Origin of the sequence: Vibrio sp. 1CM24A, assembly GCF_023161725.1 — a bacterium.
Classification (GTDB): Bacteria; Pseudomonadota; Gammaproteobacteria; order Enterobacterales; family Vibrionaceae; genus Vibrio; species Vibrio coralliirubri.
Map to the genome: position 1 here is coordinate 115,343 of NZ_JALNTS010000010.1, position 57,671 is coordinate 173,013.

At 44.7% G+C, this 57,671-nt stretch carries 52 protein-coding genes and 1 riboswitch (2 of these 53 running past the window's edge); of the genes, 24 read left to right on the forward strand and 28 right to left on the reverse strand.

Features of this window, described 5'->3' with window-relative positions; translation table 11 throughout:
- Nucleotides 1-31, reverse strand: partial view of a 2,3,4,5-tetrahydropyridine-2,6-dicarboxylate N-succinyltransferase gene (dapD, locus tag MSG38_RS20605; RefSeq protein ID WP_081231162.1) — the start only. The gene continues 1,001 nt to the left of window position 1, outside the view; only the first 31 of its 1,032 coding nucleotides appear in the window; the start codon lies at nucleotides 29-31; its stop codon lies off the left edge, out of view.
- 504 nt (nucleotides 32-535) lie between these two features.
- On the opposite strand from dapD, the gene MSG38_RS20610 reads away from it, so the two are divergent.
- Nucleotides 536-2,527 carry a bifunctional metallophosphatase/5'-nucleotidase gene (locus MSG38_RS20610; protein ID WP_248402497.1) on the forward strand — a complete coding sequence of 664 codons (1,992 nt, stop codon included), beginning with the start codon at nucleotides 536-538 and terminating at the stop codon, nucleotides 2,525-2,527.
- A gap of 135 nt (nucleotides 2,528-2,662) precedes the next feature.
- On the opposite strand, the gene MSG38_RS20615 is transcribed toward MSG38_RS20610, so the two are convergent.
- The 5 genes from MSG38_RS20615 to MSG38_RS20635 form a co-directional block, all read right to left on the reverse strand.
- Complete coding sequence (locus MSG38_RS20615; protein WP_248402498.1) at nucleotides 2,663-3,304, reverse strand: MarC family protein; 642 nt, start codon at nucleotides 3,302-3,304, stop codon at nucleotides 2,663-2,665.
- Nucleotides 3,305-3,532: 228 nt separating this feature from the next.
- Nucleotides 3,533-4,522, reverse strand: a complete 990-nt coding sequence (locus tag MSG38_RS20620) for a GGGtGRT protein (protein ID WP_248402499.1) — start codon at nucleotides 4,520-4,522, stop codon at nucleotides 3,533-3,535.
- Nucleotides 4,523-4,545: 23 nt separating this feature from the next.
- Nucleotides 4,546-5,238, reverse strand: a complete 693-nt coding sequence (locus MSG38_RS20625; protein WP_050644397.1) for a nitrogen fixation protein NifU — start codon at nucleotides 5,236-5,238, stop codon at nucleotides 4,546-4,548.
- A 193-nt stretch (nucleotides 5,239-5,431) separates the two neighbouring features.
- Nucleotides 5,432-5,516, reverse strand: a riboswitch (Fluoride riboswitch).
- 155 nt (nucleotides 5,517-5,671) lie between these two features.
- On the reverse strand, nucleotides 5,672-5,965 hold the full coding sequence (locus MSG38_RS20630; protein ID WP_008223840.1) for a YebG family protein: 294 nt from the start codon (nucleotides 5,963-5,965) through the stop codon (nucleotides 5,672-5,674).
- Between the two features lie 88 nt (nucleotides 5,966-6,053).
- Nucleotides 6,054-6,950 (reverse strand): LysR family transcriptional regulator, encoded by an 897-nt coding sequence (locus MSG38_RS20635; protein ID WP_248402500.1) that lies wholly within the window; start codon nucleotides 6,948-6,950, stop codon nucleotides 6,054-6,056.
- A gap of 208 nt (nucleotides 6,951-7,158) precedes the next feature.
- On the opposite strand from MSG38_RS20635, the gene MSG38_RS20640 reads away from it, so the two are divergent.
- From MSG38_RS20640 to recD, 5 genes are all read left to right on the forward strand, one after another.
- Nucleotides 7,159-8,109: a TDT family transporter gene (locus MSG38_RS20640; RefSeq protein ID WP_248402519.1), complete on the forward strand. Its 951-nt coding sequence runs from the start codon at nucleotides 7,159-7,161 to the stop codon at nucleotides 8,107-8,109.
- 127 nt (nucleotides 8,110-8,236) lie between these two features.
- Nucleotides 8,237-11,713 (forward strand): exodeoxyribonuclease V subunit gamma, encoded by a 3,477-nt coding sequence (gene recC, locus MSG38_RS20645; RefSeq protein ID WP_248402501.1) that lies wholly within the window; start codon nucleotides 8,237-8,239, stop codon nucleotides 11,711-11,713.
- Between the two features lie 6 nt (nucleotides 11,714-11,719).
- Nucleotides 11,720-11,866, forward strand: a complete 147-nt coding sequence (locus tag MSG38_RS20650; RefSeq protein WP_248339440.1) for a hypothetical protein — start codon at nucleotides 11,720-11,722, stop codon at nucleotides 11,864-11,866.
- A 241-nt stretch (nucleotides 11,867-12,107) separates the two neighbouring features.
- On the forward strand, nucleotides 12,108-15,782 hold the full coding sequence (recB, locus tag MSG38_RS20655; protein ID WP_248402502.1) for an exodeoxyribonuclease V subunit beta: 3,675 nt from the start codon (nucleotides 12,108-12,110) through the stop codon (nucleotides 15,780-15,782).
- A complete protein-coding gene (gene recD, locus MSG38_RS20660; protein WP_248402503.1) occupies nucleotides 15,782-17,992 on the forward strand; it encodes an exodeoxyribonuclease V subunit alpha in 2,211 nt (736 codons plus the stop codon). The genes recB and recD overlap by 1 nt, the downstream gene beginning before the upstream one ends.
- Before the next feature lie 79 nt (nucleotides 17,993-18,071).
- Here recD and MSG38_RS20665 read toward each other — a convergent pair whose 3' ends face one another.
- Both MSG38_RS20665 and argA read right to left on the reverse strand, forming a co-directional pair.
- A complete protein-coding gene (locus tag MSG38_RS20665) occupies nucleotides 18,072-18,263 on the reverse strand; it encodes a hypothetical protein (RefSeq protein ID WP_004735192.1) in 192 nt (63 codons plus the stop codon).
- 282 nt (nucleotides 18,264-18,545) lie between these two features.
- Nucleotides 18,546-19,883: an amino-acid N-acetyltransferase gene (gene argA / locus MSG38_RS20670; protein WP_017065782.1), complete on the reverse strand. Its 1,338-nt coding sequence runs from the start codon at nucleotides 19,881-19,883 to the stop codon at nucleotides 18,546-18,548.
- Between the two features lie 161 nt (nucleotides 19,884-20,044).
- On the opposite strand from argA, the gene MSG38_RS20675 reads away from it, so the two are divergent.
- From MSG38_RS20675 to csdE, 4 genes are all read left to right on the forward strand, one after another.
- Nucleotides 20,045-20,518 (forward strand): DUF2850 domain-containing protein, encoded by a 474-nt coding sequence (locus MSG38_RS20675; RefSeq protein WP_248402520.1) that lies wholly within the window; start codon nucleotides 20,045-20,047, stop codon nucleotides 20,516-20,518.
- An 81-nt stretch (nucleotides 20,519-20,599) separates the two neighbouring features.
- Nucleotides 20,600-21,712: a murein transglycosylase A gene (mltA, locus tag MSG38_RS20680; protein WP_248402504.1), complete on the forward strand. Its 1,113-nt coding sequence runs from the start codon at nucleotides 20,600-20,602 to the stop codon at nucleotides 21,710-21,712.
- A 113-nt stretch (nucleotides 21,713-21,825) separates the two neighbouring features.
- Complete coding sequence (gene tcdA / locus MSG38_RS20685) at nucleotides 21,826-22,635, forward strand: tRNA cyclic N6-threonylcarbamoyladenosine(37) synthase TcdA (RefSeq protein WP_081231154.1); 810 nt, start codon at nucleotides 21,826-21,828, stop codon at nucleotides 22,633-22,635.
- Nucleotides 22,636-22,672: 37 nt separating this feature from the next.
- The gene (gene csdE, locus MSG38_RS20690) at nucleotides 22,673-23,101 is read left to right on the forward strand and encodes a cysteine desulfurase sulfur acceptor subunit CsdE (RefSeq protein ID WP_122081923.1); all 429 of its coding nucleotides are present in this window, start codon (nucleotides 22,673-22,675) and stop codon (nucleotides 23,099-23,101) included.
- Between the two features lie 57 nt (nucleotides 23,102-23,158).
- Here the strand turns inward: csdE and csdA are convergent, their stop codons facing one another.
- The 3 genes from csdA to MSG38_RS20705 form a co-directional block, all read right to left on the reverse strand.
- A complete protein-coding gene (csdA, locus tag MSG38_RS20695) occupies nucleotides 23,159-24,370 on the reverse strand; it encodes a cysteine desulfurase CsdA (protein ID WP_086971009.1) in 1,212 nt (403 codons plus the stop codon).
- Between the two features lie 87 nt (nucleotides 24,371-24,457).
- Nucleotides 24,458-25,351, reverse strand: coding sequence for a 2-dehydropantoate 2-reductase (panE, locus tag MSG38_RS20700; protein WP_248402505.1), 894 nt, complete (start codon nucleotides 25,349-25,351; stop codon nucleotides 24,458-24,460).
- A 110-nt stretch (nucleotides 25,352-25,461) separates the two neighbouring features.
- Nucleotides 25,462-26,268 (reverse strand): outer membrane protein OmpK, encoded by an 807-nt coding sequence (locus MSG38_RS20705; protein ID WP_248402506.1) that lies wholly within the window; start codon nucleotides 26,266-26,268, stop codon nucleotides 25,462-25,464.
- A 586-nt stretch (nucleotides 26,269-26,854) separates the two neighbouring features.
- Here MSG38_RS20705 and MSG38_RS20710 point away from each other — a divergent pair.
- Nucleotides 26,855-28,201 carry a DUF4397 domain-containing protein gene (locus MSG38_RS20710; RefSeq protein ID WP_248402507.1) on the forward strand — a complete coding sequence of 449 codons (1,347 nt, stop codon included), beginning with the start codon at nucleotides 26,855-26,857 and terminating at the stop codon, nucleotides 28,199-28,201.
- 65 nt (nucleotides 28,202-28,266) lie between these two features.
- Here MSG38_RS20710 and MSG38_RS20715 read toward each other — a convergent pair whose 3' ends face one another.
- The 4 genes from MSG38_RS20715 to MSG38_RS20730 all read right to left on the reverse strand — a co-directional run bounded on the left by MSG38_RS20715 (nucleotide 28,267) and on the right by MSG38_RS20730 (nucleotide 32,014).
- Nucleotides 28,267-29,625 (reverse strand): MFS transporter, encoded by a 1,359-nt coding sequence (locus MSG38_RS20715; RefSeq protein WP_059021291.1) that lies wholly within the window; start codon nucleotides 29,623-29,625, stop codon nucleotides 28,267-28,269.
- 53 nt (nucleotides 29,626-29,678) lie between these two features.
- Nucleotides 29,679-30,227, reverse strand: a complete 549-nt coding sequence (locus MSG38_RS20720) for a peptidylprolyl isomerase (protein WP_248402508.1) — start codon at nucleotides 30,225-30,227, stop codon at nucleotides 29,679-29,681.
- Nucleotides 30,227-30,796 carry a YajG family lipoprotein gene (locus MSG38_RS20725; protein ID WP_017059907.1) on the reverse strand — a complete coding sequence of 190 codons (570 nt, stop codon included), beginning with the start codon at nucleotides 30,794-30,796 and terminating at the stop codon, nucleotides 30,227-30,229. Before MSG38_RS20725 ends, MSG38_RS20720 begins: the two co-directional genes overlap by 1 nt.
- A 66-nt stretch (nucleotides 30,797-30,862) precedes the next feature.
- A complete protein-coding gene (locus tag MSG38_RS20730) occupies nucleotides 30,863-32,014 on the reverse strand; it encodes a methyltransferase (protein ID WP_248402509.1) in 1,152 nt (383 codons plus the stop codon).
- A 174-nt stretch (nucleotides 32,015-32,188) separates the two neighbouring features.
- Here MSG38_RS20730 and bolA point away from each other — a divergent pair, with 174 nt between their 5' ends.
- The 9 genes from bolA (at nucleotide 32,189) to nqrM (ending at nucleotide 40,308) form a co-directional block, all read left to right on the forward strand.
- The gene (gene bolA / locus MSG38_RS20735) at nucleotides 32,189-32,497 is read left to right on the forward strand and encodes a transcriptional regulator BolA (protein WP_017064186.1); all 309 of its coding nucleotides are present in this window, start codon (nucleotides 32,189-32,191) and stop codon (nucleotides 32,495-32,497) included.
- A 521-nt stretch (nucleotides 32,498-33,018) separates the two neighbouring features.
- Nucleotides 33,019-34,359 carry a Na(+)-translocating NADH-quinone reductase subunit A gene (locus MSG38_RS20740; protein WP_032549021.1) on the forward strand — a complete coding sequence of 447 codons (1,341 nt, stop codon included), beginning with the start codon at nucleotides 33,019-33,021 and terminating at the stop codon, nucleotides 34,357-34,359.
- A gap of 5 nt (nucleotides 34,360-34,364) precedes the next feature.
- Nucleotides 34,365-35,609, forward strand: coding sequence for an NADH:ubiquinone reductase (Na(+)-transporting) subunit B (locus MSG38_RS20745; protein WP_017067139.1), 1,245 nt, complete (start codon nucleotides 34,365-34,367; stop codon nucleotides 35,607-35,609).
- Nucleotides 35,599-36,366 carry a Na(+)-translocating NADH-quinone reductase subunit C gene (locus MSG38_RS20750; protein WP_017059911.1) on the forward strand — a complete coding sequence of 256 codons (768 nt, stop codon included), beginning with the start codon at nucleotides 35,599-35,601 and terminating at the stop codon, nucleotides 36,364-36,366. Before MSG38_RS20745 ends, MSG38_RS20750 begins: the two co-directional genes overlap by 11 nt.
- The gene (locus MSG38_RS20755; protein WP_008223083.1) at nucleotides 36,366-36,998 is read left to right on the forward strand and encodes an NADH:ubiquinone reductase (Na(+)-transporting) subunit D; all 633 of its coding nucleotides are present in this window, start codon (nucleotides 36,366-36,368) and stop codon (nucleotides 36,996-36,998) included. Before MSG38_RS20750 ends, MSG38_RS20755 begins: the two co-directional genes overlap by 1 nt.
- A 7-nt stretch (nucleotides 36,999-37,005) precedes the next feature.
- A complete protein-coding gene (nqrE, locus tag MSG38_RS20760) occupies nucleotides 37,006-37,602 on the forward strand; it encodes an NADH:ubiquinone reductase (Na(+)-transporting) subunit E (RefSeq protein WP_009848375.1) in 597 nt (198 codons plus the stop codon).
- 29 nt (nucleotides 37,603-37,631) lie between these two features.
- A complete protein-coding gene (nqrF, locus tag MSG38_RS20765) occupies nucleotides 37,632-38,858 on the forward strand; it encodes an NADH:ubiquinone reductase (Na(+)-transporting) subunit F (protein WP_017631923.1) in 1,227 nt (408 codons plus the stop codon).
- Between the two features lie 174 nt (nucleotides 38,859-39,032).
- Nucleotides 39,033-40,037, forward strand: coding sequence for an FAD:protein FMN transferase (locus MSG38_RS20770; RefSeq protein ID WP_048607978.1), 1,005 nt, complete (start codon nucleotides 39,033-39,035; stop codon nucleotides 40,035-40,037).
- A gap of 16 nt (nucleotides 40,038-40,053) precedes the next feature.
- Nucleotides 40,054-40,308 (forward strand): (Na+)-NQR maturation NqrM, encoded by a 255-nt coding sequence (gene nqrM, locus MSG38_RS20775; protein WP_009848378.1) that lies wholly within the window; start codon nucleotides 40,054-40,056, stop codon nucleotides 40,306-40,308.
- Nucleotides 40,309-40,443: 135 nt separating this feature from the next.
- Here the strand turns inward: nqrM and MSG38_RS20780 are convergent, their stop codons facing one another.
- The gene (locus MSG38_RS20780; RefSeq protein WP_050644382.1) at nucleotides 40,444-41,682 is read right to left on the reverse strand and encodes a response regulator; all 1,239 of its coding nucleotides are present in this window, start codon (nucleotides 41,680-41,682) and stop codon (nucleotides 40,444-40,446) included.
- Nucleotides 41,683-41,846: 164 nt separating this feature from the next.
- On the opposite strand from MSG38_RS20780, the gene dinB reads away from it, so the two are divergent.
- Nucleotides 41,847-42,923, forward strand: a complete 1,077-nt coding sequence (gene dinB, locus MSG38_RS20785; RefSeq protein ID WP_248402510.1) for a DNA polymerase IV — start codon at nucleotides 41,847-41,849, stop codon at nucleotides 42,921-42,923.
- A gap of 107 nt (nucleotides 42,924-43,030) precedes the next feature.
- Here dinB and MSG38_RS20790 read toward each other — a convergent pair whose 3' ends face one another.
- Complete coding sequence (locus MSG38_RS20790) at nucleotides 43,031-44,965, reverse strand: RecQ family ATP-dependent DNA helicase (protein WP_248402511.1); 1,935 nt, start codon at nucleotides 44,963-44,965, stop codon at nucleotides 43,031-43,033.
- A gap of 145 nt (nucleotides 44,966-45,110) precedes the next feature.
- Here MSG38_RS20790 and MSG38_RS20795 point away from each other — a divergent pair, with 145 nt between their 5' ends.
- The 3 genes from MSG38_RS20795 (at nucleotide 45,111) to MSG38_RS20805 (ending at nucleotide 48,082) form a co-directional block, all read left to right on the forward strand.
- Entirely contained in the window at nucleotides 45,111-45,584 is a 474-nt protein-coding gene (locus MSG38_RS20795; protein ID WP_248402512.1) for a GreA/GreB family elongation factor, read from the forward strand.
- A gap of 88 nt (nucleotides 45,585-45,672) precedes the next feature.
- The gene (locus tag MSG38_RS20800) at nucleotides 45,673-46,431 is read left to right on the forward strand and encodes a YggN family protein (protein ID WP_017059918.1); all 759 of its coding nucleotides are present in this window, start codon (nucleotides 45,673-45,675) and stop codon (nucleotides 46,429-46,431) included.
- 289 nt (nucleotides 46,432-46,720) lie between these two features.
- Entirely contained in the window at nucleotides 46,721-48,082 is a 1,362-nt protein-coding gene (locus tag MSG38_RS20805) for a sodium-dependent transporter (protein ID WP_248402513.1), read from the forward strand.
- Nucleotides 48,083-48,263: 181 nt separating this feature from the next.
- Here MSG38_RS20805 and lipA read toward each other — a convergent pair whose 3' ends face one another.
- From lipA to lptE, 11 genes are all read right to left on the reverse strand, one after another.
- The gene (gene lipA, locus MSG38_RS20810) at nucleotides 48,264-49,229 is read right to left on the reverse strand and encodes a lipoyl synthase (RefSeq protein ID WP_017059920.1); all 966 of its coding nucleotides are present in this window, start codon (nucleotides 49,227-49,229) and stop codon (nucleotides 48,264-48,266) included.
- Nucleotides 49,230-49,233: 4 nt separating this feature from the next.
- Nucleotides 49,234-49,893, reverse strand: coding sequence for a lipoyl(octanoyl) transferase LipB (lipB, locus tag MSG38_RS20815; RefSeq protein ID WP_004737632.1), 660 nt, complete (start codon nucleotides 49,891-49,893; stop codon nucleotides 49,234-49,236).
- A 195-nt stretch (nucleotides 49,894-50,088) separates the two neighbouring features.
- Complete coding sequence (gene ybeD, locus MSG38_RS20820; protein WP_026084358.1) at nucleotides 50,089-50,367, reverse strand: DUF493 family protein YbeD; 279 nt, start codon at nucleotides 50,365-50,367, stop codon at nucleotides 50,089-50,091.
- Nucleotides 50,368-50,599: 232 nt separating this feature from the next.
- Entirely contained in the window at nucleotides 50,600-51,781 is a 1,182-nt protein-coding gene (locus MSG38_RS20825) for a serine hydrolase (RefSeq protein WP_174214344.1), read from the reverse strand.
- A 93-nt stretch (nucleotides 51,782-51,874) separates the two neighbouring features.
- A complete protein-coding gene (locus MSG38_RS20830; RefSeq protein WP_019820805.1) occupies nucleotides 51,875-52,714 on the reverse strand; it encodes a septal ring lytic transglycosylase RlpA family protein in 840 nt (279 codons plus the stop codon).
- Between the two features lie 3 nt (nucleotides 52,715-52,717).
- Nucleotides 52,718-53,839, reverse strand: coding sequence for a rod shape-determining protein RodA (rodA, locus tag MSG38_RS20835; protein ID WP_048607962.1), 1,122 nt, complete (start codon nucleotides 53,837-53,839; stop codon nucleotides 52,718-52,720).
- Nucleotides 53,839-55,731, reverse strand: a complete 1,893-nt coding sequence (gene mrdA, locus MSG38_RS20840; protein WP_048607956.1) for a penicillin-binding protein 2 — start codon at nucleotides 55,729-55,731, stop codon at nucleotides 53,839-53,841. The genes rodA and mrdA overlap by 1 nt, the downstream gene beginning before the upstream one ends.
- A 6-nt stretch (nucleotides 55,732-55,737) precedes the next feature.
- A complete protein-coding gene (gene rlmH / locus MSG38_RS20845; protein WP_004735246.1) occupies nucleotides 55,738-56,208 on the reverse strand; it encodes a 23S rRNA (pseudouridine(1915)-N(3))-methyltransferase RlmH in 471 nt (156 codons plus the stop codon).
- 3 nt (nucleotides 56,209-56,211) lie between these two features.
- On the reverse strand, nucleotides 56,212-56,529 hold the full coding sequence (gene rsfS / locus MSG38_RS20850) for a ribosome silencing factor (RefSeq protein ID WP_004735247.1): 318 nt from the start codon (nucleotides 56,527-56,529) through the stop codon (nucleotides 56,212-56,214).
- Nucleotides 56,530-56,593: 64 nt separating this feature from the next.
- Nucleotides 56,594-57,619, reverse strand: coding sequence for a DNA polymerase III subunit delta (gene holA / locus MSG38_RS20855; protein WP_248402514.1), 1,026 nt, complete (start codon nucleotides 57,617-57,619; stop codon nucleotides 56,594-56,596).
- A 12-nt stretch (nucleotides 57,620-57,631) separates the two neighbouring features.
- A protein-coding gene (gene lptE, locus MSG38_RS20860; RefSeq protein ID WP_048615267.1) for an LPS assembly lipoprotein LptE crosses the window boundary here: on the reverse strand, nucleotides 57,632-57,671 show its final stretch. 614 nt of this gene lie beyond the right edge of the window; the window shows 40 of its 654 coding nt (coding positions 615-654); the start codon falls outside the window, past its right edge; it ends in the stop codon at nucleotides 57,632-57,634.

The window sequence follows — 57,671 nt, forward strand, 5'->3', positions numbered from 1 at the left end:
CCGTACCGAAGGCTAGTGAAAAGTAAGCCATGTTGAATCTCCATGTGTTGAGTCTTGATTTTGCTATTCCAAAACAACGGCTCGAATAACAAGCGCTGCCGTTAGCAAAGTTAATTTAATTGCGTTCATCATAAAGAGAGCGCCCTCGTTATGAAAGGGCGCATTGGGATAAAGTCTGTAAAATGATATTGCTTGTCTTTCTAGCGATAGTTTTCATTATCCGGATACTACACCGTGTTCTTAATCTTACGGCGTTTTATTTAACCAATCAGTATGCTTTCATTTCCATGCCTGACACTTATCTTTAGTCCATCCTCTTGTTAGCCGTATCAATAGAGTGAGTCACACTTTCTTTATAAATCCATGTTTATTATCAGAATTATTCGACTTCTGTTGATTAATCGCTTGTGCCTACAGTTAGGGTAAATACTCAACTTTCCAGACATGTAATTAAGAGAACGATCACTAAAACCCTGCAAGATGTCAGTATATTGCCTGCCATAACGACATTAAAACGATTAATAAAGGATCTTCTATGAATTTTACTAAGTCTTTACTGGTGTTATCTATCGGCGTAGCGATGGTTGGTTGTGGCTCGGACAGTGACGATATTATTGTTCCCGATATGACATTACGCATTGCACATGTGAATGACACTCACTCAAACTTTGATCCTGTAAAATCAAGTTTTACTATGGGTGCTGATGGCAAGAAGGTTTATAACGAATTTGGCGGTTATCCTCGCCTATTGAAAGCCGCTGATGATATCAAAGCGGGTGCTAAAGCTGACAAAGAACCTTTGTTATTCTTGCATGGTGGTGACGCATGGCAAGGTACCGCTTACTTTAAGCTAAATGAAGGTGCCGCAAACGCAGACTTGTTGTCACAGATGGGGTTAGATGCAATGGTACTTGGGAACCATGAATTCGATTTAGATACTGACAAGCTCGCATCGTTCATCAATACAGTTAGTTTTCCCGTGCTAGCAAATAATATGGATACATCAAAAGATCAGTCTTTAAGTAATGTAGATAATTTATACCCTTATCAATTGTTTGCATTTGAAGGCTCAGAAAAAAGAGCAATTACCTCTGTTTCTGATGCAAATGATGATGAGAAAGTTGTCGCTGTAATCGGTGTTGTTTTGGGGGATATGCCAACGATAGCTACCGGAACTGGTGATGTGACATTTAGTGACCAAATTACAGCAACTCAAGCCACTATAAATGATTTAAAAACCAAGGGTGTGAATAAAATCATTGTTCTATCACACATAGGGAATGCTGCCGATAAGGAGCTTGCTGCCAATACAACGGGTATCGATATTATTGTTGGCGGTCACTCTCATACTTTACTAGGTGACTTTACCGACCTTGATCAAGGTAATAATGGTATTTATGCCGAAATGATTCCACAAAAAGACAAGGTACAAAAGACTTGTGTGGTTCAAGCTGGTCAGTATGCGGAAGCTATCGGAGACGTTGATGTATCATTTGACATAAATGGTAATCTTCTCTCCTGCGTTGGGAACAATACTCTATTATCAAATGATGAGTTTTATCACGATTCTCATCGAGAGCATCAAATGATTAGTTCTGATAAAGATGATGTAACTTCGTTTATTGATAATAACGACAAAATTACGATAAAAGATGAAGATATAGATTTAAGAACCCGTATCGACGCAACTTATAAGCCAGCTCTTGAAGCTGCGTATGGTGATGTTGTTGCAGCTGCACCGACTGAAATCGGTCATGAGCGTCGTCCTGGTGACGCTGGAACTGATAAGCACGGTTCAGATGTTGCTCCGATGATTGCTCAAGGTATGATTTATTGGGCAAATCAACCGTCGGTAACAGCGGTTACCGGTAAAAATGTTCAGATTGGTTTGGTGGGAGCTGGTGGTGTTCGAACGGATATCGCGTCAGGTGATTTCAGGGAAGGCAATGCGACGTTAGAATTATTACCATTCTCGAACTACTTGTCTATTTTAACCGTTAAAGGCGAAGTGATTCGAAATCTTATCGACACCACAATTGAGCCGACACTTGCGGAAGGTGCTCATGCTGGTAAGTTCCCATATGTATCGGGTATGCGTTACACGTTTACAGAAGATGTGAAAGGTGTATCAGGTTCAGTGACGAGCCTGGAGGTTAATACTGGAACTGAAGAAAACCCAGTATGGACGACAATGAACGATGCTGATAACTACATTGTTATCGTTAATAACTATAATGCAAGTGGTAGTGATGGTTGGAATGTATTAGGCGATGCTCAGTTAACATCAACAGATCGTCAAGATATTGTGATTTCAGGCAATGGTTTTAAAACTTACAAAGTTAATAACCTGACATACGATGGAAGTACCGAGAAATATAGCGTCAACTATGATGGTGGTATTAAACCATGTGCGGAAGGCTCAGGTGACGCATGTAATACTGATGCAGAATCATTTATTTCTTGGGCTGAGCATAAGAAAGTATTAGAGCCGCTAGGATTTGAAACAACAACGATTGAATATAAATAGTATTGATACGCTCTTATCGGAGTGTCATGTATTGTTAATTAAAGCCTTCAAATACAAGGTTATAGATTAACAATAAAATAAAAATAGCCAGCGAATCGCTGGCTATTTTTGTATCAGAAATTTGTTGTTCTGAGCTTAAATAAACAGCGCTTTATGAGCTTGCTCGATCCCTTCAATCAGCATCTGCATACCGATAACGGCGAGTATCAAACCCATCATTCGGGTAATTACATTCAATGCACTTGGTCCAACGGCTTTCACGAAGCGTTCGCCGAATACAAACAGTATGTAGGTTAAGGTACACAGTAGACCAAAGGCGACGATGGTGATGATGGTTTCGTAGATCCCTTCGGTGCTGGCAAAGTTCATCGCGGTGGCAATGGTACCCGGGCCAGCCAATATTGGCATTGCCAATGGCGAGACGGCGATACTGAGCGCTGCATCTTGTTGGGCGTCAGAGTTGACCTTCTCTTTCGCTTTAGAGTGCGTTGAGTCACCTTGCAGCATGTGAAAGCCAATCAAGAACACGAGGATCCCGCCGGTGATGCGAAGCGCGTAAAGCGTGATACCAAATAGGTCGAAGATGAGCTTACCCGACACAGCAAAGGTGCTGACGATTATAAAGGCGATGAACACCGAGCGGAAAGCGATAGACTTGACCGTTTCCCTATCATTGTCGCCCGTTAATCCAAGAAAGATCGGTGTGTTGGCGATAGGGTTCATGATGGCGAAAAATCCCATGAACACGGTAATGGTATGAATGATGAGCTCTTTCATATTATTCCTTTGAAAATATGCAGTTAAATACGACAGCAGAATGTATTTAATCTTAGATACAAATAATTATTAGAAATAGATAGTAGAGCAAGTGTGAATAAAAAACAGCCAGCATAAGGCTGGCTGTTTGGTTTTAGTGATAGGTGTAGAGTTTTAGTCGTCCGTTATTGCTTGATTCTCAACTAACAGACTCTACATAACAGGCAGATTGTGGGGCTCATTTTGTCGCTATGCGTGTTGAGATTCACTCACTGCTACAGCCAATGCAACCGTCGCTCCGACCATTGGGTTGTTGCCCATGCCGATGAAGCCCATCATCGCCACGTGAGCAGGAACTGAAGAGCTACCTGCGAACTGAGCATCAGCGTGCATTCTGCCCATGGTATCGGTCATGCCGTAAGACGCTGGGCCTGCTGCTACGTTATCTGGGTGCAATGTTCTACCTGTACCGCCGCCTGAAGCAACTGAGAAGTATGGCAAACCTTGGCGAGTGCGTTCTGCTTTGTAGATACCCGCTACTGGGTGTTGGAAGCGAGTAGGGTTGGTTGAGTTACCCGTAATACTGACATCTACCTCTTCTCTGTGCATGATAGCCACACCTTCACGTACGTCATCAGCGCCGTAACACAAGATGTCGCCGCGAGGGCCTTGTGAGAAGCGGCGACGTTCAGTTTCAACAAGTTCACCTGTTTGGTAATCGTATTGAGTGCGCACGTAAGTGAAGCCGTTGATGCGCGAGATAAGATAAGCCGCATCTTTACCTAGGCCATTTAAGATCACTTTCAATGGGTTTTTGCGTGATTTGTTGACGTTTAGCGCAATTTTAATCGCACCTTCTGCTGCAGCAAAAGACTCGTGACCCGCAAGGAAGGCGAAGCAGTGGCTCTCTTCATTGAGAAGACGAGCGGCTAGCGCGCCATGGCCGATACCGACTTGGCGTTGTTCAGCAACACTGCCGGGTTTGGTGAATGCTTGAAGACCTTCACCAATAATATTTGCCGCTTGTTCTGCGCTGGTGGCTTTACGAAATAGCGCCAGTGCTGAGCCAAGGATATAGGCATCGGCAGCGCTTTCAAAAGCGATAGGTTGAGTGTCCATCACTAATGCTTTTGGGTCGACATTATGTGATAAACAGTATTGGTTCGCTTGCTCCAAAGAGTCGAAGTTCATTTCTGCCAATACGCGAGTTACTGATTCATTAAATTGAGTGTTCATCATATCTTTCCTCTAAATTGGCAAAATTACTGTTGGCGTGGGTTAATAGTGGTCACGGCTTCATCGAAGCGGCCATAGGTCCCTGTCGCAAGGTCGGCCGCTTCATTCGCTGGCACGCCTTGGTTAATTGCCTTCATCATTTTGCCGAGGTTGAGATATTCGTAGCCAATCACTTCGCTGTGATCATCAAGTGCAAGCTTGGTTACGTAACCTTCTGCAAGCTCTAGGTAACGTACGCCTTTTGCAGCGGTTGAGTAACTGGTACCCACTTGGCTGCGCTGTGTTTGACCTAAGTCTTCTAATGCAGCGCCAATTTCTAAGCCGCCTTCAGAGAAAGCTGATTGAGTTCGACCGTAAACAAACTGCAGGAAGATTTCACGCATGGCTACGTTAATAGCGTCACACACTAAGTCAGTATTGAGCGCTTCAAGAATAGTTCTTCCGGTGAGGATTTCTGCTGCCATCGCGGCTGATTGAGTCATGCCTGAACAACCAATTGTTTCGATTAGTGCTTCTTCGATGATGCCGCTTTTTACGTTCAGCGTTAGTTTTGCTGCACCTTGTTGTGGTGCACAAGTGCCGACGCCATGGCTTAAGCCAGAAATAGCGATGACATCTTTTGGACTAACCATAGCGCCTTCAACTGGAATTGGTGCTGAAGTGTGTAGATCACCCCTTTGAATAGGGCACATTGATTGAATTTCTGAAGAGTAGTGCATAATGTTTTCTCACTATTAGAGTCATTGAAGACCTAGGGCGTTGAGAAAACAGGACGTGTTGGAAGAGGTGCGGCTAATTCACTACAGATCTTGAGTATCGATAATCCAAAGGCGTCATGAAACTTGGTCTTATAGACTAAGTTCATTTCAAAATGGAGGAATAGCGATACATCCAACAGTATTACCTGTTTTCGATTCTGTAGGAGTCATTAGCACTGTTCGGAAAGAACGGGCGGTTGAAGCAAAAGCTTAGGTGGAACCCCATCACCTGATGGCTATAGATTAGATCTTTATCACACTTTCATGCAAGCGAATGTTTAGAGCAATTTCGACTATAAACAAGCTTCATTATATTTCGATAAGTATAAAAAAACGCCAATAACGAACTCTGATTAGAGGCGTCATTGACGTTTTTTAGAAAGCGATCAGCTAGTTACGCTGCATCTTCTTCTGCGTCTTCAACAGCTTCAAGCTTCTTGGCTTTTTTCGGAGCTGGTTTACGCTTAGCACCTAATGCGTAAAGAACTTCTTCTTTGTTCTTCGCTAGGTACATTGCAAGTTCTTCTTGCTTGCCTTCATCTTCAACTAAATCGCTTTTGCCTAAAAGTTCAAAAAGCTCATCAGCCATATCCAGCATTTTGTCGTATGCGTCGGCTTCGGCTTTAGAGGTAAAAGTCATTTTCTCTTCTCCGTTGCGTTCCACCACGTACTTGACGATAACAGCCATGGTTAATCCTCTAAGTTTGATAAATTTTACTGGCTTTTTATACAGTTTCTGATGCTAAAAGTCCAGTTGGAGCCCTAACTATGCGGCCTCAATCTTGATGTGTAGCCCAGTCTTCACAATAACTCATGAAAGATTTCAGCAGCGGGCTCTGGTATTTGTCTTTGTGTACCAGTATCCAGAAACGTCGTTTCATGTCGAGTGGCACATCGAGCGCTTTTACTCGGCCTGAATCAATCGCTCGTTGTGCCGCCAGTCGTGATAGACATGCGAATCCAAGATTGGCGGAAACTGAATTGATGATCGCCTCTGTGGTGTTGAGTTCAAAGGATTCATACCAATGTTCGATGCGCGGTGCGACGGCACGAAGGAAAAACTCACGAGTCCCTGATCCTGATTCACGCAGGATCCAGTGACTATTTTCTAAATCGCTTAAAATCACTTTTTCTTTGGCAACAAGAGGATGTTGATTACTAACAATAATACACATTTCATCGCTGCTAAACTGACTCGAAATGAGTTCAGGGTGTAATGTTTTTCCTTCAATTAGCGCGATATCAAGTTCATAATCCACCAACTTTTGACAGATCAATGCACTGTTTGAAATGAACAAGCTTTGATCCTGATGTTGAGTTCGTTCGCGAAAGCCTGACAAAATAAACGGTGCGACCTGATTACCAATCGTGTCACTCGCGCCGACCTTTAGATTGCCACTTAAAGGTTGGTCATCACGGAACAAGACATCAATACCAGCAGCACGGTGTAATATCTCATCCGCCAATGGAAGTAACTTATGTCCCTCCTGGTTGAGAATTAATCGGTTGTTGACCCGGTCAAATAGGGAGTGGCCGAGTTGTTTCTCCATTTCGCCTAGTGCCATGCTGACAGCGGCCTTAGACAGAAACAGAGCCTCAGAGGCAGCAGTCAATGTTGAGTGCTGAGTAATAGTGACGAACACTTTAAGTTGTTTAATTGAAATATTAGCCATCAGATTCCTAGTTTTACTCTGCTGGTGAAAATGGATTCTGTTCAGTATTGATGAACACTTGTTATATATAATTGGATATTGTTTAACGAAGCGCAAGCGTATTATGGCTTCAACAAGCTGATGAGTTCACAAGTTTAGTGAATTAAGTTTAAGAGAGGCTGACATGATTCAACGTATTAAATATAGATTAACAGGAGCTCCAACACCCATGGCAGGGTTAGCACTAGCAATCGCAAGCTTAGGCTGGTGCTGGGATGGCGTTTTAGTCGCACAAGGTATTTTACACACTCCTGGCTTAGTGCAGTGGATCAGTGCGGGTATCGCGGCGGTATTACTTCTTGTTTTAGCTGTGAAATTTTTGATTCATGGCCATTTATTGCGTGAAGATCTTGCTCACCCTGTAGTGGGTAGTGTGGTACCAACATTTGCGATGGGCTGCATGGTGGTGTCTGCGTCTTTGGCGCCAGTATCTCAATTTTTACAAGAAGCGATGTGGCTAGCGGCGGTTGCTTTACACGTTGTGTTCTTGGTGAGCTTTTTGTACCACAGAGCTAAAAACTTTGAGATTCACCATATGGTGCCAAGCTGGTTCGTACCGCCAATCGGTATCATTGTGGCAGACGTATCTTTCTCGGGTAATCCAGTTTTAGAGCCTGTAGCGAACGCGACTTTGGTATTCGGTTTATTGGTTTACGCTGTGATGCTACCAATAATGGTTTACCGTCTGATATTCTCTCACGAAGTGCCAGATGCAGCAAAACCAACGATTGCGATTATGGCGGCACCGGCAAGCCTATCTTTGGCGGGTTATCTAACAGTGACAGCAAGCCCTTCACCAGTGATTATTGGTTTGCTATTTGGTATCGCGGTGTTGATGACGTTCATTATCTATATGGCGTTTTACAAACTACTTCGTCTTCCATTCAGCCCTGGCTATGCAGCGTTTACCTTCCCAATCGTGATTGGTGCAACAGCCTTGTTTAAATTGGCTGCGTGGATGCAAGCACAAGGTATTGAAGCGCATTACATTAACCAAGTGTTTAACCTAGCGTATCTTGAATTGATTGTGGCTACGTTGGTGGTAGGTTATGTTGCTGTTCGTTACTACATGAATTACAAACCACATCGTGCTCTAAGTTCGGTAAACGGTAAATTGTAATCCGCATTAGTTCAAAAGATAAACGGACCTTAAGTTTTCAGTATTTCATAAGCTTATATTCCTAATCCAAACACGGCACTTATGCTAATCTGGCTTTATATTGTGGCAAGATTAGCGTGAGTGCACTTTGTTTACTGTTTACCATTCCAATAAAGTTGATACTTTAAAAATCCTTCTCGTTCACTTAATCAAAAGTGACCCTTTAGCCAATCCCTTCGAAAAAGAGCAGATCTTGGTTCAGAGCCCAGGTATGTCTCAATGGCTTAAGATGGAACTCGCCAAAGAGTTTGGCGTAGCAGCAAATATTGATTTCCCACTTCCTGCAACCTTCATTTGGGATATGTTTACCCAAGTGCTTCCTGATGTACCAAAACGCAGTGCTTTTAATAAAGAAGCGATGACGTGGAAGCTGATGAGTTTGTTACCCGCGAAACTTGACCACCCTGATTTCTTACCCCTACAGCGCTATCTTGAAAACGACGAAGATGACTCTAAATTGTATCAATTGGCAGAGAAAATTGCCGATATCTTCGATGGATACTTGGTGTATAGACCTGAGTGGATGGCGATGTGGGAAGCGGGAGAGCCCGTTGCAGAACTTATCGATGATGAGGGACAGCAAGAGCACCCTTGGCAACCGATTTTGTGGCAAGCGCTCTATGATCAGACGCTGTCTCAAGGCCAATCAAAATATCACCGTGGTAACTTGTATCACGACTTTATTGAAGCGCTAGCCAACCAACAAGGTCAGCTACAGAGCTTACCTAAGCGTCTGTTTGTGTTTGGTATTTCTTCGCTGCCTCCTCGTTATATGGATGCGTTGAAAGCGCTAGGTGAGCAGATTGATGTGCACTTGATGTTTACCAACCCTTGTCAGCATTACTGGGGCGATATTCGTGACCGTAAATACTTGGCGAGAGTCGAAGCACAGCGTCGCAAGCAGTTTGCTCTGGTTGATGGTTTACCTCAGCTTGAAGGCGAAGCCTCACCATTGAAAGATGGCATTGAAGCTAATATTGAAGACGAACTGCATACCAGCCAAGCGGTCGGTAATAGCTTGCTGGCGTCTATGGGTAAATTAGGCAGGGATAACCTGTTCTTGCTATCTCAATCAGACAGCGAAGAGCACGAATTTTTTATTGATGTTGAGAGAGATAATCTACTTCATCAACTACAAGCCGACATTCTCCAGTTAGAAGAACATCAAGACGACCACATCTTAGATTCCAGCCACCATAAACAGGTGGTTGAGCTTGGCGATCGTTCTCTGACTGTACATGCGTGTCACAGCCCAATGCGTGAGGTTGAAGTCCTTCATGATCAGTTGTTGGCAATGTTTGATGCTGACCCGACACTGAAACCACGCGATATCATTGTGATGGTGTCTGACATTAATGCTTATAGCCCAGCGATTCAGGCGGTATTTGGTAATGCTCCGGGTGAGCGTTATATCCCATATTCAATCTCAGATAGAACCGCCGACCAAGAAAGCCCAATTCTGACCGCCTTCATACAGTTGGTCGCGCTACCGAACACGCGTTGTTTAGCGTCTGAGTTGTTAGAGCTATTAGAAATTCCTGCGATGATGGCACGCTTTGGTATTGATGAGTTTCAATTCGAGCAAGCCAAGCAATGGGTTGAAGAAGCGGGCATCCGTTGGGGTGTCGACTCTTCTACCGCAACGGAATTTGATCTACCTGCAACCGAGCAAAATACCTGGCTATTTGGTATTCAGCGCATGTTATTGGGCTATGCGATGTCGGACTCTGCGGGCTTGTTTGAAACTGAACACTCTCCGATTGCCGCTTATAATGAAGTTCAGGGTATTAACGCCGAACTTGCGGGTAAATTAGCGCACTTTATCGATCGTATTGCCCATTATCGTCAACGCTTAACTGAAACACAATCTATCGATATGTGGCGTGAAACCTTGCTGCAAATGATTGATGATTTCTTTGCGGTTGAGCTGGAAGGCGAGGTGGTGCTCAAATCGATTCGCGATGCACTTTCACAACTGAATGAACAGCTTGATGATGCCTTATACGAACAAGAACTGTCGCCAAGCATCATTTATCAGTACCTAAATAATAAACTGTCGGGCGCCCGTATTAGTCAGCGTTTCTTAGCGGGGCAAGTTAACTTTTGTACCCTGATGCCGATGCGTTCGATTCCGTTTAAGACTGTCTGTTTATTGGGCATGAATGATGGGGTTTACCCTCGTTCAATGCCGCCAGAAGGTTTTGACCTGATGAACGGGCGCACACGACCTGGCGATCGTTCTCGTCGTGATGATGACCGCTATCTATTTTTAGAGGCGATGCTGTCAGCGCAAGAATGTTTATACATCAGTTATGTCGGCCGTTCGATTCAAGATAATACTGAGCGAGTGCCGTCGGTATTGGTTTCAGAGTTGATTGAGTACTGCCAACAGAACTATTGCTTAAGTGAAGATCAAGCACTACCAAGCGATGATTCAGGCATCAAGCTGACTCAAGCGATCAGCTTTGAGCACACCATGACACCGTTCAGCCCCGCTGCGTTTACTCAAGGTGATGCGAGCCATGTATTGAGTTATGCCAAAGAGTGGTTACCTGCGGCTAACCGTTCAGGTGAACGCAGTGGTGAGTTCAATCGCGCTTTGGATGACTATTTGCTTGGTGCGACCTATCCATTGGAGCTCGATCTGGTTGAGCTACAGCGTTTCTGGCGCTTGCCAGTGCAATACTTCTTTAATCGCCGTCTAAAAGTAGTGTTTGAGCCGCCGCTTCCGGTAATGGAAGACGATGAGCCGTTCGTGCTTAATGGCTTAGAAAGCTTCCAGCTTAAAGATGCGCTGCTGCAAGTGTTACTAGACCACCCTGAAGGCGCAGACAAAGCCGTTCGATTGTTTGTCTCTGAGCAAAAAGCACAGGGCCGATTACCGGTCGGAGCTTTTGGTGATATCGAATTTGAAACCAACCGTGTTCAAGCGGAAGACTTAGCCAAAGAGATTCGATTTGTGAGCGGATCACCGCAACAAGATCTCGAAGTGAATATCGAGTTTGACGTGTTAGGCGAAGGTAAGCCTGTTCGCTTGATGGGGTGGTTAACTCAAAACTATCAGTCAGGTCTGGTGCGTTTCCGTAGCGGCAAAATACGCTCTCAAGATTACTTGGCTGCGTGGATTGATCATCTCTCCTGCGCTGTCATGGGGCACGGAAAAACGACCCATATTATTGGCTATGACAGAAAAGAGGGCGTGGTTCATCAAACGCTACAACCTATCGGCGATGCGCAGCAAGCGAAGAGTATATTAGCTGAGTTAGTACGACTGTTTTATCAAGGCATGACAGCACCATTGCCTTACTTCCCGAAAACCGCATTAGCTGGTGTTGAAGCGGGCTTTAGCCGTGGTAAGTGGGTCGATGACGAAGAAAAGTCACTCAAGAAAATGGCCGATACCTTTAATGATAGCTTCGCCTTTACGGGCGAGGGCAGAGATACCTACATCTCACGAATTTGGCCTAAGTGGGATGATGAACTGGCTGCTCAATCACGTATGTACTCGACACTTGTGTTGCAGGCGGCAAGGTTGGCTTCAGCCGATCTGGAAGATCAGGAGTAGGTGGCTGTGATCGACAAGATCAATAGCGAGTGCGCTGAATTAATGAAAGGCAAAAGAGAGTCGCTGGTAAGCGTTTGGGATGCTTACTTTCCAGGTGAAGAGAATCAAGGTACAGGAAATAAAGTGGCCGCCAGTAAATCATTATTAGTGTAGGGCGTTCGCTGTACGGCCACAGGTCAGAGGGACCATTATTCTGTGGTTCAAAGTAACGTCGTAAAGTACAAAACTCGTACGCGCTCCTGAACTCGTGGGCGCATAGTAGCGAGGCGATCCGAATTGATCCGTGAGAGAGATCGCACTAACTATTAACAAATTAGCGTAGGACGTAAATTGAATGACGTTTTCCATGCTAGGTCACATTTGTAACAACACATTTATCAGAAGGCAGTAAGGCATGACGACCACAAGCAGTGTTCAGGTAATCGCTCCAAAAACACTCGATACCATGACGTTTCCACTTCATGGCGCGCGTTTAATTGAAGCATCGGCGGGTACGGGTAAGACATTTACCATTGCTGGCTTGTACTTACGCTTACTGCTGGGGCACGGTACAGCTGCGCCACAAGGTGATCTGACGGAAGCCACACGACACCATGAGCCACTAACCGTAGACCAAATTCTGGTGGTGACCTTCACTGAAGCGGCAACAGCAGAGCTGCGAGATCGTATCCGTGCTCGTATTCATGATGCACGCATTGCGTTTGCACGTGGGCAAAGTGACGACCCAGTGATTGCGCCTTTGTTACAAGCCATCGATGATCATGCTGGCGCGGCTAAAACTCTTCTTAACGCTGAAAGACAAATGGATGAGGCTGCGGTCTACACCATTCACGGTTTCTGTCAGCGAATGTTGACCCAAAATGCTTTTGAATCAGGAAGCCGTTTTGATAATGAATTTGTGACCGATGAAAGCCATCTGAAAGCGCAAGTGGTAGCAGACTACTGGCGTAAGCAGTTTTACCCGTTGCCGATTCAACTGGCTGGTGAGGTACGAAATATTTGGGGTTCTCCCGCTTCGTTATTGGCTGACGTAAACCGTTACCTGACGGGCTCTCCGCTGAAGCTAACGGTAGATGCGATGTCGGGCGACCTGCAAACTCTACACAATCAAAACCTAGACAAAGTGAAGCAGCTTAAAGCGCTGTGGTGTGAATCTGAAGCGGACTTTTTGGCTTTGATCTCTGGCTCGGATGTGAACAAGCGTAGCTACACTAAGAAATCTCTGCCGACATGGTTAGAAGCGGTGACAGCATGGGCACAGAGCGACACCCATGATTATCAGTTCCCAGATAAATTAGAGAAGTTCTCTCAAGCCACTCTAATTGAAAAAACACCAAAGGGCACTGCGCCTCAGCATGCCGTTTTCGAAGCGATTGAAGATTTCTTAAATCACCCAGCCGACTTGAAAGCTCCATTGCTGGCGCATGCGATTACCCATTGTCGAACTATGTTAGCCAAGGCGAAACAACAGAAGCAGTGGCTATCATTTGATGACTTGCTGACTCAGTTATCGGCGTCGATTGATGTCGATGAGCAATCCTTGCTGGTGGAAAGAATTCGCACGCTTTACCCGGTGGCGATGATCGATGAATTCCAAGATACCGATCCGCTTCAATACAGTATTTTTAGCCGAATCTACCTTGATAACCCGCAATGCGGTCTGTTTATGATCGGTGACCCGAAACAGGCTATCTACGGTTTCCGTGGCGCGGATATCTTTACTTACATCAAGGCAAGAAACCAAGTTAGTGCTCACTATACGTTAGGCACTAACTGGCGTTCGAGTGCTGACATGGTCAGTGCGGTAAACCAAGTGTTTATGAATTCAGATAGCCCGTTTATCTACGACCAAGACATTCCATTTTTGCCCGTAGCTGCTAGCCCATCGGCTGATAAACGCCAATGGGTGATGAACGGAGAAACTCAGCACGCACTGACCTTTTGGCTGCAAGAGGCTGAAGATAAGCCATTACCAAAAGGCGAATATCACAAAGCCATGGCCGAGGCGACAGCGAGTCAAATTCAAACCATTCTGACCGCATCTCAAAATCAACAAGCCTATTTTGATAACGGCAAAAAACAACATGCCGTGAATGCAGGTGATATTGCTGTCTTGGTTCGAACCGGTAGTGAAGGTCGCCTGATCAAGAACGCGCTCTCTGAGCAAGGCATCGCGAGCGTGTATTTATCCAACCGAGACAGTGTGTTTACCAGCTTGGTCGCGCAAGATATTCAACGTCTACTGCAAGCGGTGCTGACACCAGAAAATGATCGTGCATTACGCGCCAGTTTAGCGTCGGAATTGTTTGCTTTGGATGCTGCATCATTGGATGAACTCAACAACGATGAAGTGGTGTGGGAAAACGTCGTTAACGAATTTAGAGAATATCGTAAGTTGTGGCTACAGCGCGGCGTGTTACCCATGCTGCGCAGCGTGATCAGCAAACGACATCTCGCGGAACGCTTACTGGAAGAAGAAAATGGTGAGCGCTCACTCACTGATTTGATGCACATTGGCGAACTGCTACAACAAGCAAGGCAAGAGCTCGACAGTGACTATGGTTTGTTGCGTTGGTTGGCAGAAGCGATTTCCGATGCTCAGAATGGTTTAGGTGGCAGTGAAGACGACATTCAACGCCTTGAGTCAGAAAGAAACTTGGTTCAAATCGTTACTATTCATAAGTCGAAAGGTCTGGAATATGACCTCGTATTTTTGCCGTTTGTCGCGAGCTACCGGGAAGCGAGCGAAGGTAAGTTCTACGATCATGATTCAGATACCACAGTACTGGATATTACTGGTAGCGACAGTGCCTTAGCACAAGCCGATAAAGAGCGATTGGCGGAAGATCTACGTTTGATTTACGTAGCGCTGACTCGAGCGGTCTATGGCTGTTTTATTGGTATGGCACCGCTACGTAAAGGGCGTTCAACCAAAGAGCCAACTGGCGTTCACTTGAGTGCTATGGGTTATTTGGTTCAAAACGGACAAGAGCAAGGCATCGCCGAGTTGCACCAAGCTCTATCTGCAATTGAGGGTAAGAATTTCAGTGTGCTGTTAGCCGAAACACCTACCGCTCACGAACAAATTTTTGTGCAAACAGAGCAAGTGAGTGACGACTTACAGGCCAGTGAACTTAAGGCTGCAATTGACCGAGCTTGGCGTATCACCAGTTACTCGGGGCTTGTAAAGCAAGGCAGTCACGGTGCGAGCCATGACGCGACTATTGAGGTGTCTGGTTTTGATATTGATTCTGCTGATGAAAAAGACGAGTCGGAATTGATTGAACCTGAACGTTCTATATTCACCTTCCCTCGAGGCGCTCGTCCGGGCACCTTCTTACATACCTTGTTTGAGGATGTTGAATTTACCGAGCCAGCAACCAGCGAACATAACACGCAAGTAATCACTCACTTATTGGAATCAGAACAATACGAATTAGAGTGGCTCCCCGTGCTTCAACAGCTTGTCGATACGGTGCTGAACACCGCGTTGGATGGTAAGAACTTAAAACTAAGCGAGAAAGACTCAACGCAACGATTAGTCGAGATGGAATTCTTGTTGCCGATCGAAGTGTTAGCCGCATCGGAATTGAATCAAACCATTCAGTATCACGATCCGCTATCAGCAAAAGCGGGTGACCTTGGTTTCCAAACCGTGCAAGGCATGTTGAAAGGCTTCATCGATTTGGTGTTCGAGCACCAAGGTAAATACTACGTGCTCGACTGGAAATCGAACCATTTAGGTGATGACGTTGCCGTCTACCATGGTGAAGCACTGAAATCGGCGATGGCTGATCACCGCTACGATCTGCAATATCAAATCTATGCGTTGGCATTGCACCGCTTCTTACGCAGCCGCGTTGCGGATTACAGCTATGAGCAGCATTTTGGTGGGGTTTATTACTTGTTTTTAAGAGGAATGGACGGCCAATCTCAACAAGGTATTTTCTCGGCTAAACCTACATTGGCTTTGCTCGATGAAATGGATCAATTGATTGACGGCAAAGTGATAGACAGACGTTCAGCACAATTGAATGACAATGAAACTGGACAGATGGGGCTTCTATAATGACAACGACCACCACGAATACCAGCACAGAGACCGTGAACTCAGTTAAGCCTGTTTCCCTGCTCCCTGATCAGCTTCTGGACGTACTAAAGTTCCTCGCTGATAAGGGCTCAATTCGTCAGTTGGATTATCAGTTTGCCCGTTTTATTACGCAGCAAGCGACGAGTCACCCTCAAGAGATCGGCTTTCTGGCTGGGGTGGTGAGCCATGAATTAGGCAAGGGGCACATTTGTACTCAGCTTATTCAGCAGTATACGGTAGGCGCTGAACAAACGGCAGATCTAGCTCAGTTACTTGGGTTATACGGTGAAACTGCCCTGCAATTGAATCAAAAGTTGTTAGATATTGATTGGTTGGCGGTACTTCAATCGTTCAATTTAGTTGGGACAACCAATGAGTGTGTTAAGCCGCTAATGTTCGATGGGCAGCGTGTCTACTTGCAACGTTATTGGAATTACGAAGTTGTGTTGGCTGAGACCTTAAACCGTTTAAGTAAGCCAGTCGAATTCAACACTGATCAGAAAAAAGCGCTGACTGAAACGCTCAATCAGCTTTTTGCACGTAGCTATCACTTTCTGTTTAACGCCTTAGCCAAGGCTGAAGCAAGCCAACATACCTCTCAGGTATTACGCCAACAACTGGTGTGTGATCACCTTGATATCGTTGATGAGCAGGCTCTAGATTGGGGCGCAATCGACCAAGCGATAGTACAAACCAAGCAAGTGACGGACTTAGATGCTCTAGACAGTTTGGTGCCGTTATCGGCATGTTTGAACTGGCAAAAAGTAGCGGCAGCGGTGGCACTTAGTCGCCGCTTTGCGGTGATTTCTGGTGGACCGGGTACCGGTAAAACAACCACGGTAACCAAATTACTGTCGGCGATGGTCGAGCAATCACTAAGCCAAGGTAAAACACCAACGATTAAGCTAGTGGCACCAACGGGTAAAGCGGCGGCGCGTTTAACAGAATCGATTGGTAAAGCGATTGAGCAACTGCCTTTAGCACCTGAAGTAAAAGCCAACATACCAACGGAATCGAGCACTTTACACAGGTTGCTTGGTGCGATTCCTAACCGGGCTGAGTTTAGACATAACCGACGTAATCCACTTCACCTTGATATCTTGGTGGTAGATGAAGCTTCGATGGTTGATCTGTCGATGATGTATAAGCTGGTGGATGCACTTCCTGAACACGCAAGGCTTATCTTGTTGGGGGATAAAGACCAACTCGCTTCCGTTGAAGCCGGCGCGGTGTTAGGTGATATCTGTTCATTCAACTCTGCGGGTTACAGCAGTGCACAAGGCAACTTGATTGCGGAGATGACAGGCTTTGATGCGATAGCCAATACACAGCAGGCAAAAGCGGGAGTCGTTAATCCTCCGGCGATTGCAGATAGTTTGTGTATGCTGCAGAAGAGTTACCGTTTCGATGCGCGTTCTGGTATTGGGCAGTTGGCAAAAGCAATCAATAACGGCTCTGCAAATCAAGTCGACCAAGTGTTTGCCAAAGGATTTGGCGATATTGAGAACCATCCTCTATCGAGTGATAGTTATAACTTGATGCTACGTACCTTGGTTAATGAGTATGGTGCGTATCTCAACCGAATGAATGTGCCATTGGAAGAGTTAGAGACTCAAGAAGCGAGAGCCAAATCGGTACTCGATTTGTTCAGTCAATGCCGACTGCTGTGTTCTATTCGCGAAGGTGATTTTGGTGTTAAAGGCCTCAACCACCGAATTGAAAGAGCGCTTGCCGCAAGACGTTTAGTGAATCCACACAACGACGAGCTGTGGTATCACGGGCGACCTGTAATGGTGACGCGAAATGATCATGGCTTGGGATTATACAATGGTGATATTGGTATTTGTATGCTTGAGGCGGATTCAAGCCAACCTGATTCAACTCCTCGCTTGAAGGTCTATTTTGAGTTGCCCGATGGTAGCGTGAAAGCTGTGCTACCAAGCCGAGTGCCCGATCATGAAACGGCTTATGCAATGACGATACATAAATCTCAGGGTAGTGAATTTGATCTGACCTTAATGATCTTACCGCCGGATTTCAGCCCTATTTTAACGCGAGAGCTTATCTATACCGGTATTACACGTGCCAAGAAACGACTGATGATGTTCAGCGACACAAATGTGTTGAAGCGTGGGATTAAGGTGAAAACAGAGCGAGTGAGTGGTTTAGGCAGTCGCTTAACGAATTAGTTGTTAATTACTGCTAGAAAGGACTTGAACTTAAGCTAGATAAACACGAAGCAACCATCCCTGGTTGCTTTGAACGTTATTAAGACTCTTTGCTTAAAAACGCTCGAGTAAACGATATGTGGTTTATCTTGTACTTTGCTTGGCAATTCAAAATAAACTCTTTTAGATTCTCGCTAACAGGGAATACGCAGTGTACGTCTAGCCCTTCTAAGAATTGGTTATCAGCCATATCCCAAAAACTTTGCAGCGAGTTACAAACAATGGTTCTCATATCAATGTTGCTCTTTTTGCTGTTTATATTAACGAGCAGAGCTAATGTTAGCGTGCTGACCGTCAACGGGTATAGCAATCCGTGCAGTGACCACCTCAATGCATGTGATATGACAACCGAGATGGTAATTCCAATAAAAACATTTGTTATTTTGTTAAAGCGACCAAATTCTATACAATTATACGTGTGAGTGAAAGTGCATAGTTAATAAATCTCATATAGAAAACGATTACATTTGCAATTATTTTTCTGTCGAAGTGAGATTGTGCTCCAAAACTTTATTTATACGTTGAGCGCCAAGATCTTTGAGTTTCTCTGATAGTTGTATAACCCTTGTTTTTCCATCGGTAATTCATCAACCGCTATCTCGTAAAAACCCTGTTCACGGAACCAGTGAAGGCTGTGCGTAGTAAGGACGAAGATCTGGTCGATATCACGAGATTTTGATTGGTGGCGCATGTAATCCAGCAGTAATTGCCCACGGTTTCCATCGCGATAGTCAGGGTGAATCGCCACACAAGCCATCTCTGCCATGTGATCTTCCGGATACGCGTATAGCGCAGCGCAACCAATAATCAGACCGTCTTTTTCGATGATCGTAAAACGGTGAATCTCTTGTTCCAATTGTTCTCTTGAGCGACGAACGAGAATGCCTTGTTCTTCCAAAGGACGAATAAGGTCAAATATGCCACCAATATCGTCAATCTGAGCTTGTCTTACTTGCTCGGCACTAGCCATGACCACTTGGGTTCCAATACCGTCAAAAGAGAACAACTCTTGGATTAATGCGCCATCCACTTTGTAGCTGATTAAGTGGCAACGAGGTACGCCAGCACGACAAGCGGAGATCGCTCCTTTCAAGAAGCGCAGTGTTCCTGTGCTCATGTCTTCGGCAGGGTTTTGAGATTCCGTTAAGCGTTCTAGAATTTGCTTGGCGTCTTTAGGGAAGAGCTCGGCGAGCACATTACCGCGTTCATCTGTTACCCCTTGTTCGGAGCAAAAACCAATCAGCTTGTCGGCCTTTAAACGAATAGCAACTTGGGTTGCGACCTCTTCAGAAAGCAGGTTAAAGCTTTCGCCAGTCACGGAGCTAGCAATAGGGCCAAGCAGTACGATAGAACCTTGGTCAAGCGTGCGATTGATCCCTTCGATATCGATTCGACGAATACGCCCGCTATGGCAATAATCCGTACCGTCATCGACGCCTAGCGGCTGAGCGGTAATGAAATTGCCGCTCATCACATTGAGTTGAGTGCCTGCCATCGGGGTGTTATTCAAACTCATCGAAAGTCGAGCTGTGATGGCAAGTTGTAGTTGGCCTGCAGCCTGCATAGCGACGCCCAAAGAATATTCATCAGTGACCCTAATATTCTTGTGATAAGGCGTATGGCAATCTTGCTTGGCGAGCAATTGGTTGATCTGCGGTCTTGCCCCGTGAACGAGAACAATCTTTACTCCAAGGCTGTGGAGCAAGGCTATGTCACTAATAATGTTACCAAAGTTCCTGTCGGCAACGGCTTCGCCTCCCAGCATAATGACCATGGTTTTGCCACGGTGAGCATTTACGTAAGGGGTTGATTGTCTGAAACCTTTTACTAGCGCTGTACTTCTTAATTTCACAGAACAAGTCCATTTTGTTTATTTATTCGATAATTTAGCATTTAAATTCAAATGTAAACAACACCTTTTTGGAATAAAGCGCAAACTATTCTTATCTAGGCTTCAATATATAAACTGTCTCAGTGTAGAATGCGCATAGCATCCTTATGAGTAGTCACCGAATGCAACAAGCTCCAACGACAAAGAACAAAATCGATGAGATAACCAAAGGCCTCTACAGCGAAGCTGATCAGCGCAATCAATCTAAGTTGAAGCGTAAGATCATTGAACGCTGTTTAATGGTTCTAGCCCTGGTGGGTTCGTTTGCGGTGGTTTCTTTGTTCGGCGATGTGCTTTCCCGAGTGCAAGATGCGGCGACGCCCGACAATCTGATATACGGTACTTGGATAGAGCAGGATGTTGCACATTATGCGACGGATGAGTTTGTTCTGAATGCTAATGGTGTGTCAGTTCGTGGGTCTGTTGTTTCGACGAGCTTTGACTTTGACGGTAACTACTTTGAATACAAGGCGGGAGATAAAACCTATCGCTTCCGCATGACCAATTCTGACAATACAGAAATGGTGCTCGATTCTGACAGTCACTACAATCCCATCTTCCGCCTTAAGGGCCATATCGATAACTCCGTCCGATAGGTTATCTTCTTGTAAACTCTTACAATCTAAGATTGTGTTATCTGACTGTTTTTGTCATCCTCGATGCATAGAATTTTTAGGATGACTCTTGTGATTAAAAAATGGCTTCCCCTTGTCGCTGCCTCTTTGTTATTTGGCTGTGCTCAACCCACTGATCTTGCTCAACAACACCTTGATGACGAATTTCCCCGCACCTTGAATAAGGTCGATCAGGTTGAATCCAATAAACCAAGAGACTACACCGCATTTGCAGAACAAGCTGAGATGGTGGTTTCTAAATCCCCTTCGATGGCTAAAATCTATGAGCCGCTTTATCAACAACTCAATGAGTGGGCGATGCTGAGTGGAGACCCAAGCGAGCTAGCGAATTTTGGCGTTCAAACCGCTCAACTAGGTGGTGGTGATAAACAAGGCAATGTTTTGTTCACGGGCTACTTTTCTCCTGTGATGGAACTGCGCCACGAAGCGAATGAAGAATATCGTTACCCTGTTTACGGGCTTCCTGAGTGTGGTAAAGAGTGTCCAACACGCGAAGAGATTTACAACGGCGCACTAGAAGGTCAGGGCCTTGAGTTAGGTTACTCAGCAAACCGTATCGACCCATTTATGATGGAAGTACAGGGCAGTGGATTTGTACACTTCGGTGATGATGACACGCTGCAGTATTTCGCCTACGCGGGTAAGAACAATAAAGCTTATGTGAGCATTGGCCGTATTCTGATTGAACGAGGCTTAGTTCCACGCGAAAAAATGTCGCTAAAAGCAATCAAAGAGTGGGTATTGGCAAACGATCCTGAAGTGGTCAAAGAGCTGCTTGAGCAAAACCCATCTTTCGTGTTTTTTGAAGCGAGAGACGACCTATCTGTGATGGGCAGCGCGGGCATTCCTTTATTACCTATGGCGGCGGTTGCGGGCGATCGCTCTATCTTGCCTATGGGGACGCCGATTCTTGCTGAGGTTCCATTATTGAATGCTGATGGTACTTGGAGCGGCGCTCATCAACTAAGACTGCTATTGGTTTTGGATACGGGCGGCGCGGTTAAGCAAAACCATTTGGACCTTTACCACGGCATGGGCCCTCGAGCGGGTACAGAAGCGGGCCATTACAAGCATTTTGGTCGTGTGTGGAAGCTCGGTTTAGATGGCAGCGCAACTGAAGCGCCTTGGGCTTTGCCTCCTGAAAAGGTTGAGTAAGCTACAATAAAATAGGGCATTGAAAGCGAATCGCTAATCCCCTAGACTTTTTATTCAAGAGTGCGTATAAAACGCACTCTTTTCTTTTTCTCAGAAATAAATTGGCGGCAACAATGCGTGAATTGACCACTCCAGCTTCAGAAAACTATGACCAACGATTTGGTGGCACCCGTCGCCTATATGGCAATAGTGAAGTCGACATACTTAGAGCAGCACACGTGTGTGTGATCGGTATTGGTGGTGTCGGTTCATGGGCGGTTGAAGCGCTTGCTCGTACTGGTTTAGGTGAGCTGACTTTGATCGATATGGATGACGTGTGTGTAACTAACATTAACCGTCAAATCCATGCAATGTCGGGTACCGTCGGTAAGAGCAAAATCGAAGTGATGGCCGAGCGCGTCAAACTGATTAACCCTGAGTGTAAAGTGAACCTGATTGACGACTTTATTGGCCCTGATAATCAGGCTGAATACCTATCGAAAGAGTTCGACTTTGTGTTAGATGCGATTGATAGTATGAAAGCTAAGGCTTCACTGTTGGCATATTGTCGTAGCAACAAAATTAAGGTGATCACCACCGGTGGCGCGGGTGGGCAAGTCGACCCGACTCAAATCAAAGTGGCTGATCTGACTAAGACGATTCAAGATCCGCTAGCGAAGAAGCTAAAAGACACCCTTCGTCGTCATCATAATTTCCCTAAGAACCCTGCGCGTAAGTTTGGTATCGATTGTGTGTTCTCAACTGAACAGCTGAAATACCCTCAAGCTGACGGCAGTGTATGTGCTGCGAAAGCGACAGCAGAAGGTCCAAAACGCATGGATTGTGCGACGGGTTTTGGTGCGGCAACGGTTGTAACAGCGACGTTTGGCTTTGTGGCGGTTTCACGTATTGTAGAAAAGCTGATTCAAAAGCACGCTAAGTAACGTCTTTTACTCAATTAACAATCGACTGGATATTAAAATGACCACATTCCCAATCTCTCCGTTCGGCACTGAAATTACCAGTGATGATATCGTCGCGAAGATGCAGACATTCAGCGGCTGGGAAGACCGTTATCGCCAAGTGATTCAATGGGGTAAGAAACTGCCAACGATGCCTGATGAACTGAAAAGTGAGCAGGTGATTGTCTCTGGCTGTGAAAGCCAAGTCTGGTTGGTTTCTCAGAATATCGACGGTGTTTGGCACTTTTGTGCTGATTCTGATGCGCGTATTGTGCGCGGTCTGATTGCATTAGTGATGGCTGCGTATGATGGAAAAACATCAGAGGAGGTTCAAGCGTTCGATATTGATGGTTACTTTGAACAAATCGGTTTAATTACCCACCTTAGCCCATCTCGCGGTAATGGATTAAAAGCGATTGTTGCTCAAATCCAAGAGCTAAGTGCTTAATAACAGAAACAAAAAGGGTTGACGCTAAACGCCAACCCTAAATAATTTCGCTACTCGCTAAAGCATATCAACGGCTTTTTCTATCGCCGCTACGAGCTTTTCAACATCATCCATGTTGTTGTAAATACCAAATGAGATTCGAACCGTTCCTTTCACATTAAGTGCATCCATTAATGGGTGAGCACAATGATGCCCTGCACGTACCGCGATCCCTTGCTGATCCAATAGAGTCGCTATATCTTGGTGGTGAACACCATCCATCACAAAAGTAATCACGCTTGCGTTGGGCTGATACCCCAAAACCTGAATGTCATCCAGTTTACTGAGCGCAAGGTAGGTCTCGTGTTGTAGTTGGTGGATATGATTTTCGACATCTTGTTGTACAAAACCACTTAACCATTCTATTGCGGTGCTTAGTGCTATGGCTCCTGCCACATTTGGCGTGCCCGCTTCGAATTTGCCAGGCAGTTCTGAAAAAGTAGTGCCAGAGAAAGAGACGCGCTCGACCATTTTGCCACCACCATGCCAAGGTGGCATCGCTTCTAACAATTCAAGCTTGCCGTAAAGCACACCGATGCCCGCAGGGGCATAGAGTTTATGGCCTGAGAAAACGTAGAAATCAGCGCCTAAAGCAGCAACATCAACCGATTCATGAACGATACCTTGTGCGCCATCGACTACCACAATTGCATTCATCTTATGCGCTTTCTCGATGACGGCTTCAATCGGCTGACGAGAACCCGTTACGTTGGTTATCTGAGCTAATGCAACAATCTTGGTTCGTTCATTTAAAAGCGTATCAAACGCGACTAGGTCAAATTCGCAATCCGATGTCATTGGTACTTTAACGACTTTAGCCCCGGTTTGTTCTGCCACAATTTGCCAAGGAACTATGTTAGCGTGATGCTCCATTTCACTCACTAAGATCTCATCGCCAGGCTGAAGAATACTTCTTGCGTAAGTTTGAGCAATTAAATTGAGCGCTTCGGTTGCACCGCGAGTCCAGATGATCTCTTTTGAAGAGCTTGCACCGATAAACTGAGCGACCTTATCTCTGGCAGCTTCAAACTGACTGGTCGCGTTCGCTGTTAAGCTATGGCTACCACGGTGAACATTGGCATTTTGTTTGGAGTAATATTGGCTAATGGCATCAATAACTACCTGAGGTTTTTGTGTCGTTGCCGCGCTGTCTAAGTAAATCAATGGTTGTTGATTGATGGTTTGTGATAGCGCAGGAAACTGCTCTCGGATGTGATTGATATCAAGCATCTATTCTTACCTAAAATCTTGGAAATTGGTGCCAGCGTTATGCTTAGCGGTATTGTTATTTTATCGCGACTTGTTGACCGTTGCTGACTAATCTTGATGATTCCAGCTATTTTCTTGCTCTTTGACCTGATCGAACAGCTTTTGGTTAACGGGAACTTCTATCTGATGCTTAAGCGCTGTTTTTATTAGGTGTCCAGTGATGAAGTCGATCTCTGTTTTGCGTTGGTAAAACATATCTTGTTTCATGGATGAGTTGTTCTGCGCCGTGGCTTGGATGACCTGCTTGACACTTGCTTCTAATCCGTCGAATGAACAAGCGATCTCTTCGGCCTGCATAACTTTTGTTAGCTCTTCAACGATAGGACTTAAAATACCCTCAAACCTTTGGTCTGCAAGTTCACCATTCTTGATTTGTTCCAACCCAGTAAGTGGATTGATAGCACAATTGATGGCGAGTTTAGCCCAAAGCGCGGTTTCTATTTGTGGGTTCCAACTCACAGCGGGGAGAGCATCATCCAATACATCAACCAAAAACGTGCACTGTTGACCCGTTTGGTTAAAAGCACCTAGCTGGGTTTGTCCTATTCCTGTGTGAGATACATTGTTACGATCGGGTTTAAAGGCTGCTTGGGTGGTGGTCGCCAATACTATCGGGTGAGCATTAATTTGAGTGGCAATGTTGTCGACCGCGCCCATTCCGTTATGCATGAACATGAGAATGGTGTCAGAGTCGACATATTGAAGTAACGGAGTGGTGGCTTCTTCTACTTGCCAAGCTTTGACTGTGAAGATAACCAAATCACTCGTTGATAGCTTGTCGATATTGTTATTGCTGAAGGAAAGTGAAGTTTGCTCATCAAGTGTTAGGTTAATTGAGGTTTCAGGGGAGCGACTCCACAAAGAGACATTATGACCAGCTTGAAGCAATTTAATCGCCCATAAAGAGCCGATAGCTCCAGGTCCAACAATAGTGATGTTCACAGCAATACCGAGATAAGAAAGTGATGCTGCAAGGATAGCGAGGCATTAAATGAAAGCAATAAAAAATGGCACCCGAGGGTGCCATTTTGGAAACTTTCTTAGAAGTTCTATTAGAACTTGTAAGTTACTGCTAGGTAGTGGCTCACACCTGAAGTTTTACCTGCGAATCCACCGTCTTCTAGACCGTAAATAGTTTCGTAAGCTTTAAGACCGTAACCTACAGCATAACGGTCTGAGTGCCAGTAGATACCGTTAAACATTGCGCCGCCGCTGCTTTCTGCGCTGTACTCGTCTTCCATCGCAAATTGCCAATCAATGTAACCTTGGTAAGAGATGAATGAACCGTTCTCGAAGAAGTAGAATGGTTTGAACCAGTTAGTCGAGATTTGGAAACCGTTCCAGTCTTTAATGTTTGAATCGTAGTTACCGTAAAGGTTTAAGCCAATTTTGCCTAACCAAGGAACCATTACGTCAGAACCTAGACCGATTTTTTGTTGGTTAACACCAAAAGTTGTGTCAGTTGTGTTAACGCCGTCCCACGTAATTTCAGATGCAACGTAAAGTTCTTGTACTGGACCAAATGAAAGGTCTTTACCTGTTAGTCCGTCAAGAGACATACGTGGAGCAAACTTCATGAACATTTTTGCTTGGCTGTCTGCTTTATCGCTACCTGGATCCGAAAGTAGGTTAAATACATCAACATAGCCATATAGGTCGAAGATTCCCGAGCGGCCACCGAATTCCATTTCTAGGTAATCATGTGATGATTCACCTGGAAGCTCATCAAATGCACCCATAAGGTTGAATTGCATCCATTTGTAATCGTTTTTATGGATGTCGCCGTCAGAATAATCCGCTGCCATTACTGGAGCAGAAGTTGCTGCAAGTAGGCCAAGAGTTAAAAGTGATTTACGCATAATGGAACTCTCTATGTTTGAAATAAGTAACCCGCTAATCCGTGCGTGTTTATGATGTCCGAATGCCGAGCATAATAGCGATTTTGTTCTCAAATAAAAGTGAGACAGAGTGAAAACTACAATTATTAAGGTGAGGTTGATCACACTAATGATCTAAATGATGGAACTTTAAGGTGGCAATGCATCTTGATGCACCTTTAATTCTATTGATTTTGTGAAATTCGATTATTTTGTGGATAAATAGGTGAAATACTGCGCTAAGCAAACGATTCTACTAATTAGAGTGACATGCATATCAAAATCAACAGTATTCCTTTCTAAGCGTTTTCTCTTAAAAAATGACTCATTCAAACCACCTCTTAATCTTGTCTTTGATCTATTTTTGACCAGCAGCGTAATGGAGTTGGAATCAATTGATGGACAACTCATGTGATGACTGCCTAGGGATTTGAACCTAGCTACTTTTTGAATCACGGAGAATTAAAGACAGTTCACTGCACTAGATTTTGAAATACTTTTTAAAGATTAGTTATTGGACTAATCATTTGTGTGACGAGCTGGTCTAACTTTTTTGGAGAGAAGACCAATGAAATATTCACCTATACTCGCTGTAGCAATTTCAGCCCTATTTATTGTTGGGTGTGATGACGACGATGAATCAACAACTCAACTACAAGCTGTACATGCATCGCCAGATGCTCCTTTAGCTAACGTTCTAGTCAATAGTCAGGCTCGTTGGAGCGATGTCGATTATGCTCAAGCATCCGGATACGCCTCCGTAGGTCAAGGACAGACAACTCTTCAAGTCGATGTCCAACTCCCAGGTGACGAAGTGGCCACTGTTATCCCTCAAAGCCAATTCGATTTAAGCGGTGACTTAGATTACACCGTGATGGTTGTAGGCGACGCCGATGGATCCAACAATCCTGTAGAGGCTTTGGTTGTTACTCGCCCTGCTGCAGGAACGGCAACAAGTTCAAGTCTAGATGTGCAAGTAGTACACGCGGCAACAGGAGTTGGCGATGTAAACCTATATGTGACAGGGCCGAGTGATCCATTGGGCGCACCGTTAGGGACTTTAGCTTATAAAGATTTTACTGACGTACTCAATATCCCTGCAGGACAATATCGCGTGAGATTAGAAACCGTGAGCGGCAGTGCTATTGCTTTTGACTCTGGAGAAATCACTCTGTCTGGCGGCAGCGAGCTAACGATTGCGGCTGTGCCAAGAGCTGACTCCAATAGCGCTTCCCCAGTAAAATTGATGGTGATGGATGGTAGTGGATCATCGTTAATATACGACATGGCAGAAACTGCCGAAGTAAGAGTCGGGCATTTGGTCGATGGCGCACCAGCTGTAGATGTATTTGTTAATTCTGCTAAGTTTGCTCCTCTTGATGGTTTAATGTTTAAAGAAATTCGCGGTTTCTTAGATTTAGCTGCAGACAGTTATGATATTGATATATACGAAACGGGAACGACGTCTCCATCATTTATTGATGTTGATGGATTAGCTGTATTTGCTGGCATGGATTACAGCATCTATGCGGTAGGGACAGTAAGTCCACTGAATTTGGAACCTTTGGTTGTTCCTGAAAACCGTCGCCCGGTTGCGACCAGTGCAGTGTTAAACATTACCCACGCGGCGGCTAATCCAATTGCGGCTTCGGTTGATATCTACTTAACAGAAAACGCGGGGATCTCTGGTAGCACTCCAGCATTAAGTGATGTGAAATTCAAAGATTATGTGAATGGCATTTATGTTGCGGCGGGGTCTTACTTTGTGACGATAACGGTAGCGGGTCAGCCGTCGGTTGTGGCGATTGATTCAGCGCCTGCTACTTTGGCTAATGGTGTGGTGTATCAAGTCGTGGCGATTGATGATTCGATGGGAACGGGTTTTAACCTAATTGTGAGTGAAACAACAGACTAGATCTGAAGATAGAACGTAAAAGAGGGTAGCTCAATGCTACCCTCTTCTCATTTTTTTATTTGATTCTATTCTTGATTGTTTTTGGCTTTTTCTAATAAATCCGTGAAAAAGTGGCGTAATGAGTAGAGCATGATCAAACTTGGTATCACCATGAGTGCAGTCAGTATAAAGAAGGTTGACCAGTCATTGAGGTAATCAACCAACTCACCACTGAATGAAGCCAGTGTGGTACGACCGAAGTTACCCAAGGATGCGAGTAATGCATATTGGGTTGCAGAGAAGGCCTGCCCGGTTAATAGCGTTAAGAAAGAGACAAAAGCTACTGTTGAAAAGGCGGTCGTGAAGTTATCGACAATAATCGTTGCCAAGAACAAGGTTTCACTTGGGCCTGCCTGAGCGATCCACGCAAACATTAGATTACTGGCTGCCATGGCAACACCGCCAATCATCAGTCCGCGTACAATGCCGAATTTCACATTGAAGACACTGCCTACCAAAGTGAAGAATATGGTTGCGCCCCAACCAATTAACTTCGAATAGTGGCCGATCTGTTCGTTACTAAAACCTATCTCTTTATAGAAGGTGATCGACATACGACCTAAGAAGGCTTCACCTATCTTAAATAGGAATACGAACAGCAGTAGGGTGATGGCAACTTGAACTCCGTTTCGTTTGAAGAAGTCATAAAACGGTTCTAACACGGTAACACTGAACCAAGCCACGACTTTCGAACCGATAACCTTATTGTGGCGTTGCTGAGCTTGTTCTTGCAGGGCTTCGCGTTGTGTGTTTGGCTCTCCGACAAAAAGCGTAAACAGCATTAGTACGACAACGACGCCTGCCATTCCGTAATACACACCATTCCAACCGATTGAGTCTGCGTTAATAAAGGCAAGGTAGCCTGGTAGAGAATACCCCGTCCACCAACCCATCACTGCCATTGCAGAAGCTTGCGGCAGCTTTGATGCTTCGGATTTTGGGAAGGTATCAATACGAAATGCATCAATCGCGATGTCTTGCGTGGCCGAGGCAATGGCAATAGCGAGCGCCAACATTGAAGTAAACGCCAAATTCTCTGCGGGATTGACGCCTGCGATGAATAAGGTGCCGACTAAAACAATGGTTTGGCAGAAAAAAATCCAACTGCGGCGCTGGCCGAGTATTGCGTGAAGCACCGGCAGTTTTACTCGGTCGACCAATGGTGCCCATAGAAAGTTAATCGCATACACGGCAAACACACTACCAAAGTAGCCAATGGCTGCTCGTGTTAAACCTGCATCTTTTAGCCAACCAGACATGTTGGATCCAATAAGAACCCATGGGAAGCCACTCGAACAGCCGAGCATAAACACCCAAAGTAGGCGTTTATCTAGGTAGCTGCGGAAAGTCTGCATCCAAGAAAGAGAGGGAGTGCCTGATGACATAGGGCGTCCTTGTGTAGAAAAACGCCCTTAAGAAATAAGGGCGTTAGATTGGATTACTTAATAAGGGTCACTTTAGTGATGACGATTGGGTCGACTGGGATGTCTGACATGCGGCCCATTCGCTTGGTTGGAATCGTTGCCATCTTTTGAACAACATCAAAACCTTCAGTTACTTTGCCGAATACAGCGTAGCCTGGGTTACCACCTTTTGCGTTCAAGAAATCATTATCAGAGAAGTTAATGAAGAACTGACGAGTTGCAGAATCTGGCGCATTAGTACGAGCCATAGCGATTGTTGCTGTATCGTTTTTCAGGCCATTGCTGCCTTCATTCTTGATAGGAGCGTAAGTTGCTTGTTGATTCATCTCTTGATCGAAGCCGCCACCTTGCGCCATAAAGCCAGGAATAACACGGTGGAAGATAGTGCCTTCGTAGCTGCCGTCTGCCACGTATTTTAGGAAGTTCTCCGCGCTAACCGGTGCTTGCTCTTGGTTAAGCTCGATAGTGAAGTCGCCTAATGTTGTTTCCACGTTTACTTTAGGACCAGCCCAAACGCTCACACTCACTAGCATTAATGCGATAGAAGATAAAATACGACCCATTAGAAACGTTCCTTCATATAAGTTTGTAGCTCTTGGTCGTTAGCGATCTCAGTAAGAACCAAGTTGATTACGTCATTAAGAACCATAGAGATGTCGTCGTTTGATGCGCTCAATGCACCAGTGCGTGTTGCAGTACCGTTGAATGTTTTAACTAGTTTGCCTTCAGGCGTTTCCGCGGTAACTTCAAGCGTTACTTTACCGTCCATTTTGTTTTCCATAATGGTGTGTTCTACGGTAACGAGTGCTTCTTGAATCTCTAAAACAATTGAGTTTTCACTGTTTACGCTTGCACGAAAACCTTGAGACTCTAACTGTTGAGCCACAGCGTTTTCTAGAGAAATACGCATGTTTTGCTTAGCGTGAATTGGCTGAATGTTTGAACGGCCACTATCAACCAATGCAACATATTGAGCGGCACGAACATCTTTACTGGTTAGTGTGTATGTTTTGCCTTGTACAAGGTTGCTTGAGCTTAGTGAAGCTTCTGGCATTACATTGATCTGTTCTTGCTGAGGGGCTGAACATGCTGTCAAAGCCATAATAGAAGCAGCCAAAATCAGTTTTTTCATTCCTTTATCCTTTCTAAATTCACACCAGAAGCTCGGTATCTTAAATTCTTGTGAAGTCGTTTCTGCTTATTTATTAAAATTCGCAGGTTCTCTTGTTGCTTGTAATATCTCAAATTTTTGGTTTAGTTCAAGCGTTTCAACGTTAGCTTCACCAAATAGTCTTGCTAGTTTGACATCGTATCCGAGGTGTCGGTTGCCAATAACAATTAATTTGCCTCCATTGCTTAGAACATGCTTTGCATCACAGAACATTTGCCACGCAATGTGATCCGTAATCGCTTGTTGCTGATGGAATGGAGGATTACACATCACTAAGTAGGTGCTGTTTTTCTTGAAGCCATCTAAACAGTTGTTGGCGATGAACTGGAAGTTGCCTTCTTCACCAAGGTTATCCTTGACGTTTTGGCGCGCCGATTCCACCGCCATAAAGCTTTCATCCACACAGGTGATACGAGCTTGTGGGTTCAATTGCCCTGCTTTTACACTCAATACACCGTTGCCACAGCCGAGATCGATGATATGACGCAGCTCAGGATCTTGAGGGATGTGCTCTAGCATATAGCGAGCGCCTTGATCGAGTGCTTCCCCTGAGTAAACATTTGGTAAATTTTTCAATCGGATATCTTCACCGTCTACATCCCATTCAACAAAAGGCTCTACCGTTTGAATCGGCTGGCAGTTTGGTGATGAGAATACTAAGCGGTGTTTTTTCTTCGCTAGTGATGTTTTGGTTTCACCTAGGTATTTTTCGAACAGGTTAAGCGTAGAGGTGTGAATCTCTTTTACCTTGTTGACGCCGATCACTTGGCAGCCTTCAGGCAAAGCTTGGCGTAGCTGGCTCAATTGCCAGATTAGGTGACGATTTGTTTTTGGCAGCTGCATGATCACAAGATCGATACCGTGTGGGATATCATCCATCGTGTTCAAGAAGTTCACTCGGTTACTTTGATTGCGCTGCAAGTTTTTCAGGGCACCACGGTGAGAGATAAATGAGTCGCTCATCATAGTGATATCATGATCTTTCGAGAACCAAGTCGATAGGGCACCGAAGCTGTCGTTCATGATCAGGATGTGTTTGCCAGGTTCAAGGTTCATCTCTTCAACATGGCTAATAATGTATTCGTCGCCCGCATCCCAAGCTTGAAGGGTTTCATTTGAACGTTTCGGGAAACGATGTAAGGTCAAAGTTCTGTCGTGAAGGGTAAGTTCGGTTTTCATTGCTTGAGATACTTATGTAAGAAATAACAAAGATATTGTCTCAAATGCAGGCTGAACAAGATAGAAAAAACTCAACCAAACCTATGCCATTCGCTATGAAATACTCAGACACTCGACCTGTTAGGGTTTATACTCACCCCACGGATAATGCCAATACGTTATTAAGGAATCACAATGATCCAAGAAGTTATCGAAACAAAATTGCACAATGAGTTTTCACCAAGTCATTTAAACGTGGTTAATGAGAGCTATATGCACAATGTTCCGGCCGGTTCTGAGAGTCATTTCAAAGTGATTGTTGTCAGCGATGTGTTTGAAGGTTTGCGTCTTATTGCTCGTCATCGAGCTGTAAATAAAGCCCTTTCAGAAGAGCTAGCGAACAATATTCATGCATTGTCCATTCACACTTATACAAAAGATGAATGGATGAAGCAGCTCGATAACGTGCCAGATAGCCCGATGTGCATGGGCGGCGGTAAGTAAGAAAGCTTACGAATATAGAAGGGGTGGCTATGCCGCCTTTTTTGTCGTCAAATTCATCTGTTTTTCGTTGTTATATCACTCAAACTGATGGTAAATAGAACGGCTGGAAATACCTACAATGAGTAATGTTTTTATTAACAGTGTTTCAACATAACTCGTAAAATATTAGTTTGTGACAGAGTATTAATCTCTTGTTTAAAACACGATTCAAAAGCCAATTTATCTGTGCGGCTCGTCAAATTTATACATATTTGAGAGCCCATATGCTTCAAATCTCACCAAATAAAGGCCGTATTCAAGTTATTGGTCATGGCATCAAGTTGTCAAAAAATGCTAGAATACGGCACCTGATAAATCTCACATAATCTTTGTGATGAGTTTATTAATGTAATGTTGCGATTTTGGTATCTCAAATTTACCAAAACCGGACACTGTAATGTCGTGTCTAAGGGCGATTTTAAAACGTCCCGAATTTACGCAATTAAAAGAATCTTTTTCCCGATAAAGTAGTGCAAGTGCGTATGATTACAATAAAGAAGGGTTTGGATCTTCCTATCGCAGGAACTCCATCCCAGGTGATTAATGATGGTAAGTCCATCACTAAAGTCGCCTTGCTTGGCGAAGAGTACGTTGGTATGCGTCCTACGATGCATGCTCGCGTTGGTGATGAAGTGAAGAAAGGCCAAGTTCTTTTTGCAGATAAAAAGAACCCAGGTGTTGTATTTACTTCTCCAGCAAGCGGTAAAGTTATTGAAGTGAACCGTGGTGCTAAGCGTGTTCTTCAATCAGTAGTGATTGAAGTAGCAGGCAATGAGCAAATCACGTTCAATAGCTATGAAGCTAACCAACTAGTAGGCCTTGACCGTGATACGGTTAAAGCTCAGTTAGTTGAGTCTGGCGCATGGACCGCTTTGCGAACTCGTCCGTTCAGCAAGGTTCCAGCAGTTGATTCTGAAACTCAGGCTATTTTCGTTACTGCTATGGATACTAATCCGCTAGCAGCTGAGCCAGAATTAATCATTAACGAGCAGTCTGATGCTTTCGTTGCTGGTTTAGATCTTCTTTCAACTCTGACTAACGGTAAAGTGTACGTTTGTAAAAAAGGTACTAGCTTACCTCGTTCAGCTCAGTCTAACGTTGAAGAACATGTTTTTGATGGCCCACACCCTGCAGGTCTTGCAGGCACGCATATGCATTACCTATATCCGGTAAATGCACAAAATGTAGCGTGGAGCATTAACTACCAAGATGTTATCGCATTCGGTAAGCTTTTCCTTACTGGTGAGATTTACTCTGAGCGTGTTGTTTCTCTGGCTGGTCCAGTGGTGAACAACCCACGTCTAGTTCGTACTCAAATTGGTGCTAGCCTTGAAGAGTTGACAGACAGCGAGTTAATGCCAGGCGAAGTTCGTGTGATTTCTGGTTCTGTACTTACGGGTACTGAAGCAACAGGTCCACATGCTTTCCTTGGTCGTTACCATCAGCAAGTTTCTGTTCTACGTGAAGGTCGTGATAAAGAGCTATTCGGCTGGGCTATGCCTGGTAAGAACAAGTTCTCTGTTACTCGTTCATTCCTTGGTCACCTGTTTAAAGGTCAGTTGTTCAACATGACAACGACGACAAACGGTAGTGACCGCTCAATGGTTCCAATTGGTAACTACGAGCGCGTAATGCCTCTAGATATGGAACCTACATTGCTGCTTCGAGATCTATGTGCAGGCGACATTGATAGTGCTCAAGCACTTGGTGCGCTAGAGCTAGACGAAGAAGATGTAGCATTGTGTACCTTTGTATGTCCAGGTAAGTACGAGTACGGTCAACTACTTCGTGAATGCCTAGATACGATTGAGAAGGAAGGGTAATTTTCATGGGCCTTAAAAAGTTTCTTGAAGACATCGAGCATCATTTTGAGCCAGGTGGTAAACACGAGAAGTGGTTTGCGCTTTACGAAGCAGCAGCGACAGTGTTCTACACGCCAGGTCTTATTACAAAGAAAAGCTCGCACGTTCGTGATAGCGTTGATTTAAAACGTATCATGATCATGGTTTGGTTCGCGGTATTCCCAGCAATGTTCTGGGGTATGTACAACGCGGGTGGCCAAGCTATCGCAGCACTTAACCATATGTACGCAGGCGCTGAACTAGCATCTGTTATCAGTGGTAACTGGCACTACTGGCTAACCGAAATGCTTGGAGCCTCCTTAGGAGCCGATGCAGGTGTTGGCAGCAAGATGCTACTTGGTGCGACATACTTCCTACCTATCTACGCAACGGTATTCATCGTTGGTGGTTTCTGGGAAGTTCTGTTCTGTATGGTGCGTAAGCACGAAGTAAACGAAGGTTTCTTTGTTACTTCTATCTTATTTGCGCTTATCGTTCCGCCAACACTTCCTCTATGGCAAGCAGCATTAGGTATTACCTTCGGTGTTGTAGTCGCTAAAGAGATCTTCGGTGGTACGGGTCGTAACTTCCTGAACCCTGCACTTGCTGGCCGTGCGTTCCTATTCTTTGCATACCCTGCACAGATTTCAGGTGACGTAGTTTGGACTGCTGCAGATGGTTTCTCTGGTGCAACTGCTCTTAGCCAATGGGCTCAAGGCGGCGGTAGCGCACTAATGAACGTAACATCTGGTGAAGCAATCACTTGGATGGACGCATTCATTGGTAACATCCCAGGTTCTATCGGTGAAGTATCGACTCTAGCACTTATGATTGGTGCTGCGATGATCGTTTACATGCGTATCGCTTCATGGCGCATCATTGCTGGTGTAATGATCGGTATGATTGCTGTGTCTACGCTGTTTAACGTGATCGGTTCTGATACTAACGCAATGTTCAGCATGCCTTGGCACTGGCACCTAGTTCTAGGTGGCTTCGCATTCGGTATGTTCTTCATGGCGACTGACCCAGTATCAGCTTCATTTACCAACAAAGGTAAGTGGTGGTACGGCATCCTAATCGGCGCAATGTGTGTAATGATTCGTGTAGTTAACCCTGCATACCCAGAAGGCATGATGCTTGCGATTCTATTCGCAAACCTATTTGCTCCTCTGTTTGACCACGTTGTAATCGAGAAGAACATTAAGCGGAGACTAGCGCGCTATGGCAAGTAATAACGATAGCATTAAAAAGACGCTGTTTGTTGTTATCGCATTGAGCCTAGTGTGCTCAATCATCGTTTCAACAGCTGCAGTTGTTCTTAAACCTAAGCAACAAGCTAACGCGGTTCTGGATCAGCAAACTAAGATCCTTGAAGTTGCGGGCATTGAACTTGCGGGTAATATCCCTGAACTGTACGCAGAGAACATTGAACCTCGTCTAGTTGATTTCGCTACTGGCGATTTCGTTGACGGCGACGCTGCTGCATACGACCAACGTAAAGCGGCAAAAGATCCAGCTCAGTCAATCAAGCTTTCAGCTGAAGATGACATCGCTAAGATCCTTCGTCGTGCTAACACGGGTACTGTATACCTTGTGAAAGATGGCGCTGAAACTTCTAAAGTTATCATCCCTGTTCACGGTAACGGTCTATGGTCAATGATGTACGCATTCGTTGCGGTAGAAACTGATGGCAACACAGTTTCTGGTATCACTTACTACGAGCAAGGTGAAACTCCTGGACTTGGTGGTGAAGTTGAGAACCCATCTTGGCGCGCTCAATTCGTTGGTAAGAAATTATTCGACGAAAACCACAAACCTGCTATTCAGGTTGTTAAAGGTGGCGCTCCTCAAGGTTCTGAGCACGGTGTAGATGGCCTTTCTGGTGCAACACTGACTAGCGTTGGTGTTCAACATACATTTGACTTCTGGTTAGGTGATATGGGCTTTGGTCCGTTCCTAGCAAAAGTTCGTGACGGAGGTCTGAACTAATGTCTAGTGCAAAAGAAATTAAAAAGAGCATCTTAGCGCCGGTGTTGGACAACAACCCAATCGCGCTACAGGTTCTTGGTGTGTGTTCTGCTCTTGCGGTAACCACTAAGCTAGAAACAGCATTTGTTATGACTATCGCGGTAATGTTCGTTACTGCTCTGTCTAACTTCTTCGTTTCTTTGATCCGTAACCACATTCCTAACAGTGTGCGTATCATCGTTCAGATGGCAATTATCGCATCATTAGTAATCGTGGTAGACCAAGTGCTTAAAGCATACCTATACGATATCTCTAAGCAGCTATCTGTATTCGTAGGCCTAATCATTACTAACTGTATTGTAATGGGTCGTGCTGAAGCATTCGCAATGAAGTCTGCGCCAATCCCATCTCTAATCGATGGTCTTGGTAACGGTCTTGGTTACGGTTTCGTTCTTATCACTGTTGGTTTCTTCCGTGAGCTTCTAGGCTCTGGCAAACTATTTGGTATGGAAGTACTACCTCTAGTGAGCAACGGTGGTTGGTATCAGCCAAACGGCTTGATGCTTCTAGCACCTTCTGCATTCTTCCTAATTGGTTTCTTGATTTGGGCAATTCGTGTGTTCAAACCAGAACAAGTAGAAGCGAAGGGGTAAGGTAGTCATGGAACATTATATTAGTCTGCTAGTTAAATCGATTTTCATCGAAAACATGGCGCTTTCTTTCTTCCTAGGTATGTGTACATTCCTAGCGGTATCTAAGAAAGTTAAAACTTCTTTTGGTCTTGGTGTTGCGGTAGTTGTAGTACTTACAATCGCTGTTCCTGTAAACAACCTTGTTTACACACACATCCTGAAAGAAAACGCGCTTGTTGAAGGTGTCGATTTAAGTTTCCTTAACTTCATCGCATTCATCGGTGTTATCGCGGCACTTGTACAAATCCTAGAGATGGTTCTAGACCGTTTCTTCCCACCTTTGTACAACGCACTAGGTATCTTCCTTCCACTGATCACAGTTAACTGTGCAATCTTTGGTGGTGTATCTTTCATGGTAACTCGTGACTACAACTTTGCTGAATCTGTTGTTTACGGCTTCGGTTCTGGTGTGGGTTGGATGTTAGCTATCGTTGCTCTTGCGGGTATCCGTGAGAAGATGAAGTACTCTGACGTACCTCCAGGTCTTCGTGGCCTTGGTATCACGTTCATTACTGTTGGTCTGATGGCGTTAGGCTTTATGTCTTTCTCTGGTGTTCAACTGTAGGGTAAGCACCCAGTAATAAGGAATAACAAATGCAAAGCATTATTCTTGGCGTAGCGATGTTTACCATTATTGTATTGGCTCTAGTACTAGTGATTCTTTTCGCTAAGTCTAAGCTAGTACCATCAGGTGACATCACTATTGCTGTAAACGGCGACCCTGAAAAGGCGATCGTTACTCAACCTGGTAGCAAGCTACTTGGTGCCCTAGCTGGCGCTGGTATCTTCGTATCTTCTGCTTGTGGTGGCGGTGGCTCTTGTGGTCAGTGTCGTGTAAAAGTTAAGTCTGGTGGTGGCGACATCCTTCCGACTGAACTTGATCACATCACAAAAGGTGAAGCTCGCGAAGGCGAACGTCTTGCATGTCAAGTTGCTATGAAAACTGACATGGAGATTGAACTAGACGAAGATATCTTTGGTGTTAAAAAGTGGGAATGTACTGTTATCTCGAATAACAACGAAGCTACTTTCATCAAAGAACTTGCTCTAGCGATCCCTGAAGGTGAAGAAGTTCCGTTCCGCGCGGGTGGTTACATTCAGATTGAAGCTGAACCACATCACGTGAAATACGCAGATTACGATATTCCTGAGGAATACCGTGGTGACTGGGATAAGTTCAACTTGTTCCGTTACGAGTCTATCGTTAAAGAGCATTCGATCCGTGCTTACTCTATGGCTTCATACCCAGAAGAGAAAGGCATCATCAAGCTTAACGTGCGTATCGCAACTCCGCCGCCAAACAACCCTGACGTAGCTCCTGGTGTGATGTCTTCATACATCTGGTCTCTTAAAGAAGGCGACAAATGTACTATTTCTGGTCCATTTGGTGAGTTCTTTGCTAAAGACACAGACAATGAAATGGTATTCATCGGTGGTGGTGCAGGTATGGCGCCAATGCGTTCACATATCTTCGACCAACTTAAGCGTCTTAACTCTACTCGTAAGATGTCTTACTGGTACGGTGCACGTTCTAAGCGTGAGATGTTCTACATTGAAGATTTCGATGGCCTAGCGGCTGCAAACGAGAACTTCGTGTGGCACTGTGCTCTGTCTGATCCTCAACCAGAGGACAACTGGGACGGTTACACAGGTTTCATCCACAACGTATTGTACGAAAACTACCTGAAGGATCACGAAGCTCCTGAAGACTGTGAGTACTACATGTGTGGTCCACCAATGATGAACGCGGCTGTTATCGGCATGCTGAAAGATCTTGGTGTAGAAGATGAAAACATCCTACTAGATGACTTCGGTGGTTAATCCATTTAAGTGATTGATATTATGGCTGACTCTCACGAGTCAGCCATTTGTTTTTCTAAGACTATTTTTGACAACATACTGGCTTATATAAGAAAGAGTAAGGCATTCAAAATACCTATTTTTTACTCTTATTTTTCCTTATATAAATCCTTAACATTAGACAGGAGTAAGCAAGTGAGAATTTGGCTTGTTGCATTAACTTCTTTGATTTTTCTTGCGGGCTGTGAGCAGGCAAGAGAGCAAGTGCATTTAAGTGGCCCAACAATGGGTACCAGTTACAACATTAAATACATCAATGGTGATGAATTTCCTGAGTCTAATGAAGTTCATACTGAGATCGATCGTCTACTTGAAGAAGTGAATGATCAAATGTCGACTTACCGTGAAGATTCAGAGCTGAGCCGTTTCAACCAACACAAAGGTGCAGACGCATTCGAAGTCTCTGAACAAACCGCTATTGTTGTGAAAGAAGCCATTCGTTTGAACGGTCTTACTGAAGGAGCGTTGGACGTTACGGTTGGTCCATTAGTTAATCTTTGGGGGTTTGGTCCTGAAGCTCGCCCGGAAGTGGTTCCATCAGATGAAGAGCTTGCTGCTCGTAAAGCTAAAGTTGGTATCCATCACTTGAGCGTTGAAGGCAACAAGCTAACTAAAGACTTGCCTAATTTGTACGTCGACCTGTCAACTATTGCAAAAGGTTGGGGCGTTGATGTTGTTGCTGATTACCTTGATTCCATTGGTATTCACAACTACATGGTAGAAGTCGGCGGTGAAATCCGTTTAAAAGGCCTTAACCGCGAAAGTGTAGGCTGGCGTATTGCCATCGAAAAGCCAAGTATTGACGAACGCAACATTCAAGAGATCATCGAACCAGGTGATATGGCGATCGCAACGTCTGGTGACTACCGCAACTATTTTGAGCGTGATGGTGTTCGTTACTCACACATCATCAACCCAGAAACAGGAAAGCCTCTTCATCATAAAGTGGTTTCTGTGACTGTTTTAAACCCGTCTTCAATGACTGCAGACGGCTTATCTACTGGCCTTATGGTCTTAGGTGAGGAAAAAGGAATGGAAGTCGCAAACCAACATAACATCCCAGTGTTCATGGTGGTAAAAACAGCAGATGGCTTTAAAGAAATTGCTTCTGAAGCATTTAAGCCATACTTAGGTAAATAAGGTAAGCGAGATAATTATGAATACATTTCTGATTACATTTGGTGTTTTTCTTGCAGTAATCGCAGCGATGTCAATTGGCTACATTATCCAAAAGAAAGTTGTGAAAGGTAGCTGTGGCGGTTTGGGTGCTGTTGGTATTGATAAAGTATGTAACTGCCCTGAGCCTTGTGACGCGCGTAAGAAGCGTGAAGCACGTGAAGCTTACCGTGAAGAGAAGCTGGCTGAGCGTCAACAAAAAGAAGCGGCTTGGAGTAAAGACCGTATCGCTTAATTGGTGACATTCATAAGGGTTAGAGTTATCTATGCCCTCAAATTGAAAAGCTCAAGATTACCGTCTTGAGCTTTTTTGGTTTTAAGGTCTAGCAATTAATCTTGGTATACCAAAAATGGAAAGAGAAGCGAATGACTATTGTTCGATTTGCATGCTGTTACGCGCAAACACTAGTTGGTTTCTACCTTGCTCTTTTGCCGTATAAAGAAGCTCATCAGCTGCTTTGATCTGCTCATCTAGCTTCGCGTCTAAATCGGTTACGCCGATACTGATACTGACCTTGATTTTTTGAGAGTCATGCTCAACTACATGGCTTTCAATGGCTTCTCTCATGGACTCTAAGTTGTCAACGAAGCTCTCAAACGCGCCGCACGACTGAATACAAAACTCTTCGCCGCCGAAGCGCACAGCGACATCGTCTTTGAAATGATCTTTGATGATTTTCCCTACATCGATCAGCACGGCATCACCACCATCGTGGCCAAAGGTATCATTCACTTTCTTAAAGAAGTCGATATCCATCATCGCGATGTTTCGTTGATCGCAGCCCTTACAAGGATGATTGAATAGGTAGCGACGATTCCATAAGCCAGTAAGAGCATCCTCGTTAGCATGTCGAAATAGCTCGTTGGCCGCTTCTTTCATATCAAGCAGTTGATGGATACGGCAGAAAAATTCTTCTTGGTTAAAAGGCTTGTAAAGGAAATCGTTGGCACCCGCTTTAAGGAATCGAGCTGTCATTGTGCGATCATCACTGCCCGATAACCCTAGAATAGCCAACTGGTTTCGGTCGTGATCGCGTCGAATCTCACGGATCATCGCTATACCGTCTTTCTTCGGCATATCATGGTCTGTAACAACGAACGTAATATCGGGATCGTTATGAAGAAGCTTTAATGCTTGTTCGCCGTCTTCAGCTTGAATAGTTTGTATATATTGATGTTCTAGAAGTTGAGCTATGTAACGGCGAACGACCGCTGAATCATCGACAACCAATGCTTTATGGTGGCGATTATTCGAAATTCTTTGAACCAGAGGGAGTAGGTAGCTTACTGATGACATACTATCTTTAAGTATGTAATCAATAACGCCTTTGGCTAGGACTTGCTCTCGCAGTTGATTGTCGAACATCCCGGTCAGAACAATTATTTTCTGTTGGTAGCCTAAGACGAGGTCAATGATCTCACCGTCTTGCCCGTCAGGTAAGCAGTAATCCAATACGGCACACAAGAAATCCGTCTCTTGTTCCAATATGTTTTTTGCTTCCGCAATCGATTCAGCAACTGCTACCTCATAACCGCTATTTTTCAGCTGTTGGTACAGGTAGTTGCGAAATGCTCGGCTATCTTCCACCACTAGTATTTTTTCACTCACAAGCGATCCCTACTTATAGACTAAATACTCGTTAACAATAGTATCAGAAGAGCTCATGGCTATTGAAGCGAAACCTCTTTAGCTGGACTCGAGATCGTTTTAAATCTGATAATAATTGGATTATACTGTTTATAGATACAGTTGTAAGGTCGAGTCATTCCTAGATGTGTAGTGCGGGTGAAGAGAAAGTAAGAAAAATAATTCATGTTGATATGGATTGTTTTTACGCGGCTGTAGAAATGCGTGATAACCCTGCTTACCGAAATCGCCCGTTAGCTGTTGGTGGGCATGAAAAGCAACGCGGTGTTTTGAGTACCTGTAATTACGAAGCCCGCAAGTTTGGTGTTCGCTCTGCAATGCCGACCGGAAAAGCCCTGCAGCTTTGTCCAAATCTATTGGTTGTGCCGGGAAGAATGTCGGTCTATGTCGAGATATCTAAAAAGATTCGTGAAATCTTCTCTCGATACACATCAATCATTGAACCTCTTTCTTTGGATGAAGCTTTCCTAGATGTTACCGATTCTAAGCAGTGTCACGGTTCAGCAACACTCATTGCCGAGTCGATTCGCCGTGATATCTGGAATGAGCTTAACCTGACCGCGTCTGCAGGAATTGCGCCGATTAAATTCTTGGCGAAAGTGGCCTCGGATCTGAATAAGCCCAATGGTCAGTTTGTTATCCCTCCACAAGACGTGCAATCAGTGATTGATGAGCTGCCGCTTGAAAAGATCCCCGGTGTCGGCAAGGTGAGTATTGAAAAGTTGCATCAAGCAGGTTTCTTTACTTGTAAGGATATTAAGGAGTCTGACTATCGAGACCTCCTACTCAAGTTTGGCCGTCAAGGCGCATCACTCTGGAAGCGCAGTCATGGTATTGATGATCGAGAAGTTATCATCGAACGTGAGCGAAAATCAGTAGGCGTAGAGCGCACCTTCACCCAAAATATTTCAACCTACGCTGAATGTTGGCAGGTAATCGAAGACAAGCTATTTCCTGAACTCGAAACTCGCTTAGAAAAAGCCAGCCCAAGCAAAGCAATCATCAAGCAGGGCATTAAGCTCAAGTTCGCCGACTTTCAACAAACCACGATTGAACACATCCACGTCTCTCTCGATCGTGAACACTTCAAAGAACTGCTAAGTGAAATACTGAAAAGACAACAGGGACGAGAAATACGCCTGCTTGGTTTAAGCGTAATGCTGCAACCTAAAGACCAAATGCGTCAGCTGAGTTTCTTTTAGGGAAAGGCGCTGAGAATTGAGGCTCAGAGGTGTTACTGGAAGTGTTGGTGTTTGAATACCGACTAGACTTTACAGCCTAGCCAGTTTACCCAAGTATAGAAGTTGGCTTACCTAGGAAGTTGCTTAACTCGCGCTAAAGTATCACTGAATGGTTGCTGCTCTAGCTTACCGTAACCGACCATTTTACTGGCTTTGAGTTTTGTTGACAGCGGGGTGGCGATTCCACATAAGAAGCGAGTAATTGCCTCGTCGGTAATCAGTTGTTGGCTAGCCGAAATAAACTCATGTATCCATGTCATCACCGTCTCATCATCGATAGGTTCAACATCAACGGTTGGTAAGATTGCCACTTCTCCTCTACATACTGAGCAATGACCGCAGTTTGTTGGTGCCTTATCATCGGCAAAATAACTCGCAAGGCGTGAGCTTAGGCAAGTATCCGCCTCAAAGAAGTTCAGCATCTGGTTAAGACGGTTTATCTCACTGTTTTCTTTTGCTTTAAACAACTCAGTTAGACGCTCTGACAGTTGCATCATATCTTCAGAAGTATTGTGGATCGCGTAGACATCGGTGATCTGCTTGCTTTCTAGTTCAATCCAACCTTGTTCATTGAAGTAGTCGATAGCCGCAATCACACGCTGGCGATCGGCTTGGAAGTGAGTCCAAAGCGCATCGAAGTCGACTTGGCACCACACTCTTGCTTGAGGTGAACATTGGAAGATCGCTTCGACAAATTGACGGCGTTCACTTTGGAACTGTTCGGTGATTTGTTGTTTTAGACGAATGAACTTAAATTTGTAGTCTGCGAAGTAGCTGTACTTAGGCTCGATCACGCCTTCAATTTCGAGATACACCAGCAGTGTTTTTAGCGGTAACTGACGAATGTTGGATTCACGTGATAGTTGGTTAAGCATGATCTCCCATTGATTCGAGCCAGAAGCGCCAATGTTTTGATTTTCGTAGATCTCTTTTAATACCGCTTGGATCGATATGTTGTCTGGCGTATCACCAAAAACGAAGTTCTCGAGTGTGCTCAAACCATGTTTGTTAGCCAGTAAAATACATTCAGACGCTTGCCCGTCTCGGCCAGCTCTGCCGATCTCTTGCGAGTAGTTTTCGATCGATTTCGGCAAGTCAAAGTGAATCACTCGGCGAATGTTGGACTTATCCACACCCATACCAAACGCGATAGTTGCGACGATACAGCTCACGTCATCATTCATGAATTGGTGTTGAATAGCATCTCTATTTTCAGGCTTAAGACCGGCATGGTAAGCCACCGCATTAACGCCAGCATTGCGAAGCTGCTGAGCCACCATCTCTGCTGTTTGTTGAAGGGTGACATAAACAATAGTAGGAGCGAGAGAAGCTTGGTTAACCACATTGCACAATGTTTCTAGCTTGCTGGTTTGTTCACAAGGTTGAATCGACAGGTCGAGGTTTTGACGATAGAAACCCGTAACCACAACGCGCTCTTCATCAATTTCAAACTTTGACTTCATGTCTTGGATAACTGAAGTGGTCGCGGTGGCTGTCAGTAGTAGAACCTGAGGAATATTGAGCTGCTTTTGGTATTGAGGAAGCTTCAGGTAATCGGGTCTGAAGTTGTGTCCCCATTCTGAAATACAGTGCGCTTCATCTACCACCAGTAACGAGATCGGCACTTGGGAGATAAACTGACGAAAGCGTTCGTTCTTCAAGCGCTCAACGGAGATCATGAGGATCTTGGTGTCTCCGTTACGTACCGACTGCATAACCTGTTGTGTGGTTTGTCTGTCTTGGCTTGATTCGATTGCAGCTGCACTAATGCCTTTACTGTGCAGGAAAGCGAGTTGGTCTTTCATCAAGGCTAATAGCGGCGATATCACCAAGGTTAAGTGCGGTAACTCTAATGCGGGTAATTGATAGCACAGCGATTTACCTGAGCCTGTCGGGAATATCGCGGCAGTCGAGTGACCAGATAGAACGTTATCAATGACTTGCTTTTGCCCATTACGCAGTGAGTCGAATCCGAATACTTGTTTTAGCTTCTGCTCAATCATTTATGTTCTACCTGAGTTATTAAGTGTCGTATTGATGCTAAAGCGGGCGCCTATTCATGATAGCGTCGCTTGATGAATCAAATGTCTTGCACCTGATTGTACCTAATTCTATCCTGTAGCTCCTATAGAAAAGCACCCCAATAGTATGAATAAGTCTGAGCTTCGCCAAATAATCATAGAGCAACTCGAATCCCGATTACGTATCGCACAATCTGCTACTCAACGCGCGATTGACGCTGCGACAGATGAAGAGACAGTGCCTGAGCATAAGTACGATACATTGGCACTAGAAGCTTCGTATCTCGCCCATGGCCAAGCGGTGAGGGTACAAGAGTGTGAGGACGACATTCAGTGTTATCGCAACTTAGTGCTGCGTGATAGTGAGAAGATTGCAGTGAGCAGCTACGTTGTGGTCATTGACGAGCATGATCAATATAAACACTTCTTTTTGGGGCCGAGAGTCGGCGGACTTTCTGTCACGTGGAATGAGAATGAGGTAGCTATTGTGACGGCGAATGCACCTTTCGGTCAGGCTCTAATGGGTAAAGAAGTTGGCGATGAGATTGAATTTAAGGTCGCTGATAAACAGTTTTGCTACGAAGTTATCTCTATCGATTAACTAACTGACTAATAGATATAAAACGTTTCTCTGACAAAGAAGCATAATCCAAGGGTATAGTAATCTGTCAGATTGATGAGAGGATGTTATGAAAAACAATGTATTAATTGCATCACTAACAGCGGTTATCGCTGTTGTGAGCCTGCCAACGTTTGCTGCTCAGTGTCGAGTTGATTTGAAGAATGAACTAAGAATCGATGATCAAAAAGTCGAAATCCATCAAGTGAATGGTGATACGGCCGTTTTTGATGATAACAACGACCTCTATATTCATGGTGAGAAGGTTGAGCTTGATGCCGACCAACAAGCAGCGATTGAGAAATACCGCGAAAACATGAGTGAGTACTTACCTCGAGCGAAACAAATGGCCAACGATAGCTTAGCGCTAGCCAATGACGTGATTGATGATATAGCGGCTAGCCTGGATTCACCTGAGTCATTTGATAATGTAAAAGAATCAATGAAAACCTACTTTGCAGAACTGGAAGCGCGTTACTACAAAGATGGCGAGTTAGTGTTACCAGCAGAAAGCTTTGATTCAATGGCTAATGGCTGGTCTGAAGATTTCGAGAAGGCGAAAGAAATCTTTAACCAAGAATTTATCTCTAGCGCTTTTAATGCGATGTCAGAAAAAATGAAACAAGATGGTGGCCTAAACCTGACTGAATTGGCTGACAGCATGGCTGAATTAAAGCTGAAAGTTGAAGAGCGAATGAAAGAACACTCTCAACAAGTACAAGAAGAAGCGAATGAGTTCTGTGATTCACTTGATGAGATGGCAGAACAAGAACAAGAGTTGCATGAAATCATTCCGAACCTAAAAGACTATCAAGTATTCACAATTTAATTCGAGTCTAGTGATGAATAGCAAGAGCACCGGTTGGTGCTCTTTTTGTTTGTATAAATGGAGCCATACGGCGAGTATTTATCTCAATTCAATCCATTTCCTTCTTAAGCCTACTGCTTTGCTTTGTTGCTTATAATTGAACGATAAGACTGGTTTTTTGTTAATTTTGTGGTTCCAAATAGCGCATTGATTGTAAAAATCAGAGAATTGTTCATTTATTGGTTGTGCCTATCATTGCTTTTTATTACTGTACTTCTCAACTAGTTCACTGATTTTTAATGCGGGCGATATGGACCAACAATCTTCCTCTTCAAGAGAGCACTTTAGCTCTCGTTTAGGCTTTATTTTAGCAGCGGCTGGTGCAGCGGTTGGCTTGGGTAATATTTGGGGTTTCCCGACTCAAGTTGCCAGCAATGGTGGTGGCGCTTTCCTTTTGGTCTATTTGATCATGATCTTCGTGGTTGCTTTCCCTATGCTGGTGGTAGAGATGGCTATCGGCCGTCACGGCCAAGCAAACCCAGTTGATAGCATGCGATCTTTGACGACAAATCCTTTGGGTAAGAAAGTCGGTGAGTTTGTCGGCTGGATTGGACTGAGTGTACCAAGCGCTGTGTTGGCATTTTACAGTATTGTTGGTGGTTGGTTGATCTGCTTTCTCATTGGTGCGGTCGCGGATCTTATCGGCCTAGAAGCGATTGCTGATTGGTTTAAAGGCTTCAGTGTTGAGCGCAACGTATTTGGTACCGTCTCGTTCTATGTACTGACTATCTTGATTGTGCAGGGCGGTGTTAAGCAAGGCATTGAGAAGTGGTCGACTCGTTTGATGCCTGCGCTGTTTGTTTTATTTGGCTTATTGTTTGTTTACATCATGACGCAATCTGGCGCGATGGAAGGCCTAAAACATTACCTAGTTCCGGACTTTGAGAAAGTGTGGGACAGAAAACTGATTCTGGCGGCAATGGGACAGGGGTTCTTCTCACTCACTATTGGCGGTTGCTCGATGTTGGTTTATGGCTCTTACTTAAGCAAGAAAGAGAACCTGCCCAAAATGGCGATGAACGTAACTTTGGTGGATACTGCTGTCGCTTTTATTGCTGGCCTAGTGGTGATGCCTGCAATGTTTGTTGCGATGCAAAAGGGCGTACAAATCTATGCGGAAGATGGCTCACTATTAAGTTCTGACACGCTCGTATTCACGGTTCTACCGTTGATGTTTGATAGTTTAGGTGTGCTTGGTCAGATCTTTGCGATTGTGTTCTTCTTACTACTAACGATTGCTGCACTGACTTCGTCGATTTCGATGCTTGAAGGCCCTGTAGCGCTAGTGAGTGAGCGTTTCAATACTAGACGAACGCCAACAAGCTGGGTGATTGGTGGTGCTATCGCGCTGTTTAGTGTGGTGATTGTTTACAACTTTGCTGCGATGTTTGGCATGGTAGCGATGATTGCAACTCAGTATCTTCAACCAGTCGCAGCACTGATGTTCTGTGTGTTTGGTGGTTGGGTGTGGAGCCGAGCTTCAAAAGTGAAAGAGCTTGAACAAGGTTGTCCGGATTTCCAATTGGGTTGGTTTGGTAAGGTTTGGCCAATGTATGTGAAGTTTGTGTGCCCAATCTTGGTAGCAACGGTTATCTGGGCTTCTTTCGGTTAATGCAGAACCCTTTCAGGGCTTTTTGAAATTACCTCCTCAGAACTTGAAATATTAAGCACAAGGCCACTCATAAGAGTGGCTTTGTTGTTTTAATATAAAGCTATAGCAGCACGAACAAGATAGAAAAAAGGCGCTGAACATAATATTCAGCGCCTTTGTAGTGTTCGTTCAGCAATCGTGATTACTTGATTTCCATACCTTGAGCTTGCAAGTCTGCATGGTAAGAAGAACGTACAAACGGGCCACACGCTGCGTGAGTGAAGCCTAGCTCTAGAGCAATCTCTTTCAGCTCGTCGAACTCAGAAGGCGGCACGTAGCGTTCTACTGGTAAGTGGTGACGGCTTGGTGCTAGGTATTGGCCTAGTGTCAGCATCGTCACACCATGTTCACGAAGGTCTTTCAGTACTTGAACGATCTCTTCTTTTGTCTCACCAAGACCCATCATCACACCTGATTTTGTTGGGATATCAGGGTGCTGCTCTTTGAATTTCTTCAGTAGATCAAGAGACCACTTGTAGTTCGCACCTGGACGCGCTTTACGGTATAGACGTGGCGCTGTCTCTAGGTTGTGGTTGAAAACATCTGGCGGGTTGTCTTTCATTAGATCAAGTGCAACGTCCATACGACCGCGGAAGTCTGGAACCAGAGTTTCGATACGAATATTTGGGTTTAGTTCGCGAATCTCACGGTTACAGTCAGCAAAGTGCTGAGCACCGCCGTCACGCAAGTCATCACGGTCAACTGAAGTGATTACAACGTACTTCAGTTTCATGTCTTTAATCGTCTTAGCCAGTTTCTTCGGCTCTTCAGCTTCAGGAGCAACAGGGCGACCATGGGCAACATCACAGAACGGGCAGCGACGAGTACAGATAGCGCCAAGAATCATAAACGTTGCCGTACCGTGGTTGAAACACTCGGCTAGGTTAGGGCAAGACGCTTCTTCACAAACTGAGTGCAGGTTGTTTTTACGCATTGCTGATTTGATTTCTTGAATACGATGGCTGTCTGAAGGAAGTTTAATCTTCATCCATTCAGGCTTACGTAGAACTTCTTTCTGTTCAGCAGGCATATTCTTTACGGGAATTAATGCCATTTTGTCAGCGTCACGATATTTAACGCCTTTTTCCATTTGGATTGGTTTACTCATGATTTTATGCTTCTGCTGTAATGTTACTGGTGGCTTGAATGTCTACTTGGTCATAGCCGAGTAGCTCTACGAGCTCTTGTATTAACTGTTGCTCAACGTTTTCTAGTTCACTTGGTCCGCCGAGTTGGCTTACCTGCGCCATTTCCATACCTTGGTAACCACATGGGTTAATACGTAGGAATGGAGACAGGTCCATATCGACGTTGAGTGCTAGCCCGTGGAACGAGCAGCCACGTCGAATACGTAATCCGAGTGAACAGATTTTCTTGCCATCGACATAAACACCAGGAGCGTCAGGTCGGGCAGCTGAATCTATATTGTAAGCTTTCAGAGTATTGATTACGAGGTTCTCGATATGAGTAACCAAATCACGCACTCCGAATTTCTTGCGGCGGATGTTAATCAGAAAGTAAGCGACTAATTGGCCTGGGCCGTGGTAAGTCACTTGGCCACCGCGATCGCTTTGTATCACAGGGATATCACCGGCATTTAATACATGCTCAGCTTTGCCTGCTTGTCCTTGAGTGAAGACAGGGTTGTGTTCAACCAACCAAACTTGGTCTACGTCTTCTTCCGTGCGTTCGTCTGTGAACTTATGCATGGCTTTCCATACAGGTTCGTAATCCTGACGGCCTAATTTTTTTACGATTAGCTTATTTTGCAAAGCTGCACTCCCTCAAGGATTAATAAAGTGAACGCATTATAAACGCGAAACATGATTCTAACTACAGACGGACTGCAAGGTTTTTCAACTTTCTTTGTATTTATTGAAAATTAAGTTGAATGAATTTGAGCTAGATAAGGTGCTTTAAACAAAAAAAGCGGCAATAAGCCGCTGTTTTTCATGTGTAATCGGAGATTACAGAACCATACGAACGATTTCGATCTCGCCCAGTTCTTTATAAAGAGTTTCTACTTGTTCAATTGAAGTCGCAGTAATATTGATAGAAACAGAGTGGTAGTTACCTTTCGCACTCGGTTTTAGCGTTGGGCTGTAGTCACCAGGAGCATGACGCTGGATCACTTCTAGTACTAGCTCAGTCAGTTCTGGCTTAGCGTGGCCCATTACTTTGTAAGTGAATGAACAAGGGAACTCTAAGAGGTCTTTTAGTTTTGCATCAGAATTGATGTTCATGATTAGCTCCAAAAGGCTAGACTCTCGCAAATTGGCGAAATGTCGATAAAAAGCGTGTTCGGTCAACAGACACGAGTAATAAGGCGGAATATTACGTGTAAATATCACCGAACTCAAGATCAACAAAAGCCGCACATGGCGGCTTTTGGTTCGCTAATGAGTAAATCATGAACTTACTCATTAGGTTAGCTATACAACAAGCTTAGGTTTTACCTAAAACAAACCTCTGGCTTGTTTAGAATAAACCCTTGAATAGCAGTACTAGGTAGTCCCATAGACGGCTGAATAGGCTGCCTTGGTCTACATCTTCAAGTGCTAGTAGTGGGTATTCAGCAACGTCTTCACCGTCTACTTGGTAGAATAGTTTACCAACTACATCGCCTTTACTGATCGGAGCCTCTAGCTCTTTCTCAAGTACGAAGCTTGCTTTTAGGTTCTTAGCTTGGCCACGAGGTAGCGTTACGAAAGTATCTTCGTCGACACCTAGTGCAACTGTATCCTTGCTACCCATCCAGATCTTCTCTTCTACGAAGGTTTCACCGGCTGTGTGTGGTGCCACTGTTTCAAAGAAGCGGAAGCCGTAGCTAAGCAGTTTTTTGCTTTCTGTTTTACGAGCATTCGCATTCTTGGTGCCCATTACTACGGCAACTAGGCGCATTTTGCCTTCTGTCGCTGAGCTTACTAGGCTGTAACCTGCATTGCTTGTGTGGCCTGTTTTGATGCCATCAACGTTCATGCTCTTATCCCATAACAGACCATTACGGTTGTATTGGGTGATGCCGTTGTATGTGAATTTCTTCTCTGAGTAGATACGGTACTCGTCTGGCACGTCGCGAATCAGCGCCTGACCAAGTAGCGCCATATCGTAAGGCGTTGAGTATAGGTTCGGGTTGTCTAGACCGTGCACGTTAGCAAAGTGCGTGTCTTTCATGCCGATAGAGCTTGCCCATGCGTTCATTAGGTCAACGAATGCATCTTCAGAACCAGCAATATGCTCAGCCATTGCAACAGTGGCATCGTTGCCTGATTGAATGATGATGCCACGGTTCAGTTCTTCAACTTTAACCGTTGTGCCCACTTCAATGAACATTTTTGATGAATCTGGGAAGTTTTTCGCCCAAGCATTTTCACTGATTACAACATCGTCGTTTAGATTGATGTTGCCACGTTCTAGCTCTTGGCCGATCACGTAGCTCGTCATCATCTTGGTTAAACTTGCTGGAGAAAGTTGAGAGTTCATCTCTTTCTCTGCTAGCACTTTGCCTGAATGATAATCCATCAGAACAAAACCTTTAGCGGCGATTTGAGGTGCATCAGGAACAACAATAGGAGCGGCGAATGACGATGTAGCTATCGTTGCAGAAAGAGCAACAGAAGTAGCAAAAATCGATTTAACAAGTTTATTAGATTTAATCATTTTGAATGCAATTATTTGGTGAACTATTCATATATTAACAGAATCACTCTGTCACACCAGAGCGCTGATTACCAGAAGTAACTGTTAGATTAATTAGCGAGTTAGGGTGTGTTTTTTTATATAAGCTGACGGGTAACCCATTAGCTTAACTTGTTCTAATTTCTCTTGAGTCAGAGCATAGTCATGAAATGGCCCAATCATCAGACGGTAGTTGTCATCATTTGGCTGCAAGAACGTTGCTACTTCTAGCTTTTCGGCTAGATCTTTCGCTAACTTCTCGGTTCTATCTTCATGTGGAGATGTCGCGACTTGAATAATAAATTGCGGTAAAGCTGCCTTTTTATTTGCATCGGTTGGCATAGCTACAGTAATGACTTCAATCTCAACATTTGCTGTGCCGGTTCTCAACACATCGAGCTTGTAAGCTGCCGCATAACTAAGGTCAATGATTCGGCCTTCATGGAATGGGCCGCGGTCATTGATACGCACAATCGTCGTTTTGTTATTGTCGGTATTCGTCACTTTTACATAGCTTGGAATTGGCAATGTTTTGTGCGCCGCAGACATCGAATACATGTCGTAGATCTCGCCGTTCGACGTTAAGTGGCCATGAAATTTCTTACCGTACCAAGAGGCTTTGCCTTTCTCAGTAAACCCTTCGGTCTTCTTTACGATCTTGTAGTCTTCGCCACGTAAAGTGTAATCCGTGTTACCACCTAAACTATAAGGTTCATACTGAGGGTGAGCATCCTCTAGATGCTCTACTGAGATCGGTGCGTCTGGTGCAATATCTGAATCAATATCGTAGCGGCCTGTTGGCTGCTTTGAAGAACAACCATTGATTAAAATCGCTAGTCCTAAGATAGAGACTATTTTTTTGATTGGCAGCTCTTCAACCAAGGATGCTTTTTTTGGAAACGTTGTAATAGACATCGATTAGGTCGCCTTTGAGAATGCTTTTCTGTGTGTATGGATCGACATTAAAATACCAAAACCAGCCATAAGGGTAACCATTGAAGTACCGCCATAACTGACTAGAGGAAGAGGAACACCAACCACAGGTAGAATGCCACTTACCATGCCAATGTTAACAAAAATATAAACGAAGAAGCTCAGTACAATACTGCCGCCCATCATTCGACCGAATGCGGTTTGAGCTTGGCTCGCAAGCACTAAGCCACGTCCAATAATGAACAAGTAGATAGCAAGCAAGAACAATATACCAATCATGCCCCATTCTTCGGCGATGACCGCAAAAATGAAGTCGGTATGACGCTCAGGGATGAACTCTAGTTGAGATTGAGTACCTTGCAGCCAACCTTTTCCAGATATACCACCCGAACCTATCGCAATCTTACTTTGAATGATGTGGTAACCCGCACCTAATGGATCTGATTCAGGATCAAAAAGGGTTCTTACACGTACTTTTTGATATTCACGCATCAAGAAGAACCATAGGATTGGGATAAATGCCCCTAGCGCGATTGCTGCACTGGCAATGATTTTCCAACTGATACCTGCCAGGAATATCACGAAGATACCTGATGCAGCGATAAGGATAGATGTACCTAAGTCGGGTTGCTTTGCGATTAGAATCGTCGGTACAAACACCATCACTAGCGAGATCGCTAATGTTTGGAAGGTGGGCGGAAGTGAGCGCTTACCGATAAATCGAGCCAACATCAAAGGTACCGCGAGCTTTAACAGCTCTGAGGGTTGGAATCGAACAAAGCCGAAGTTTAACCAACGCTGGGCACCTTTAGAGGCTTCACCAAAGAACAACACGCCTAATAGTAAGATGACACCACCTGCAAACAGCAATGGTGCCAAGGTCTCATAAGTGCGAGGAGAGATTTGCGCTAGGAAGATCATCACACCTAAAGACAGAGCCATACGCATCGCCTGGCGATCCATCATCGCAAGGCTTTGTCCGCTTGCGCTGTACATGATCAGTAGGGCAAAGCCCATTAAAACCAGAATGCCAAGCAATAGCGGCAGGTCGATATGCAGCCTTTCGAATAGGGCTCTATTTCGTCCAGTTGAAGGATCAAGTTTCATTATTTAATTGGCTCACTTTGATAATCTTCTGCAAGGATAATATGGTCTAAAATCCTTCTTACTACTGGGCCGCCGTTAGAAGAACCGCCACCTGCGTTCTCTAGAACTATAGTTACGACGGCTTCAGGATCTTCAAAAGGCGCGTAACCCGTAAAGAGGGCGTGATCGCGTAAGTGCTCTGCGATTTCATCCGCGTTGTACTCTTCATCTTCTTTTAAGCCGAATACCTGCGCGGTACCCGATTTACCAGCGGTTTGGTAAGACATCTTCTGGAATGAACGTCTTGCCGTACCTTTCTTACCGTGGTTAGCCAGCCTCATACCTTCCTGAGCGATATCCCAATACTTCTTCTTAACCCCGGTTAGCGGTGGGTAAGTTTCAATGTCCGACATGATTTGTTCATCGAATGGACGACCGTTATCAATGGTTGAACGAAGTAGGTGAGGTGCGGTTACTTCACCTTCATTGACCAAAACTGATGTGGCTTTTGCAATCTGCATTGGTGTTGCAGTCCAGTAGCCTTGGCCAATACCAACTGGGATGGTGTCACCTTGGTACCAAGGCACACGGTGTCTTGCCATCTTCCAATCACGAGTTGGCATATTGGCTTTACTTTCTTCATAAATATCGATGCCAGTATAATCACCAAAACCGAACATCATCATCCATTTGGATATGCGATCAATGCCGAGATCATAAGCAATTTGGTAAAAGAAAGTATCCACTGACTCTTCAATCGCTTTCTCTATATCAACGACGCCGTGTCCCCAACGTAACCAGTCACGGAATGGTCTTGTTTTTGAATTAGGGATCTTCCAATAACCTGGGTCATTACGCGTTGTATTGGGTGTAATCACACCTTCTTGCAGAGCCGCAACAGCAATGAATGGCTTGATCGTCGATGCTGGTGGATAAATACCTAGCGTTGCACGGTTAACCAAAGGGCGGTCTTTGTCTTGAAGTAGGGCGTTATAACCTTTAGACGAAATACCATGTACGAATGCATTTGGGTCGTAGCTTGGGCTAGATACCATCGCTAACACGCCATTGTCTTTCGGGTCGAGAACGATAGCTGAACCGCGGCGGCCATCAAGTAACTTATGTACGTATAGTTGTAGCTTGATATCCAAGTTGAGCACGATATCTTTACCTGGAACCGAAGGTACAAACTTAAGAGTACGGATCACTCGTCCACGGCTGTTAACTTCGACTTCTTGATAGCCAGCGGTACCGTGCAGCATGTCTTCGTAGTAGCGCTCAATACCAAGTTTACCGATGTCACGAGTGGCTTGGTAATTGGCGTCTTTCTCTTCGCGAACCAAGCGCTGCATATCACGGTCATTGATGCGCGATACGTAGCCAATCACGTGAGTTAACACATCACCATAAGGGTAGAAACGTTTTAGCGTACCTGTAACTTCAACACCTGGGAACTTATGCTGATTTACAGAGAAGATCGCAACTTGTTCTTCGGTAAGCTGATTCAGGATAGGTACTGACTTGAAGCGTCGTGAATTGCGACGATCACGATCAAATCGTTCAATACGCTCTGGCGGGATCTCGATTAATTCTTGTAGACGGACGAGCGTGTCATCCATATCTTTGATTTTTTCTGGTGTGATTTCTAGGTTGAAAACCGGGCGATTTTCTGCAAGAAGCACACCATTACGATCGTAAATCAAACCACGGTTGGGGGCGATTGGAACGACCTTGATGCGGTTATCGTTAGAGCGGGTTTTATAGTCTTGATATTGATTGACCTGAATGTTGTACAGGTTAACAACCAACATCGATATCATGACTATGATCCCCGCAAACGCAACAAAAGCACGATTAGTAAATAGTCGTGCTTCTGCTTTGTAATCACGGATTTGGCTACGTTTACGTAACATTAACGCTTATTCTCGATGATAAGGGTGGTTAGCAGTGATGCTCCAAGCTCGATACAAGCTTTCAGCCATGATAACGCGTACTAATGGGTGAGGTAGAGTAAGCGCAGACAGAGACCAACTTTGGTCTGCAGCCGCTTTACATGCAGGTGCTAATCCTTCAGGCCCGCCGATAAGGATAGAAACGTCGCGTCCATCCAACTTCCAACTTTCCAATTGCTCTGCTAGTTGTGGGGTGTCCCACTTTTTACCTGGGATATCAAGCGTGACAATGCGGTTGCCTTTCGGAACCGCTGCCAACATCGCTTCGCCTTCTTTTTGAAGAATGCGTGCAATATCCGCATTTTTACCGCGCTTTCCCGCAGTAATTTCAATGAGCTCTAATGGCATATCATGAGGGAAGCGGCGTTTATATTCTTTAAAGCCTTCTTCAACCCACTTTGGCATTTTTGTGCCAACTGCGATTAACTGGATCTTCAAAGCTTAGCCCCAAAGTTTTTCTAGTTGGTACAGTTCACGGTGTTCTTCTTGCATAACGTGAAGCATGCTTGTGCCCATATCTAGAACAACCCATTCACCTTCTTGCTGGCCGTCCATGCCTAGTGGCTGCATACCTGCTTTACGTACTTCATCAGCAACATGCTGTGCAATAGAAGCAACATGGCGCTTAGAGGTGCCAGTACAAACAATCATGTAATCAGTAACGCTTGATTTGCCTTCTACATCGATAGTCACAATCGATTCTGCTTTCATGTCGTCGGCTTTGTCTGCAAGAAAATCTTTTAGTTCTTCACGTAACACGGGGTGTTCCTTTAATCTGAATTTAGCTTTTTAGGGGCTGTCGACCCTAGAATATACCACGCTTTTATGCGTGAAATGGTATTGAAGCTGAAGGGATACAAAACTCTACGCTTAACTGATGAATTAGTGGCCAAGGCGACTGCTCATATTGAGTTTTTGTCATCAATTCAGCCTGAGTGAGCAACGCGAGCAAAGAGTGTAATTGAGAAATTGAAACTCTTGTTAGCGCGGCGTTATAAAGAGGCTTTTTAGATTGCCAGATACGGTGTTTCTCGAAAACCTGACCAATCGGCATCTGTTTCATTTGTTGCTGCATTTGTAATAGCAGAGCAAGCTCACGTTGTATGCTACGCAATAAAATGACGGGTTCGACACCTTCGGCTTCTAGCTGACGTAGGATTCGTTGTGCTCGGTTACCTTTGCCTGCCAATAACGCATCACTCCAATGGAATGGAGTAAAATGGTTGTGTCGACTCAGCGATTCTTCTAAGCGTACTAACGTGAGCTTTCCATCTGGGTATTGGAGAGCCAGTTTTTCTAGGCTTTGGGTCAGAGCAAATAGATTACCCTCATGCCATTGCGCCAGCATTTGAATCGCTTCAGGATCTGGTATTAAACCGATTTGACGGCAGCGTGCTTGGACAAACTGAGGTAATCGGCTGACATCTGGCGTTAGGCAGCTGACCCAGTGACCCTGATTCGAAAGTGCCTTAAACCACTTAGCGCTTTCTTGAGCTTTGGTTAGCTTAGTGCCTACCAAGATCAGCAGGATATCACTGTGGATATGCTCGGAGATTGCGAGTAGCTCTTTCGCTATTGCGGCATTGACGCCTGACTCTGGCAGTTCAAGCTCGATGACCTGACGGCTAGAGAATAGGCTCAGTGCTTGAGTGCAGTCGTAGACTTGATTCCAGTCGAGACTGCTATCAATCGCAAAGCGGTGACGTTCTTCAAAGCCTTGTTGTTTTGCAGCCTTTTGAATCGCTTCTCGGCTCTCTTGCAACAGTAGCGGTTCGTTACCAAAAATTAGGTAAACATTACTCAACTGTTTAGCAAGTTGCTCTGATAAGCGGTCAGCAAAAATACGCATCAAATAAACCTATTACTCAGCCGAATCGCTAAGTGTTGGTTGTTCTTCTGAA

Coding starts and splice junctions, on each gene's coding strand:
- MSG38_RS20610 (WP_248402497.1), top strand. CDS start 536: ATGAATTTTACTAAGTCTTTACTGGTGTTATCTATCGGCGTAGCGATG.
- MSG38_RS20615 (WP_248402498.1), bottom strand. CDS start 3,304: ATGAAAGAGCTCATCATTCATACCATTACCGTGTTCATGGGATTTTTC.
- MSG38_RS20620 (WP_248402499.1), bottom strand. CDS start 4,522: ATGATGAACACTCAATTTAATGAATCAGTAACTCGCGTATTGGCAGAA.
- MSG38_RS20625 (WP_050644397.1), bottom strand. CDS start 5,238: ATGCACTACTCTTCAGAAATTCAATCAATGTGCCCTATTCAAAGGGGT.
- MSG38_RS20630 (WP_008223840.1), bottom strand. CDS start 5,965: ATGGCTGTTATCGTCAAGTACGTGGTGGAACGCAACGGAGAAGAGAAA.
- MSG38_RS20635 (WP_248402500.1), bottom strand. CDS start 6,950: ATGGCTAATATTTCAATTAAACAACTTAAAGTGTTCGTCACTATTACT.
- MSG38_RS20640 (WP_248402519.1), top strand. CDS start 7,159: ATGGCAGGGTTAGCACTAGCAATCGCAAGCTTAGGCTGGTGCTGGGAT.
- recB (WP_248402502.1), top strand. CDS start 12,108: ATGACGACCACAAGCAGTGTTCAGGTAATCGCTCCAAAAACACTCGAT.
- recD (WP_248402503.1), top strand. CDS start 15,782: ATGACAACGACCACCACGAATACCAGCACAGAGACCGTGAACTCAGTT.
- MSG38_RS20665 (WP_004735192.1), bottom strand. CDS start 18,263: ATGAGAACCATTGTTTGTAACTCGCTGCAAAGTTTTTGGGATATGGCT.
- MSG38_RS20675 (WP_248402520.1), top strand. CDS start 20,045: ATGCAACAAGCTCCAACGACAAAGAACAAAATCGATGAGATAACCAAA.
- mltA (WP_248402504.1), top strand. CDS start 20,600: ATGACTCTTGTGATTAAAAAATGGCTTCCCCTTGTCGCTGCCTCTTTG.
- tcdA (WP_081231154.1), top strand. CDS start 21,826: ATGCGTGAATTGACCACTCCAGCTTCAGAAAACTATGACCAACGATTT.
- csdE (WP_122081923.1), top strand. CDS start 22,673: ATGACCACATTCCCAATCTCTCCGTTCGGCACTGAAATTACCAGTGAT.
- csdA (WP_086971009.1), bottom strand. CDS start 24,370: ATGCTTGATATCAATCACATCCGAGAGCAGTTTCCTGCGCTATCACAA.
- MSG38_RS20705 (WP_248402506.1), bottom strand. CDS start 26,268: ATGCGTAAATCACTTTTAACTCTTGGCCTACTTGCAGCAACTTCTGCT.
- MSG38_RS20710 (WP_248402507.1), top strand. CDS start 26,855: ATGAAATATTCACCTATACTCGCTGTAGCAATTTCAGCCCTATTTATT.
- MSG38_RS20715 (WP_059021291.1), bottom strand. CDS start 29,625: ATGTCATCAGGCACTCCCTCTCTTTCTTGGATGCAGACTTTCCGCAGC.
- MSG38_RS20720 (WP_248402508.1), bottom strand. CDS start 30,227: ATGGGTCGTATTTTATCTTCTATCGCATTAATGCTAGTGAGTGTGAGC.
- MSG38_RS20725 (WP_017059907.1), bottom strand. CDS start 30,796: ATGAAAAAACTGATTTTGGCTGCTTCTATTATGGCTTTGACAGCATGT.
- MSG38_RS20730 (WP_248402509.1), bottom strand. CDS start 32,014: ATGAAAACCGAACTTACCCTTCACGACAGAACTTTGACCTTACATCGT.
- bolA (WP_017064186.1), top strand. CDS start 32,189: ATGATCCAAGAAGTTATCGAAACAAAATTGCACAATGAGTTTTCACCA.
- MSG38_RS20740 (WP_032549021.1), top strand. CDS start 33,019: ATGATTACAATAAAGAAGGGTTTGGATCTTCCTATCGCAGGAACTCCA.
- MSG38_RS20745 (WP_017067139.1), top strand. CDS start 34,365: ATGGGCCTTAAAAAGTTTCTTGAAGACATCGAGCATCATTTTGAGCCA.
- MSG38_RS20750 (WP_017059911.1), top strand. CDS start 35,599: ATGGCAAGTAATAACGATAGCATTAAAAAGACGCTGTTTGTTGTTATC.
- MSG38_RS20755 (WP_008223083.1), top strand. CDS start 36,366: ATGTCTAGTGCAAAAGAAATTAAAAAGAGCATCTTAGCGCCGGTGTTG.
- nqrE (WP_009848375.1), top strand. CDS start 37,006: ATGGAACATTATATTAGTCTGCTAGTTAAATCGATTTTCATCGAAAAC.
- nqrF (WP_017631923.1), top strand. CDS start 37,632: ATGCAAAGCATTATTCTTGGCGTAGCGATGTTTACCATTATTGTATTG.
- nqrM (WP_009848378.1), top strand. CDS start 40,054: ATGAATACATTTCTGATTACATTTGGTGTTTTTCTTGCAGTAATCGCA.
- dinB (WP_248402510.1), top strand. CDS start 41,847: ATGTGTAGTGCGGGTGAAGAGAAAGTAAGAAAAATAATTCATGTTGAT.
- MSG38_RS20790 (WP_248402511.1), bottom strand. CDS start 44,965: ATGATTGAGCAGAAGCTAAAACAAGTATTCGGATTCGACTCACTGCGT.
- MSG38_RS20795 (WP_248402512.1), top strand. CDS start 45,111: ATGAATAAGTCTGAGCTTCGCCAAATAATCATAGAGCAACTCGAATCC.
- MSG38_RS20800 (WP_017059918.1), top strand. CDS start 45,673: ATGAAAAACAATGTATTAATTGCATCACTAACAGCGGTTATCGCTGTT.
- MSG38_RS20805 (WP_248402513.1), top strand. CDS start 46,721: ATGGACCAACAATCTTCCTCTTCAAGAGAGCACTTTAGCTCTCGTTTA.
- lipA (WP_017059920.1), bottom strand. CDS start 49,229: ATGAGTAAACCAATCCAAATGGAAAAAGGCGTTAAATATCGTGACGCT.
- MSG38_RS20825 (WP_174214344.1), bottom strand. CDS start 51,781: ATGATTAAATCTAATAAACTTGTTAAATCGATTTTTGCTACTTCTGTT.
- MSG38_RS20830 (WP_019820805.1), bottom strand. CDS start 52,714: ATGTCTATTACAACGTTTCCAAAAAAAGCATCCTTGGTTGAAGAGCTG.
- rodA (WP_048607962.1), bottom strand. CDS start 53,839: ATGAAACTTGATCCTTCAACTGGACGAAATAGAGCCCTATTCGAAAGG.
- mrdA (WP_048607956.1), bottom strand. CDS start 55,731: ATGTTACGTAAACGTAGCCAAATCCGTGATTACAAAGCAGAAGCACGA.
- holA (WP_248402514.1), bottom strand. CDS start 57,619: ATGCGTATTTTTGCTGACCGCTTATCAGAGCAACTTGCTAAACAGTTG.